General features: G+C 54.4%; 47 protein-coding genes, 1 tRNA gene and 1 pseudogene. 16 read left to right on the top strand and 33 right to left on the bottom strand.

Annotated elements, in window-relative coordinates; all coding sequences use genetic code 11:
• Together AQ1_RS15325 and AQ1_RS09555 are read left to right on the top strand one after the other, a co-directional pair.
• A pseudogene (locus tag AQ1_RS15325) lies at positions 1–203 on the top strand (50S ribosomal protein L9); the annotation flags it as partial.
• Between the two features lie 170 nt (positions 204–373).
• On the top strand, positions 374–1567 hold the full coding sequence (locus tag AQ1_RS09555) for an SAM-dependent methyltransferase (RefSeq protein WP_042086664.1): 1194 nt from the start codon (positions 374–376) through the stop codon (positions 1565–1567).
• On the opposite strand, the gene AQ1_RS09560 is transcribed toward AQ1_RS09555, so the two are convergent.
• From AQ1_RS09560 to AQ1_RS09570, 4 genes are all read right to left on the bottom strand, one after another.
• Positions 1568–3049, bottom strand: coding sequence for a DUF4139 domain-containing protein (locus AQ1_RS09560; RefSeq protein WP_081837246.1), 1482 nt, complete (start codon positions 3047–3049; stop codon positions 1568–1570). It abuts the gene before it with no gap.
• A gap of 75 nt (positions 3050–3124) precedes the next feature.
• Positions 3125–3622 carry a single-stranded DNA-binding protein gene (gene ssb, locus AQ1_RS09565; protein ID WP_042086669.1) on the bottom strand — a complete coding sequence of 166 codons (498 nt, stop codon included), beginning with the start codon at positions 3620–3622 and terminating at the stop codon, positions 3125–3127.
• A 92-nt stretch (positions 3623–3714) separates the two neighbouring features.
• A complete protein-coding gene (locus AQ1_RS14895) occupies positions 3715–3825 on the bottom strand; it encodes an aa3-type cytochrome c oxidase subunit IV (RefSeq protein WP_150006754.1) in 111 nt (36 codons plus the stop codon).
• A 111-nt stretch (positions 3826–3936) separates the two neighbouring features.
• Entirely contained in the window at positions 3937–7101 is a 3165-nt protein-coding gene (locus tag AQ1_RS09570; protein ID WP_150006753.1) for an autotransporter outer membrane beta-barrel domain-containing protein, read from the bottom strand.
• Between the two features lie 1337 nt (positions 7102–8438).
• On the opposite strand from AQ1_RS09570, the gene AQ1_RS09580 reads away from it, so the two are divergent.
• Positions 8439–10010 (top strand): ATP-binding protein, encoded by a 1572-nt coding sequence (locus AQ1_RS09580; protein ID WP_161760538.1) that lies wholly within the window; start codon positions 8439–8441, stop codon positions 10008–10010.
• Between the two features lie 84 nt (positions 10011–10094).
• On the opposite strand, the gene AQ1_RS09585 is transcribed toward AQ1_RS09580, so the two are convergent.
• From AQ1_RS09585 to AQ1_RS09595, 3 genes are all read right to left on the bottom strand, one after another.
• Positions 10095–11447 carry a TolC family protein gene (locus AQ1_RS09585; protein ID WP_161760540.1) on the bottom strand — a complete coding sequence of 451 codons (1353 nt, stop codon included), beginning with the start codon at positions 11445–11447 and terminating at the stop codon, positions 10095–10097.
• A gap of 110 nt (positions 11448–11557) precedes the next feature.
• Entirely contained in the window at positions 11558–12595 is a 1038-nt protein-coding gene (locus AQ1_RS09590) for an HlyD family secretion protein (protein ID WP_042086675.1), read from the bottom strand.
• The gene (locus AQ1_RS09595) at positions 12592–14271 is read right to left on the bottom strand and encodes an ABC transporter transmembrane domain-containing protein (protein WP_052371176.1); all 1680 of its coding nucleotides are present in this window, start codon (positions 14269–14271) and stop codon (positions 12592–12594) included. Before AQ1_RS09595 ends, AQ1_RS09590 begins: the two co-directional genes overlap by 4 nt.
• 108 nt (positions 14272–14379) lie before the next feature.
• On the opposite strand from AQ1_RS09595, the gene AQ1_RS09600 reads away from it, so the two are divergent.
• Positions 14380–15291 (top strand): hydrogen peroxide-inducible genes activator, encoded by a 912-nt coding sequence (locus AQ1_RS09600; RefSeq protein WP_042086678.1) that lies wholly within the window; start codon positions 14380–14382, stop codon positions 15289–15291.
• A gap of 15 nt (positions 15292–15306) precedes the next feature.
• On the opposite strand, the gene gyrA is transcribed toward AQ1_RS09600, so the two are convergent.
• The 3 genes from gyrA to AQ1_RS15160 form a co-directional block, all read right to left on the bottom strand.
• Positions 15307–18096, bottom strand: a complete 2790-nt coding sequence (gene gyrA / locus AQ1_RS09605) for a DNA gyrase subunit A (protein ID WP_042086680.1) — start codon at positions 18094–18096, stop codon at positions 15307–15309.
• Positions 18097–18296: 200 nt separating this feature from the next.
• Positions 18297–19406: a SpbR family protein gene (gene spbR / locus AQ1_RS09610; protein ID WP_042086681.1), complete on the bottom strand. Its 1110-nt coding sequence runs from the start codon at positions 19404–19406 to the stop codon at positions 18297–18299.
• Between the two features lie 118 nt (positions 19407–19524).
• A complete protein-coding gene (locus AQ1_RS15160) occupies positions 19525–19791 on the bottom strand; it encodes a hypothetical protein (RefSeq protein WP_150006751.1) in 267 nt (88 codons plus the stop codon).
• A 37-nt stretch (positions 19792–19828) separates the two neighbouring features.
• On the opposite strand from AQ1_RS15160, the gene AQ1_RS09615 reads away from it, so the two are divergent.
• Both AQ1_RS09615 and AQ1_RS09620 read left to right on the top strand, forming a co-directional pair.
• A complete protein-coding gene (locus tag AQ1_RS09615) occupies positions 19829–21505 on the top strand; it encodes a DEAD/DEAH box helicase (RefSeq protein ID WP_042086683.1) in 1677 nt (558 codons plus the stop codon).
• 174 nt (positions 21506–21679) lie between these two features.
• Positions 21680–22516, top strand: coding sequence for an enoyl-CoA hydratase-related protein (locus tag AQ1_RS09620; RefSeq protein ID WP_042086745.1), 837 nt, complete (start codon positions 21680–21682; stop codon positions 22514–22516).
• Between the two features lie 40 nt (positions 22517–22556).
• Here AQ1_RS09620 and der read toward each other — a convergent pair whose 3' ends face one another.
• The 4 genes from der to panB form a co-directional block, all read right to left on the bottom strand.
• Positions 22557–24062 (bottom strand): ribosome biogenesis GTPase Der, encoded by a 1506-nt coding sequence (gene der, locus AQ1_RS09625; protein ID WP_313978620.1) that lies wholly within the window; start codon positions 24060–24062, stop codon positions 22557–22559.
• Between the two features lie 13 nt (positions 24063–24075).
• Complete coding sequence (locus AQ1_RS09630) at positions 24076–25410, bottom strand: outer membrane protein assembly factor BamB family protein (RefSeq protein WP_042086684.1); 1335 nt, start codon at positions 25408–25410, stop codon at positions 24076–24078.
• Positions 25407–26138, bottom strand: a complete 732-nt coding sequence (locus tag AQ1_RS09635) for a tetratricopeptide repeat protein (protein WP_042086686.1) — start codon at positions 26136–26138, stop codon at positions 25407–25409. Before AQ1_RS09635 ends, AQ1_RS09630 begins: the two co-directional genes overlap by 4 nt.
• Positions 26139–26262: 124 nt before the next feature.
• The gene (panB, locus tag AQ1_RS09640; protein WP_042086688.1) at positions 26263–27156 is read right to left on the bottom strand and encodes a 3-methyl-2-oxobutanoate hydroxymethyltransferase; all 894 of its coding nucleotides are present in this window, start codon (positions 27154–27156) and stop codon (positions 26263–26265) included.
• A 297-nt stretch (positions 27157–27453) separates the two neighbouring features.
• Here panB and AQ1_RS09645 point away from each other — a divergent pair, with 297 nt between their 5' ends.
• Entirely contained in the window at positions 27454–28584 is a 1131-nt protein-coding gene (locus AQ1_RS09645; RefSeq protein WP_081837249.1) for an alkene reductase, read from the top strand.
• Between the two features lie 181 nt (positions 28585–28765).
• Entirely contained in the window at positions 28766–30940 is a 2175-nt protein-coding gene (katG, locus tag AQ1_RS09650) for a catalase/peroxidase HPI (RefSeq protein WP_462687121.1), read from the top strand.
• A 111-nt stretch (positions 30941–31051) separates the two neighbouring features.
• On the opposite strand, the gene AQ1_RS09655 is transcribed toward katG, so the two are convergent.
• The 8 genes from AQ1_RS09655 to AQ1_RS09690 all read right to left on the bottom strand — a co-directional run bounded on the left by AQ1_RS09655 (position 31052) and on the right by AQ1_RS09690 (position 39064).
• The gene (locus AQ1_RS09655) at positions 31052–31267 is read right to left on the bottom strand and encodes a helix-turn-helix transcriptional regulator (protein WP_042086696.1); all 216 of its coding nucleotides are present in this window, start codon (positions 31265–31267) and stop codon (positions 31052–31054) included.
• Positions 31264–31749 carry a hypothetical protein gene (locus AQ1_RS09660; RefSeq protein ID WP_152550413.1) on the bottom strand — a complete coding sequence of 162 codons (486 nt, stop codon included), beginning with the start codon at positions 31747–31749 and terminating at the stop codon, positions 31264–31266. Before AQ1_RS09660 ends, AQ1_RS09655 begins: the two co-directional genes overlap by 4 nt.
• A 133-nt stretch (positions 31750–31882) precedes the next feature.
• Entirely contained in the window at positions 31883–33430 is a 1548-nt protein-coding gene (gene guaA / locus AQ1_RS09665; protein WP_042086699.1) for a glutamine-hydrolyzing GMP synthase, read from the bottom strand.
• A 58-nt stretch (positions 33431–33488) separates the two neighbouring features.
• Positions 33489–34064 carry a tetratricopeptide repeat protein gene (locus AQ1_RS09670; RefSeq protein WP_161760542.1) on the bottom strand — a complete coding sequence of 192 codons (576 nt, stop codon included), beginning with the start codon at positions 34062–34064 and terminating at the stop codon, positions 33489–33491.
• A 125-nt stretch (positions 34065–34189) separates the two neighbouring features.
• The gene (locus AQ1_RS09675; protein ID WP_042086704.1) at positions 34190–35515 is read right to left on the bottom strand and encodes an RsmB/NOP family class I SAM-dependent RNA methyltransferase; all 1326 of its coding nucleotides are present in this window, start codon (positions 35513–35515) and stop codon (positions 34190–34192) included.
• An 80-nt stretch (positions 35516–35595) separates the two neighbouring features.
• Positions 35596–37068, bottom strand: a complete 1473-nt coding sequence (guaB, locus tag AQ1_RS09680; RefSeq protein ID WP_042086705.1) for an IMP dehydrogenase — start codon at positions 37066–37068, stop codon at positions 35596–35598.
• 122 nt (positions 37069–37190) lie between these two features.
• The gene (locus AQ1_RS09685) at positions 37191–37955 is read right to left on the bottom strand and encodes an RlmE family RNA methyltransferase (protein ID WP_390624372.1); all 765 of its coding nucleotides are present in this window, start codon (positions 37953–37955) and stop codon (positions 37191–37193) included.
• Between the two features lie 41 nt (positions 37956–37996).
• Positions 37997–39064: a Ppx/GppA phosphatase family protein gene (locus AQ1_RS09690; protein ID WP_042086708.1), complete on the bottom strand. Its 1068-nt coding sequence runs from the start codon at positions 39062–39064 to the stop codon at positions 37997–37999.
• 236 nt (positions 39065–39300) lie between these two features.
• Between AQ1_RS09690 and AQ1_RS09695 the strand changes: the two genes are divergently transcribed.
• Both AQ1_RS09695 and AQ1_RS09700 read left to right on the top strand, forming a co-directional pair.
• Positions 39301–39374: transfer RNA gene (locus AQ1_RS09695), tRNA-Gln, on the top strand.
• A gap of 148 nt (positions 39375–39522) precedes the next feature.
• On the top strand, positions 39523–39720 hold the full coding sequence (locus AQ1_RS09700) for a hypothetical protein (RefSeq protein ID WP_042086710.1): 198 nt from the start codon (positions 39523–39525) through the stop codon (positions 39718–39720).
• On the opposite strand, the gene AQ1_RS09705 is transcribed toward AQ1_RS09700, so the two are convergent.
• Positions 39717–40445: an SPOR domain-containing protein gene (locus AQ1_RS09705; protein WP_042086713.1), complete on the bottom strand. Its 729-nt coding sequence runs from the start codon at positions 40443–40445 to the stop codon at positions 39717–39719. The genes AQ1_RS09700 and AQ1_RS09705 overlap by 4 nt on opposite strands.
• Positions 40446–40678: 233 nt before the next feature.
• Here AQ1_RS09705 and AQ1_RS09710 point away from each other — a divergent pair, with 233 nt between their 5' ends.
• The 3 genes from AQ1_RS09710 to AQ1_RS09720 all read left to right on the top strand — a co-directional run bounded on the left by AQ1_RS09710 (position 40679) and on the right by AQ1_RS09720 (position 45606).
• Positions 40679–41215, top strand: coding sequence for a PadR family transcriptional regulator (locus AQ1_RS09710; protein ID WP_042086715.1), 537 nt, complete (start codon positions 40679–40681; stop codon positions 41213–41215).
• A 138-nt stretch (positions 41216–41353) separates the two neighbouring features.
• Complete coding sequence (locus AQ1_RS09715; RefSeq protein ID WP_042086716.1) at positions 41354–42442, top strand: efflux RND transporter periplasmic adaptor subunit; 1089 nt, start codon at positions 41354–41356, stop codon at positions 42440–42442.
• Entirely contained in the window at positions 42439–45606 is a 3168-nt protein-coding gene (locus AQ1_RS09720; RefSeq protein WP_042086719.1) for an efflux RND transporter permease subunit, read from the top strand. The genes AQ1_RS09715 and AQ1_RS09720 overlap by 4 nt, the downstream gene beginning before the upstream one ends.
• A 42-nt stretch (positions 45607–45648) precedes the next feature.
• Here the strand turns inward: AQ1_RS09720 and pssA are convergent, their stop codons facing one another.
• The 3 genes from pssA to AQ1_RS09735 form a co-directional block, all read right to left on the bottom strand.
• Positions 45649–46425, bottom strand: a complete 777-nt coding sequence (pssA, locus tag AQ1_RS09725; protein ID WP_042086721.1) for a CDP-diacylglycerol--serine O-phosphatidyltransferase — start codon at positions 46423–46425, stop codon at positions 45649–45651.
• Entirely contained in the window at positions 46425–47120 is a 696-nt protein-coding gene (locus tag AQ1_RS09730; RefSeq protein ID WP_042086723.1) for a phosphatidylserine decarboxylase, read from the bottom strand. The genes pssA and AQ1_RS09730 overlap by 1 nt, the downstream gene beginning before the upstream one ends.
• Before the next feature lie 124 nt (positions 47121–47244).
• Complete coding sequence (locus AQ1_RS09735; RefSeq protein ID WP_042086750.1) at positions 47245–49071, bottom strand: ABCB family ABC transporter ATP-binding protein/permease; 1827 nt, start codon at positions 49069–49071, stop codon at positions 47245–47247.
• Between the two features lie 101 nt (positions 49072–49172).
• Between AQ1_RS09735 and AQ1_RS09740 the strand changes: the two genes are divergently transcribed.
• Together AQ1_RS09740 and hspQ are read left to right on the top strand one after the other, a co-directional pair.
• Positions 49173–49628, top strand: coding sequence for a hypothetical protein (locus AQ1_RS09740; protein WP_042086725.1), 456 nt, complete (start codon positions 49173–49175; stop codon positions 49626–49628).
• A gap of 122 nt (positions 49629–49750) precedes the next feature.
• Entirely contained in the window at positions 49751–50080 is a 330-nt protein-coding gene (hspQ, locus tag AQ1_RS09745) for a heat shock protein HspQ (protein WP_042086727.1), read from the top strand.
• Between the two features lie 3 nt (positions 50081–50083).
• On the opposite strand, the gene nrtS is transcribed toward hspQ, so the two are convergent.
• A complete protein-coding gene (gene nrtS / locus AQ1_RS09750) occupies positions 50084–50335 on the bottom strand; it encodes a nitrate/nitrite transporter NrtS (protein ID WP_042086730.1) in 252 nt (83 codons plus the stop codon).
• A gap of 128 nt (positions 50336–50463) precedes the next feature.
• On the opposite strand from nrtS, the gene trmFO reads away from it, so the two are divergent.
• Positions 50464–51798: a methylenetetrahydrofolate--tRNA-(uracil(54)-C(5))-methyltransferase (FADH(2)-oxidizing) TrmFO gene (gene trmFO, locus AQ1_RS09755; RefSeq protein WP_042086732.1), complete on the top strand. Its 1335-nt coding sequence runs from the start codon at positions 50464–50466 to the stop codon at positions 51796–51798.
• A 23-nt stretch (positions 51799–51821) separates the two neighbouring features.
• Here the strand turns inward: trmFO and AQ1_RS09760 are convergent, their stop codons facing one another.
• The 6 genes from AQ1_RS09760 to AQ1_RS09785 all read right to left on the bottom strand — a co-directional run bounded on the left by AQ1_RS09760 (position 51822) and on the right by AQ1_RS09785 (position 56343).
• Positions 51822–52424, bottom strand: a complete 603-nt coding sequence (locus tag AQ1_RS09760) for a peptidylprolyl isomerase (protein ID WP_081837254.1) — start codon at positions 52422–52424, stop codon at positions 51822–51824.
• 75 nt (positions 52425–52499) lie between these two features.
• On the bottom strand, positions 52500–53027 hold the full coding sequence (coaD, locus tag AQ1_RS09765) for a pantetheine-phosphate adenylyltransferase (RefSeq protein ID WP_042086734.1): 528 nt from the start codon (positions 53025–53027) through the stop codon (positions 52500–52502).
• A gap of 90 nt (positions 53028–53117) precedes the next feature.
• Positions 53118–53801, bottom strand: a complete 684-nt coding sequence (locus AQ1_RS14580) for a TIGR04282 family arsenosugar biosynthesis glycosyltransferase (RefSeq protein WP_161760544.1) — start codon at positions 53799–53801, stop codon at positions 53118–53120.
• The gene (locus AQ1_RS09775) at positions 53798–54418 is read right to left on the bottom strand and encodes a glycosyltransferase (RefSeq protein WP_052371178.1); all 621 of its coding nucleotides are present in this window, start codon (positions 54416–54418) and stop codon (positions 53798–53800) included. Before AQ1_RS09775 ends, AQ1_RS14580 begins: the two co-directional genes overlap by 4 nt.
• 33 nt (positions 54419–54451) lie before the next feature.
• On the bottom strand, positions 54452–55327 hold the full coding sequence (gene phhA / locus AQ1_RS09780) for a phenylalanine 4-monooxygenase (RefSeq protein ID WP_042086736.1): 876 nt from the start codon (positions 55325–55327) through the stop codon (positions 54452–54454).
• Positions 55324–56343, bottom strand: coding sequence for a fumarylacetoacetate hydrolase family protein (locus AQ1_RS09785; protein WP_042086738.1), 1020 nt, complete (start codon positions 56341–56343; stop codon positions 55324–55326). The genes phhA and AQ1_RS09785 overlap by 4 nt, the downstream gene beginning before the upstream one ends.
• Positions 56344–56533: the final 190 nt, after the last annotated feature.

Consider the following 56533-nt stretch of genomic DNA (forward strand, 5'->3'; position numbering starts at 1 on the left):
CGGTTTCGGTCACCGCCAATGTGGCGCGTTCCGAAGCCGAAGCCGAGCAGCAGTGGAAAACCGGCGGCGCCCTTCTGGGTGAAGAAGCCCGCGAAACAGCCACTGAATCTGCGGCTGAAGGCGAAGACGAGGCCTTTGATACGGAACAATTGGTGCAGGATCTTCTGGAAGAAGAAGAGCGCGCCAATGATGCGAATGCCTGATCCTCTTTCCTGATCCATTTGATCCAGGTTGAAATTAATAAAACAACGAAAGCCTCACTGATTGTTCAGTGGGGCTTTTTTGTTAGGTTCATGCGGCTTATTTTGAATTTAACCATCTAATCATGCATTATAAAAAAATGGAGTTTTAAATAAACAATGGAGGGTCAGCAATGGGCCTGCAGGGCTTATTTTCTCATATCATTCAAAATGGCAGGCTTGATCTTCAGATCGGTACAGGTCCGATCCATCCTATAGGCCATGGCGAAGGGGAGCCGATTGCAATCCATATCAAGGATTTCACAACAGCCAGAAAAATTGCCCTCGATCCCTATCTCAAGCTGGGGGAGGCCTGGATGGACGGCGGACTCGAAATCCGCAACGGCACGCTTTATGATTTTCTTGAACTTCTCACCAAAAATCTAGGTGATCAAGAAGATACGGACCCAGCCTTGCAACGAACATTAAGACTGTTCCGACGCGGGCTGCGGCCTTTTTCTCAATTTAATATTGCGGCCCGCTCCCAAAAAAATGTGGCCCATCATTATGATCTTTCCAATGATTTTTATCGCCTGTTTCTGGATGAGGGGCTGAATTATAGCTGTGCTTATTTCAAAGACCCGAAAGATGATCTGGAAACCGCCCAAATTAATAAGCTGGCCCATATCGCTCAAAAACTGAATATCAGCCCGGGGCAAAAAATACTGGATATCGGCTGCGGCTGGGGCAGCATGGCGCTTTATCTGGCCAAACAATATAAGGCTCAGGTAACCGGCATCACATTATCAACCCAACAGGCTGCACTGGCCCGAAAAAGGGTGCGCGATAGGGGATTGGAAAGCCGGATCGATATCAGGCTCTGTGATTATCGCACCCTCGATGAACAGTTTGACAGGATCGTTTCCATCGGCATGTTCGAGCATGTGGGTCGCCCCTTTTACGCATCTTTTTTCAAGATCATCAACAAATTGCTCTGCCCCAATGGCGTAGCCCTAATCCATCATATCGCCCGCAGCGATGGCCCCGGCGTCACGAACCCCTGGCTTTCTAGATATATCTTTCCCGGCGGTTATTCGCCGGCTTTATCAGAAGTGATGCCCTCTATTGAAAAGGCCGGATTGATTTTAACCGATCTTGAAATCCTGCGTTTGCATTACGCCAAAACATTAAGGCATTGGCGTCAGAGATTTGAGGCCAATCGTGCCGAAATCAGCGCCATGCAAGACGAGAAATTCTGCCGCATGTGGGAATTTTATCTGATCGGATCGGAACTGGCCTTTCGCTATGGCGGCCATGTGGTGGCGCAATGGCAGCTATGCCGCGATCAGCACAGCATGCCCCTTACCCGCAATTATCTTTATGATTGATCAGCGAACCCGGCCCGGCTGCACAAGCTGAACGGTAAAATCGAGCGTCACATCCCCACCCGCCGGAACGGATATCCGCCATCGGGCCTGCTGTGCTGTTCCCTCAATCTGCTCATGGGATTGCTTGATCACCTCCCATGATGGGGCGGGCATCGCCTGCTCGATGGTCACATCGACAGCCGTCTTTTTTTCATTGTGCAGATGATAGCTTTGCCCCACCTCGGTCACTTGGCGCGCGGCACTGTTTTCAATAATCTCATAAGTCCGCCGCAGAGGCTTGATCGTTACATCAAATGCTTTGCCAAGGGAAAGCGACGGCCGCCCGCCTTTAGGCGTGGCCGCGATTTGATCCTCGCCAACAAATACAAGGCCCGCCTTTTCATCATCCTCGTAAAACCGCATCACCCCGGATGGCAAGGGCACGCCGGCCCCCGCATCATCTTCATTGGTAAAGGATAATTCCAGATCAGCGGATAAAGGCTGGTCAAGAGACCGCAGATCATTGGCCCGGTGAAGATAGGATTTAAGCAGTTTGATTTGGGGCAGATCAACAAAACCGACCTGCTTGCTTTCCCCATGTGCCAGGCTGATTTTATGTGGCAGACGATAAAGATAGCGATCCGCCATGGCATCAGGGGCCAGCATCACTGCCGCATCCGCCGCCATCATGCGATTGAGCGCCATGGGCCGGATCGGTTGCATCGCCTCTTTGCGATTGACCTGGCCTGCGATCACGGTGATCGCCGCCGCGTCAAGATCGGCCCCACTGTTATTTTCAAGGCTGATCCGGCCTTTCAAGGCCATCAGGGGATCATCGTCATCCAAAATGGCCACATAATCGGCGGACCAGCGAAACCCGCCCGAAAGATAACTTAAAGTGAGATCCTGCGGCCCCTTTTTCGGCGCAAAAAACTTAGCGGAATAATGGGGCTGAAGCTGAGCATCCTTGGGCAATTGCGGAAAAACCAGACGCCCGGGGATATGCTCAAGGCTTTCGATCCGCCCGGCGATATCGAGCAAAACACCATCCGCAACAGATAGAACACGCGCTTTTTCAATCCGGTCCTCGCCTGTTTTCGGATCGGTGCGATAGATATGCACGCCTTGCCCCAGATAAGCCTGCAAAAGGCCCTCGCGGGTCAGCGTCCGGGCATCATAGCCCTGCTCCAGCATCTTGAAATCATCGGGCTTTCCATGATGATGCAAAAACAGTGACTGCGGCTCGACCATTGCGGTCAACCCCGGCCAGAGCAACACCCCCTCGCCCGCCGGCAGGATTACGCTTCGCCGATCCCGGATCTGCGCCAGATCCTGCTGATAAAAAGTGACAGCCAGATCTGTGCGATCTGCAAAGCCCACTTCAATGGCCAGGTTTTCTTGCGCTTGAACACCAGAATGATGCGCCCAGAAAGGGGCAAAGGCGATCAGCGCCAGCCCTTTCATGAGCGAAAGATGAAAACGTCCTGCGCCCGATCCGACCATCAGAGTCTCCTCGTAAAAAACCACAGCCAAACACGGAAATGTGGTGAAAAGCCGATCCGGGATCAGGCCCCTCCTTCAAAAGGGGATATCGTCGTCGAGATCACCGGAAGGCCCGCTTTGTCCGCCCCCCATATGGCTTCCGCCATAGCTATCGGCACCGCCCTGGCTTCCACTGCCATAATCATTGCCACCCGATGAGCGCGCGCCGCCGCCTTCGCCGCCACGACTATCAAGCATGGTCAGTTCACCGCGAAACCGCTGCAAAACAATCTCAGTGGTATATTTTTCAACACCATCGCGATCCTGCCATTTCCGGGATTGCAGCTGACCTTCGATGAAAACCTTGCTGCCCTTGCGCAGATAATTTTGCGCAACCTTGGCCAGATTTTCGTTGAAGATCACTACACGATGCCATTCGGTACGCTCTTTGCGCTCACCCGATTGCTTATCCCGCCATGTCTCGGATGTGGCAATCGCCAGATTAACCACCGGCGAACCATCCCCCAAAGACCGCACCTCGGGATCACGCCCAAGATTTCCGATCAGCATGACTTTGTTTAAACTGCCTGACATCAAAACCCTTTCTTGTGGAGCCACTTACAATCTTGCCGGTTATGTTAAAGAATTTCTTTTTCCAAAACCAGCGCCCGCCCAAAAATAGCGGCTCAGACCAGTAAGACCGCCATCAAAACCAAAACCAATATGGATGCGATTGTCAGCTTTTTGCTCAGTGATACGAAACCATCAAAGGTCCGCTTCTGCTCGGAAATATCCATTCCACACTCCATCATCATTTTAATAGCTGAACGAAGCCGCTGTTTATAAGAAAAATCCCCCTCAGGAAACCCTCATCCTGCGCGGGGCTGCATTCCTTAAAGACCATAACATCAAAAGCGGATTCGTACCGATACAGAGCCGCTGTGAGACACGAAATCGCTGGCCCGTTCCTGCTCATAGCTGAAGGATATATTGATGCTATCGGTCAGAAACGTAAGCCCGACACCGCCCATAACCGTATCATCAAAAGCAACCGGGGTGCTGCGCAGAAAGCTTTGCCCGGCCTCGCCAAAACGGGCTCGGGTTTCAATCTCATCATCGCTCAATTCAGTGAGATAACCCACCTTCAGGCTGGGCATAAATTTCAGATCATCACCCATGGTGAAAAGGGCGTCGATTGAAGCGGTGGCTCCGGCGCGAAAAGATGTTGTCGTGCGATCATCGACGATGAAGCCAATGCCATTGGAAACGGCTTCGGTATAGCCATCCTCATCCAGCTTGGTGTAATTGGCAACGGCAGCTGCGCTCAATCCATAGCGGCCAAGTTTCGCCCGATAACCAGCCTGAGCGCTGCCGCCAAATTGGGTGGCATTCCAATCCGCTTCCACTGTTCTGCTGAAATTCTCAAAATTGATCAGCCGCGTCCGTTCAAAATCATGAAAAGCAAAGGTGCCCACAGCATCGATGAAAAACCCGCCAGCCGAATAAGAGCCATAAAGACTGAACTGGGTGCTGAGCGTATCGAAATCATCTTTCCCATCAAAATCATCATCAAATTCGCCAATGGTCTGCATGATGCTGATCCCTAAAGCATCAAGCCCGAAAAGCGCCTTATCAACACCAACGGCAAAACCAATGGTTTCCCCATCAAAGCCGATCACATCATCAACCGTATCGCGATTGGCAACATAGCCGATTTCCTGCAACCACATATTCAATCCGCCCTGGTTAACCTCCCGGGTCTGTCGTGCCGTGGCCAAAGCTATACGCGAAGAATTAGCAAATTCCACATCTTTACTATCGCGGAGAGTGGTAAAGCGATGAGAGAGGATACCCAAGGCCATATTCTGACTACTCACAGCCGTATAGCGCGGCAATTCCGAACTTTCGGGCGCGATCTGATCAAGGGCGCTTTCCAAAGCTTCAACCGAAGAGAGATTGGCAATAGCCGCACCCAGTAGATTATCCTGCTGAAAACCAGGGATAGATTGATCAAAAAGTTGGCCACGGCGGTCGCTAAGACCAATTTCCTGAGATGTGCGCTGACGAAGATTGACCACAAGACGATCCTCGGCACCATCGATGAAATCCAAAGATTGCTCGAAAATCACCGATGACAATCCGATCTGAAGATTAAGGCTTTCAAGGCTGTCTTCAAGGAGCAGGTTTTGCGCAGATATCAGAAGAATCGGGATTTCAGATTGTGGAAAAGCAAAGAAATTAGGATCGATGATCGTTCCAGCGCCAATCAAAACATCGCCCGACGCAATCAGAGCCCCATTATTGCTGGCATTCCCTGCAAGGCTAAGGGCCAAAGTGGAGCCTTCAGTGAAGCTTGCCGAGCGGACCTGCACATTAAAGGCATTATTGGTTCTGAATATCGAATTCACGACGCTGAGATCGATATTTTCCCCCAGCAAAGCACCGGAAAAATTCGACTCATTGATCAGCGAAAAGCTGTTATTCCCGGCACCCATATTTAAGGTGCCCCCAAATAAACCCCCATTCATCGCCATGCTATCATTGCCGCTACCCAACAAGATATCACCAATGATCGAGCCATTATTGATCAGGGTCATATCGGATTGCGAGGCCGAGAAATCAGCCGCCACCCGCACGCCATCTGGATTATTGGGGGTATTCACCGTGAGGGTGCCCGTATTGATAAATTCCGTTATTGTCCCGGAAAGATCTCGGATGCCAAAGCCCCTTACAGACGCACCCGCTGCCGCCACCAGAATGGACCCGCGATTGACAAGGCGATCCACACGCCCATTCTCCTCGATCAAAATCGCCGTGGCATCACCCCCGGGGCCGAATGTATCTTGCACCCCATCCGAATTTGCATCATCGCTGGTGCGTGTGGATTGGGCAGTAATCACGCCAAAATTTTCGATCAGGGGTACTTCGGCAAACGACCCGATGCTGATCGTGGTGGCAGCCTGATCGATAGAGGTGCTTTGGATCACCCCGGCCAGATCATTGCGCAGGCCGCCTTCAATGATCGTGCGAAAGATCTGATCGCCCGATTGGGCACCTTCGATGCGCACGGTATTGACAATGAAATCACTTTCCTGGCTATCGGCGCGGATCGTGCCACGATTGAGAAAACCGAAGGCCTCATTTTCCGTGCCAAAGGCACCAAGGGTAACAGCACCAAGGCTGCCATCCGATTTGACGGCCGAAATTTTCACCGCATTGCCTGCCCCACGGGCTGAGATCGTTGCCCCTGTCCCCGGAACGGAATCGGCAATTCCATCATCATTCGCATCAGGATCTTCGGGAATGACCGGCGGACCATTGACAAAACCCCGGGCCACATTGGAAGAAATGAACACCCCGGGCCCGCCGGAAAGCTGCGGCAGAATATTCAGATTATTATCAAATCCCTGATTTCTGCCGGTGGTGACCGCCCCCAGATTCAGCACACTACCCGCCACATCGCCCTCGATCAAAAGGCCGATTTCACCGCCGGAATTGGTGCCCGTGATCTGGCCCGCATTCTCGACATTACCGCTCACCGATCCCCGCACGGCAATGGCGATAGAGTCTTCTCCCAACATCTGGATCGTTCCGGCATTGCGCACAGAACCGATGATGTCGCTCCCCAGATCAAGGCCCACAGACCCGGTCCCGAAAACCTGAACACGACCAGAGCTGGTAAGGTCGATCGATCCCGAAAAGGGACCAGCCCCGCTCAGCCGAAGGCCGACATTCGGCCCCCCGACAAGCGCTTCATTATTATCAAAATTACCAAGAAGGATGATGCTGCCGCCAATCGAAATATCAGAGCTGATACCGTCCGCGCCGGTGCGCACATCCAGCCCCACGCCATCGATCCGATCATTATTGCGGATCGTGCCATTCAATGTGAAATCATTGGAGCTATCCACCACCGCCGCAATGCCATCCTCGATGGTGATTCTGCCGCCCGCAGCGATCACGATATCGGCCGGATTACCCCCATTCACCGTGGATGTGCGGATCGTTTCGGTGCGTTCGTCTTCGATGGTCACTTCCTGACCAAAGGCCGGTCCATATGCGGGGATCGACATCACGAGCGCCAAAGCCGTCAGCGCTGATCCCTTGATAAGGCATGATGTTTGATGGGGAAATCGAAATCCATGATCATGGATCGTTTTATCAGAATTTGGCTTTGCGCCGAGATGATCACTCACAGATTTCAGCTCCGCATTCCTGGTTGTCATAAGATCAGCCTGCACTTTTTCCCTCAGGAGGATCACGTAAAGGCACGACACAGTGCCATGATCTTATCAGAATGCAACAGATGATCTCTCTAAAGCTTGCCCCTCATAATCCGGCTGACCAACAAGAGCAAGGTTCTCGGCAGTTTCATCGGTTAAACGCTGCCGATCCCATAGAGAGCTGCCATGATGAGGGTCGGATCAGGATCGGTCTCGCGCCCGTTTCCCATACCACAAGCTGAAACGACGGGATAAGCGCCTGACGGGGTGCAAATCCATCGACAAAACCATCACCCCCAAAGGAAACATCCAAAAACCCAGAATGGGGAAAAAACCCAAAACGCCCCCAAACAGCAACAAAACTCCGAGGACGATCCGTAGGGCGCGCGAACGAGGCAAACGCCGCTTCATATCCTTCATGAACTGATTGCTTCGGATCTGAAACCCGGACTGCGAGACGCCCTGAGCGGTCTCCTTCTTTTCAGGCAAATCACATCCCCTTTCATCCACCAAACAGGAACGATCAAAGTCCTGCGATCCTCATGCTTTATATTTGATCTCTATGGCCTTTGAGGGGCGAAAAACGAGATGCCATTCAATTTTATATTTGTCCACCATCAGACATGTGACAGGGCATCATTATACACCTATTAGGTGCAATTTAAATTTATTTTTCTTTAATATAAAAGATTTACGATCAAATAACCGGGGTTGGCATAGTCTGGAAGTTGAAATTTTCTTGATTATCTTTAAACTTTACGTAATGTTATCGAGAGATCTTCACCAGTGATAATAAAAATGCTGAATATAACTTCTTCATTTACCAAAAAAATACAGTCTTATCAACATTAAAAGTCTGACATTAAAACAATGCATGGATTGTATTTTCTTTTATATTTTATATATAAACTATAAGCGAAAGGGAGTTGCATGGCGGCTATCGGGGCTTCATTATTATGAGCTATGCTGATGAAAGTACACACGATGTGCTTACTTCACAGTTGAAGAATAAAGATCCCCTGCCCCATCTCCAAAGCAAGAAACCTTTTGCCTTTCGTATTCTTCACAAAATATTTTTGGGATATGTACTTGGCACCATTTCTTTCATATGGCTGTCATACGCTACCTTCAACGGCGTCAATGAACTCGCCCGCATCACCGAAGATGTGCATCGGCATCCCTTTATCGTGAGCAATGCCACCGCTGCCCTTCGCACCGATATCAGCGAAACCAGGCTGTGCCTGATCGGCATCACAGAGGCAGAATCGCAGACGATACTGGAAGCCAAAATCCAGTCTCTGCATCAGGCCGAAAGCCGGATGATGGAAAATGTTGCGCTCATTCAGGAGCGCTATCTTGGACCGCGAGAAGATAGCTTATTGCTCAACAAGATTTTTGACGATCTCCAGAAAAATAATCAGAGCGTTATTGAAGCCGCGATTGCCGGAGATGATAAAATCAGCCGCGAAATTCTCGATGGCAGTGCTGAACAATCGATCCTTATGCTGGCTCAAAAAGTCGATGTCATTCACACTTTTGCCCGGAACATGTCGCAAAATCTGCTTCAAAAGGCCAAAGAAAAAGAGCGCGATGTTCAAAGGCAGATGCTTTTGGCCATCATCCTGGGCGGCAGCATCATGGCATTTGCAGGCTTCATCCTCAATAGCTCGATCACACGGCCGCTTTATCGTCTGCGGTCTTATATGGCGACTTTGATCGAGGGCGATACGAAGAATAAAATTCCCGAACAGGATCGTCGGGATGAAATCGGGGACATGGCCCGCGCTTTGGAGGTTTGCCGTAACGCCCTGGAAAATCGCGAACAGGTGGAAAAGGCGCGACATGATGCAGAGGAACGGGCCCATCTCGCTGAAAAAAATCGCCTCAAAGACCAGCAGGAGGCCAATTTTGCAGCGATGGCTTTGCTCGAAAAACGTGTAGAAGACCACACGCGGGATCTGGCCGAGAGCAATAAAGCCTTGATTGCGGAAATCGAACAACGCAAGGAAGTTGAACTGGCCTTGAAAAAAGCTCTGCGCGATGTTGAGCTTGCAAGCGCTGCCAAATCAAATTTCCTTGCCCATATGAGCCATGAGCTCCGCACGCCCTTGAATGCCATCCTGGGCTTTACAGAATTATTGAAAACGAAAAGCAAGTCTGAAAATAACACTGATATCATCAACGAATATACCGATCATATCGGCACGGCAGGCCATGATTTGCTTGAAATGGTGGATACCATCCTCACACTCACAAACGAAGGCGAGAAAAACCCGAAAATAAAAGCAGATGGCGATTGTGTAACGGTTCAGGATCTGGTCGATGCCGCCATGACTGCCCATGCCGAAGATGCAAAAGAAAAATCCATCGAGATTGAAACCGATCTGACCGAACCCAATAGCCCGCTTCTGATCGACAAGGAAATGCTGAACAAGGCCTTGTCCAATCTGTTATCCAATGCCATAAAATTTTCGCCGAAATCCAGCCCTGTGCTGATTTCTGGCGGGCCAGAAAAACAGCATTATGCCATTCGGATCATTGATCGAGGGATCGGCATCTCTCCCGATCATTTTCATTCCATCATGGAACCTTTTTCGCAAACCGAAAATCCCCTCATCAGGAGCTATGAGGGCGCGGGTCTGGGCCTGCCCCATGCCCGGCGGATAATCGAAAATAATGGAGGCTCCATCGCCATTGATAGCAATCTCGGCGAAGGGACGATCGTAACCATAACCTTACCACTGGCGACAGATACCTAAAGAAATGGCTGATGGGATGGCTGAAGGACGGCTTGTCTTAGAGTCCTGAAAGTGGAGGTCCTGAGCGCCTGGGCATCCTGCCCCTCAGCCTCTTCCCTGAAGGTCGAAATCCTTCAAACCCAGGGCAGCAAGCGCCAAAGTTGCAGCAAAAAGATCAGCCTCGGCCACGGCATAGCGCAGCCGCGCATCGATAGCCCGCACTTCGGCATCGGCCACCCGTTCCTCGCGAATATTCAAAAGAAAAAAATCGCTCTCACCATTCTCAAAACGCGTCCGTTCGGCCTTTTCCATCAATCGGGCCTGCGCCAGTTCAGCCTCGGCAAGTTCCACCAGCCGTGACGACGTTGAGATCGCCGTTGCGATCATCCGCAGTTCGACTTCCAACTGATCCGCCTGCATTTGCCGCTCATGACGCATGCGGGCGATTTCGGCCCTCGCCCGCGCTCTTTGCCCCTCACCCAATCGCGTCTGTAAGGGGATGACCAGCTTCAATCCCAAAATCACATCCGTGCCCTCACGAGTGATGCTGCCATCGCCGAAATCACGTGAAACCTCGAAATCAACATCAAGGCGGGGCTTCAATATATTTTGTGCAAGCATGAGTTCATTCATGCCAGTTTCAAGCCGGGCATCAATCAATCGCAATTCGGGACGCTCATCTAAACGCTGAAGCGCTTCGGAAAGAAGGGCTTCAGCATGGAAAATCTGTGGTTCGGGCAGAGCAGCGCCCAAACGCTCGGCTCCAACGCGTACCGGTTGACGCGCATCGTCACGCAGATAAAGAGAGAGCATCGTGCTTGCATCCCGAAAGCGCTGGTCTGCTTCGGCCATCAGAATTTCCCGGCGAATGAGAATCTGACGATTTTCAACCCTCAGAATTTCAGGGGCATCCCCTTGCGCCACCCTTCTGGACAAAGCCTGATCCCGATCTTTGGCCAAGGCCAGCAAGGTCCGATAAATATCCATCTGCCGCCCCGCGGCCTGCCAGGAATAGAATGCGCGCATGGCTGCTTCCTGCACCGCAAGCCGGGTTGCCAGCAGATCAAGATCTGCGGCACGAATATCGATGGCGCTATTCATGCGCTTCACCCGTCGGGCATCGATTTCCCTGTCACGCAAAAGCGAAAGCGAGACCCCCGCCTTCAATTCACCAAAGCTGTTGGTGAACATGATGTCTTCATAAATCGGAAATTCACCCTCCGAAATTCGGTAGCCTCCATAAACTTTACCGCCAAAATTTTCCAATGGCTTGGTCACCGAAGATTCAAAAGTTTTGCCATCCCAAAATCCCGAAAGACGCTGGCGTGTGCTTTGGGTGGCTTGGGCATCAAAGGCCCCCTGGGCTGCCAGTAAATCCCCGCGCCTTGCGTCCCGCGCGGCCATGGCCGCAGCCACTTGCGGAAAATGCTCGCGCGCGCTTTCCAAAACCTCCTTCAAAGTCAGCTCACTCGCCCGGGCAGACCCTGCATAAATTATGAGCAAGAGGCTGAAGCTAAGGGCTATAGCCCCTAAGACCAGCCTTTGGAAAAAGGCACACACCATCCTCATCATGGGGCTTCACCTATCAATCCGGTGGGCATTTGCGGCGGAAAATTATTCAACCGGCGCCAGATTTCATAACCAACCGAGACTTCATTGAGCAAAACTGTGCCCCGGGCTCCGGCACCCAGTCGGATGAAATGTTCGTCCGGCCAAGGATAGTCGTTTTTATCCTCAATGATCAGCACGCGAAACAGGCCATTGCGCGATGCCACCGGATCAATGAATTGCACGATCCCGCCAAAGGTCCCGACCGCAACCGAAGGCCAGCCGCTGAATTGCATAGTCGGCCATCCTTCAAACATCAGGCGGGCTTTATGGCCGGGGCGAACAAGGGGCGCATCCCGCCCATCCACAAAAAGCTCCACCACGCGCTCGACATTCAAAGGGAGAAAGGTGGCAAGCGCCTGCCCTTCTTTTACCATTGTCGCATTATCTCCGGCATTGAGGGTAAGCACGACACCATCGCGCGGCGCCACGACCGTTTGGCTTTGCAGGCGTGATTGGGTGACTTCAATGCGATTGAGCGCCGCCGCAGCGGATGCTTCGCGGGCCTTCATTTCCTCATATTTGATCCGCGCCGTTTCAAGATCGAGCCGCGAACTCAACCCTTCGGCTTCCAGCCGCTGTTTTCTCTCATAATCGATGCGGGCTGTTTCCCGTGCTCGCCGGGCTGCTTCCAATTGACGTTCGGTTGCGGCGCGTTCGCTTTCGATCCGTTCGATGAGCCGAGGATCATTATCGATCAAACGAACGATGGGATCACCGGCTTTGACCTCCTGACCTTCGCGCACGAACCATGTCTCAACACGGCCTGAGACCATCGCTGTCACCGTTTGCAGGCGATCGCGCGGATCAAGGGTCGTCACCACACCGTTCCCGGCGGCGGTTTGCACCCATGGGGTGAACCACATGAATAAACCGGCCAGCACAAGAAAGCTCATGATCAGCCAGATAAGCAACCTTATGGGCCGAGGAAGGTGAAGGGATTTGAGGGATTTGAAAATATCCCAATCGGATTGAGGAAAGCGATCAGAGTGCATCATTGCGGCTGCTCCTTTTGGACATCGGCGGATAGCGCCTCATCGCTCTTTAAAAATGGCGAAAAGCCAGACGGTTGGTGATGATTACTGAACAAGATCACGGTGGTTTGGGAAAGGCTGGCAAAATGGGTGTGAAGCGCACTCATCCGGTCCGGCGACAGCATGTCGTAGATTTCACCGATCACCAGGATTTTTGGCTGTGCCAGCAAGGCGGCGGCCAATTTGAGTTGCAAAGCTTCGGCTGCGGATAGCGGCCAGCCATTGGATAAAAGCTCGGTATCCAATTGTTCATCCAATGAAGCAATAACATGAGACAACCCAACGATTTGAAGGGCCGCCTCAATCTCTTCATAGCGCGCAGAAGGCCTTGCCAGTTGCAGATATTCAGCAATGGTGCAGGCAATGATTGCCGGGCGATCCAGAACAACGATCTGTTGCCGCAGGGCCATGATTTCGAATTGCCGGATATCCTCTCCGGCGAGCAGGATATGGCCGCGTTCGGGGTCTATATGGCGTTTCAGAAGATTGGTGAAAAGGCGCTGAAAGCGGCTATCAGCCTTATGGGCAACGACCTTGGTGCCTGCCGCTATCTTGAAGTTGAAAGCCGTGTTCTCGCCCCCGAAATTCACTTTAACAGCGGCAAATTCCAGATCCGGAACACGGTCTTCGATGGTTCTTGTGCCCTCATTGGGCTCCAGAGGGGCGCTGAAAACCTGCGATAATTCCTCGATTGAAGCGGCCAGCAGATAAAACTTATCAAGATAAACACTGAATTGAGAAAAGCCGAAAAACGCCGCCGATAAAATAAGCTCAGCCGCAACAAGCTGCCCCAAAGTAAGCTGATTTTCGATCACCAGCCAGCCGCCAATCCCTAAAAGCGCCGCGCTCGCCAAAGCATAAAGCGCCAGCAGGCTGATAGTTTGGGCAAAACTCGCCGAATATTGCTGTTCCTGGGCACGCAGATACTCTGCCCCCAGTCTTTCGGTACGCAAAAGGGCGTGATCCACATGGCTGCGGCGTTTGTAAAATCCATTAGTTGCGGCCAGAGAGCCTAGCCAATGGGCCATGCGATATTTGGCATGGCTCACCTGAACCTGCCCCAGTGTTCCCCTTTTGCCCCAGATCATCCAGATGAGCCAAATGATAAAGCTGTAACCAAGGATCAGGCCAAAGAACAGCGGATGGTAAAATGAGACCACCACAAAGCCGATCCCAGCCTGAAAGACGATGGAAAAGCCACCGATCAGGATTTCCGGCACTGTTTTTTGCAGGACCATGATATCGAAATAGCGATCATAAAGATCGCTGCGGCGGGCTTCCTCGAACCAATCTGTCCGGGCATGAATGGCCGTCATGGCCATTTCCGCTGACAAACGGGCATGGATACGACGGGAAAAGATTTCCATCAGATAAGCCCGCGCCGCCCATAGCCCCCCCGAGATGGACAGGAGGCCAAACAGGCTGAGCGATAAAACCACGACAGGCTGAACAAGCGCCGTATTGGCAACACTATCAACAAGCATCTGCACTGAAATCGGAATGGCAAGGGTCAAGAGGCTGATCACTGTGCCAAGAATAATCGCGGCATAATAAAAACGACGCTCAGGGCCAAGCAGCCAGATCATCCAGCGCCAGATATGTCTGATTTCGGCAGCATCATCCGTCACATGATTGGCCATGCCTTCACCTTTCCGTTCATTCAGATCAACTAGATGGTGCGTCCTTTTTGATTGTTCAAATCAATATTTTCTATGATATAAATAGGAAAATAGCTATGGAAATGAGCAATGCTTCGCCCCACCCTTCGCCAGATTGAATATTTTGTCACCTTGTCGGAATGCCGCGCTTTCAGGGAAGCCGCAACGCGCTTGCACGTCACCCAGCCCACTTTAAGTGGCCAGATCGCCGATCTCGAAGGTCGTTTGGGCACCCGATTATTTGAGCGGGGCCGCTTTGGCGTTCGTCTATCGGCCGATGGGGCGGCACTTTTGCCTCGGGCGCGTCAGCTTCTCATTGATCTTTCAGATTTTTGCAGCGCCGCCAAATCAATGCCAAATATCTTTGCGGGAACGATCCGCATCGGGGTGCCCACCAGCTTAGGGCCCTATCTGTTGCCGAGTTTGGTGCCGGAATTGCATCGCCGCTGGCCAAAGATGAAGCTTTATGTGCGCGAAGATGTGCCCGCCGCTCTGGAACAGGAATTGATGGAAGGGCGCTATGATCTTCTACTCAATTCCCTTGATGGTGCCCCCCATCGATTCGAGATTGAAAGCCTGTTTCACGAGCCTTTGCTGATCGGGCTTGCACGGGATCATCCCCTGGCCTTGAAGGAGTCGCTTAAGGCCGCCGATCTCAAGGGCAGCGCCATTCTCGCCCTTGGCCCCAGCCATCGCTTTCATGATCAGGTCGAACGATTATGTCGGCGCTTGAAAGCACATCTTTTGACTGACTATGAAGGGACCAGCCTTGATACCTTGCGCCAGATGGTTGGCATGGGCATGGGCCTGTCTTTTTTTCCGCATTTTTATGTGCAATCGGAAATGCTCGGGGATCGGGCGATCATCGTTCGCAAGATCACCGATATGCCGATCTCCCGGGAAATCGGCCTGTTATGGAGGAAAAGCGCCCCCGGCGCCGAAGCCTATCGGATGCTGGGCAGCCTGATCCTCGAGCTTTCGGGCCTCGAACGCGCCCCATGAAATCAGGCTCGAAGATCAGTCCTCATCTGTCTGGCTCTCATCCTTCATCGGATCAGTGCTATCGACATCGATTTCGGTATCCTGAGCTGCCTGTGGCGATTCCAGATCCTCGTCTCGCTGATCTTCTGCTTCTTCACCGGGTTCGGGCACCTTGGCCACACTCACCACTTTTTCTTCAGGATCAATACGGAACAAAGTCACGCCCTGGGTATTGCGGCCCGCGATGCGGATATCCTGAATCCCGATCCGAATGATTTTGCCGGCATTGGTCAGCAGCATCAATTGTTCGCTAGTGGTAACCGGACCAGAGGCGACGACCGCGCCATTGCGATCACTGGTCACGATATTCACGATCCCCTGCCCGCCCCGGCCCGTGGTGCGATATTCATAAGAACTGGTGCGCTTGCCATAACCATTTTCGGTGATGGTGAGGATGAATTGTTCGCGTTCGGCCATCCTCTCCTTTTGTTCAGGCGAAAGATCACCCAAAGCCTTTTCATCGTTATTCACGGCTTCATTGTTCTTCCATGCGGCCGCCTTCAGATAAGACTCCCGCTCATCAGCCGTGGCATCCTGCCCATTCAAAATGGACATGCCAATCACCTGATCCCCCGATGCCAGCCGCATGCCGCGCACCCCGGTGGCCGTTCTGCCCTTGAAAACCCGAACATCGCGCACCGGGAACCGAATGCATTTGCCGGAATGGGCCGCCAGCAGCACATCATCTTCCTCGCGGGCCACACGCACCCCGATCAGACGATCATCGGCCCCTTCTTCAAATCGGATGGCGATTTTGCCATTCGAGGGAACATTGGTGAAATCCGACAGCAGATTGCGGCGCACATTCCCGCTGCGGGTGGCGAAAATCACGTTCAATTCGCTCCAGCTTTCCTCATCTTCAGGAAGCGCCATGAGATTGGTGATGATCTCGCCGTCCGTTAGCGGCAGCAGATTGATCAGGGCCTTGCCCCGGCTTTGCGGCGTGCCAAGGGGCAAGCGCCACACCTTGAGCTTATAAACCTGCCCATAATTCGAGAAGAACAGCATCGGCTGATGCGTATTGGCAACAAAAACCGTGGTCAGCACATCTTCTTCGCGGGTGGCCATGGCCGAACGACCCTTGCCGCCACGGCGCTGTTCCCGATAGCTATCAAGCGGCACGCGTTTGATATAGCCGCCATGGGTCACGGTGACGACCATCTCTTCATTGGCGATCAGATCTTCTTCATCAACACCGCTGGCTTCCAGCATGCTGATTTCGGTACGCCGAGGCGTGGCAAATTCTTCGCGCACGGACACCAATTCTGAACGCAAAACCTCATATAAACGCACACGCGAGCGCAGAATTTCAAGAAAGCCGCGGATTTTTTCCGCCAGTTCATCCAGTTCCTTGCCAATTTCATCGCGGCCTAATGCTGTCAAACGATGGAGGCGCAAATCCAGAATGGCTTTCACCTGCACCTCGGTCAGCCGATAGACCGAGCCTTCTGAGCCGGGCATGGGTGGCTCGCCGATCAGATCGAGATAGGGCAGAATATCGGCGGCATCCCAATCGCGCTGCAACAGCGTTTCGCGGGCCACGGCGGGGCTGGGCGCGCTGCGGATAATGGCCACCACTTCATCGATATTGGTCACCGCCACCACCAGACCAACGGCCAGATGCGCCCGATCCCGCGCCTTTCCAAGCTCGAACTTGGTGCGACGGACAATCACCTCTTCACGAAAGGCAACAAAGGCTTTGAGCACATCGCGCAAAGAAAGCTGCTCGGGCCGCCCATGATTAAGGGCCAGCATATTGATGCCGAAATAGGTTTGAACCGGAGTGAAACGATAAAGCTGATTGAGCACGACATCGCCCACCGCATCGCGCTTCAATTCAATAACCACCCGCACGCCATCGCGATCGGATTCATCGCGTAGATCGGCAATGCCCTCGATCCGCTTGGTTTTCACGGCCTCGGCGATTTTTTCGATCATCGAGGATTTATTCACCTGAAAGGGCGTTTCGGTGATGATGATGGCTTCGCGTCCGCGCACTTCCTCGAAATGCGAGAGCGAACGGATGATGATCGATCCCCGGCCCGTTTCGATGGCCGATCTGATCCCGGCCCGGCCCAGAATGATCCCACCCGTGGGGAAATCAGGCCCCTTTACATAGGCCATCAGTTCGGCATTGGTGCTGGCCTCGCCATCGATCAGGGCCAAAGTGGCATCGATCACCTCGCCCAGATTATGGGGCGGAATATTGGTGGCCATGCCCACTGCGATGCCGGCGGCCCCATTCACCAGAAGATTGGGAAAGCGGGCCGGCAAAACCACAGGTTCGGATTCAGAGCCATCATAATTATCGGCAAAATTGACCGTATCCTTGTCGATATCGGTCAAAAGCGCCGTGGCCACCTTCGCCATCCGGGCTTCGGTATAGCGCATGGCGGCTGCCGGATCGCCATCCATCGAGCCAAAATTCCCCTGACCATCCACCAAAGGCAGGCGCATGGAAAAATCCTGAGCCATCCGCACCAAAGCATCATAGATCGCGCTATCGCCATGGGGATGGTATTTCCCCATCACATCCCCCACGATGCGGGCCGATTTGCGATAGGGCTTATTCCATTCATAGCCATTTTCATGCATCGAATAGAGAATGCGGCGGTGCACGGGCTTTAACCCATCGCGCACATCGGGAAGCGCCCGGCTCACGATCACGCTCATGGCATAATCGAGATAAGACGCCTTCATTTCCTCTTCGATGGCAATGCTGGATATGGGACGAGATGGCGAAGACGTGTCAGAGGTATCAGCCACAGACGATGCACCCTTCTAAAGCGATCAGTTGATTTCGTGCGTGAGACAAGAGCAGCTAAAGGCACGGCTCATAGAGACATCGTTGGATAGCAGGCCATGAAGCCTCGTGCGTCACGATAAGGGCTATTGTTAGCAATTGCCCTGCGCACGCGCAAGCGCCGGATGAGTGCCGCAGAATTGTTGGAGAGCTTGATCGAAGATCAGTTGGATTTTCGGCCCAGCTTGCCGATCAGATAATCCAGATTTTCAGTATCCAGATCCTGATCGATCTGGGTCAGAACCCGTTCGATCATGATCTTGCGAAACAAATTACGATCATCTCCACTCGTGAGGCTCATTTCATCGGCAATCGATACACCGATCCGCCCCACATGCTGCAGGGCTTTGGGCATCCCTGCTTTTTCAAAAAGCCGGGGCAGGCCCAGATCGCCCTTGTCATGCACCAATTTCCAGGCATTGGCAGCGGAAATCCCCGCCCTTTTGGCCAGAGCCGCTTCAAAAAAGGTGGTATCGCCCATGCACAAAGCGCGAATGATCAAGGTGGGGGTTAGCCGTCCATGCACATAAAGCTGATCCACCAGAACCAGCACATCCAAAGCCGCCTTACCGGGCGATAGCAGGCTGACCGTGGCCCGCTCCCGGCTTTCCAGCAAAAGATCCGTGGCAACGGACGGTGATAATTCATGATGGGTGACCAGATGATCGCGCAGATTTTCGGTGACCAGCGATACCAGCCGTTCGGCAACGGCCAAAGGCAGCTTCTGGCGATGCGCAAGGGGCGTTTTTACGGCATCGCTGCCCGCATAGGTTTTTAAAACACGTTCAAAAGTCGTGTCCTTGATCTGCGCCCCTTCATTGCCCACAAGCGTGGAGACCACATCTTCATTACCGGAATCCGCCAGCGCATCCGCAATATCGGACGAAACTTCAGCCCGTTTTGCAACAGCGATCTGACGATCGGAATCTGCCGAGCCGATGATTTTTAGAAGATCCTCATCCTTTAGAACCGCCGAATATTCAATGATCGGTAAAGCCACTTCATTGACATCAGAGGCAAGGCTTCGGGCCACATCTGCGGGCAGATCGGGATTATCCTTCAAAGTTTCGGCAAGGGCTTTTCTCACCCGCACTTCGGCATCAAGCACGAAAGCACGAAAAATATCCTCAGCCAGTTCGCGCTCAGGTCCCTTCAGGCTATCGGAGGAGAAATAAGCGCCAACTTTTCTCGCCGCTTCGGCACGATTCTCAGCCGATGGCTCCGCCAATAATTTGGCTACATCGGATCTGGATAAACTGGGGGGCGTGCTCAAAGGGTCAAATCCTCACTGATAACCAACGGCGAAAACCAACAGCGACAACCAAAGGCACAGACGCATCCTGTGCGATACTGAAACACAAGGCTGTTGCCGCAGACTAGATGGCGAAAGGTTAAGTTGCGGTAAAATCGAGCGCAAGAAATATTGCCCTAAAATGATCTTTTTGGCCATCCATTTCCGCTGTCGAAAAAAGAGACAGACCATGAATTTCGTTTGATCTTTTTTGTGGTACAATGGGGCACGACGGCTCATAATAGGCATAAGAACGGCAAAGTTTGAGATCGGCTTTGCCTTTTATTGACTTTGCGCAGTTTTTCCCTATTGTGGCGCGAAAATTTCGCTCATCCGGAACAGGATCAGATGAACGATCTGGGTTCATCCTTCTTTTCCCCAAGCCAAGGCAATATCATTCGCCCATGAGTTTTGAATATCTCGGACTAAGCGATGAACTGTTGAGTGCGGTTCGGGACGCGGGTTACGATACGCCAACCCCCATTCAACGTCAGGCCATTCCTGCGATTTTGCAAGGAAGGGACGTGATCGGCATCGCCCAAACAGGAACAGGGAAAACCGCCGGTTTTACCCTCCCAATGCTGGATATCCTGTCTCAGGGCCGGGCGAAGGCTCGGATGCCGCGCACCCTGATTTTGGAGCCAACCCGCGAACTGGCACATCAGGTTTCCGAAAGCTTCGAGAAATATGGAAAAAATTCCAAGCTTTCGATGGCCCTGCTGATTGGCGGTGTTTCTTTCGCCGATCAGGAAGCCAAGCTTGAACGCGGCGTGGATGTTTTGATTGCCACCCCGGGGCGGCTGCTCGATCATTTCGGGCGCGGCAAGCTGATGCTGAATGGGGTGCAGATTCTGGTCGTTGATGAATGTGATCGGATGCTGGATATGGGGTTCATCCCCGATGTGGAAACGATCTGCCAGAAAATGCCGCAGGCCCATCAAACCCTGTTTTTCTCGGCCACTTTATCAAAAGAAATCAAGCGCCTGACCGATCAGTTTTTGAATGATCCCAAATTGATCGAAGTGGCGCCTCCGGCATCCACGGCTGCAACGGTCAGCCAAAGCATCGCCATTATCGGCGCGCGTGAGAAATCGAAAGCCCTGCGAGAGCTTGTGGCCACCGAAGAGATCGACAGTGCCATCGTTTTTTGTAATCGCAAGGTGGATGTTAAATCCGTTTATACCAGCCTTAAACGCGCTGGCATTGATGTGGGCCAATTGCATGGCGATATGGCCCAGCCTGATCGGATGGACACGCTGGCCCGCTTCAAATCCGGCGATGTGCGTATTCTGATTGCCAGCGATGTAGCGGCACGGGGGCTTGATATTCCCAGTGTCAGCCATGTTTTCAACTATGATGTGCCCAATAATTCGGAAGATTATGTGCATCGGATTGGCCGCACCGGACGCGCTGGCCGCGCCGGTATTTCGGTCACTTTGGCGGTGCCGGCCGATGCCAAGGCCGTTTTGGAAATTGAAAAACTCATTGGTCGCCCGATTGAACGCAAAGCTTTGGAAAGCGTGAAAATCCGCGATCTGAGCGATGAAGCAGAGGGCGCAAAGCCCAAGGGTTCGGCCCGTGGCAGATCGGGCAGCAAGACGGCAAAAAAACCCGCTGATGCCACCTCCGATCAATCAACTGCGGAAAAACCAACGGCCGATGCTTCAGGCGACACATCTGCAAAGGCAGATGACACCCAAAAGGATGCGCCAAAAGCCCGGGCCGATCAGCCTGAAACCTCGGACCAAAGCCAGCCCAAGCGATCCGGGCGGCGCCGCAGCCAATCTGCCAAACCACAATCCGACAAAAAGCCTTCTGAAAAGCAGCAAGCGGATAAGGCGCCTCAGGCGAAAGACGCATCAAGCCAGCCTGAGCGTTCAGATACCCGCGAAAAATCATCTGCAAGCGAGAGACAGGCTTCATCGGATAAAGACCGTCGGCGTTCATCATCGCCGAAAAATCATGATCATCGCCGGTCGTCCCATCATCATGCTCAGGATGATGAACCCGATCATCAGATCGTTGGGCTTGGGGCGCATGTTCCGGCATTTTTGCAACGGCCCGTGCCTAAACGCGGATGAGACCCGAGCCCAAACGCGGATGAGACCCGTGCCTAAACGCGGATGAGACCCGAGCCCAAACGCGGATGAGTCTCTTCCCCTGCTTTATGGCAGGGCTTTTAGGCTATGGTGCTTTTCTGTGCTGATCATCCCCTGATCCGGGCTATGATCTTGGCGTGGAAAGGAATGCACATCATGCTCGATCATCGCCCCGAAGCTCTCAAGGCCCGGAATTTTCAAACCATCGAATTGGCTATCGATGGTCCCTTGGCCCGCATTCGGCTCAATCGACCGGATCGCCTCAATGCCTTGTCGCCTTTGCTTTTGCGCGAACTTCATCAGGCAGTCACCAGCCTTGGAACCGGGGATAGCCGGGCGCGATGCCTGATCATCACCGGTGCCGGGCGCGGATTTTCCGCAGGTGCCGATTTGCTGGCCAATTCAGAAGAAGAGACCGTCAGCGAGGCCGCGCCCCCCGATCTTTCCCGCTCCTTGCGCAGCCTTTATCATCCGCTGATCATGGCCTTGCATGATTTGCCGATCCCGATCATTGCCGCTGTTAATGGCCCGGCTGCCGGGGCGGGCATGAGCCTTGCCCTCACCGCCGATTTCATCCTGGCGGCCCGTTCCGCCAGTTTCATGCAGGCTTTTGTGCAGATCGGCCTTGCCCCCGATGCCGGTTCAAGCTGGGCCTTGCCACGACTGATTGGCCCGGCCCGCGCCGCCCGCCTGATGATGCTGGGGGAAAAGCTATCCGCCGAAGATGCTTTGTCATGGGGCCTTGTGATGGCCGTTCATGATGATGAAAAACTTTTGGATGAAGCTGAAAAGCTTGGCCACAGATTGGCGCAGGGGCCGAGCCAATCCTATGCCGCGATCCGCGCGCTTTTGCGGGCATCGGCTGATCATGACCTGCCAACACAGCTGGAACTTGAGGCCGAAACCCAGAAAAAACTGGGCCAAACAGCAGATTTTATCGAAGGGGTGCGGGCCTTTATTGAAAAAAGACCGGCCCGGTTCAGCGGCCAATAGCGCGGACACTCAAAAGAGCAGAAAGGCCGCGCCCACGTGATTACTTCCCGCGACGATTGTTTTTTTCTGTCAATCTTTGCTTCTGTGTGCGGCGGCCATCCACATAAGGATTTTTCGACGCCCGCAAATACAGCCGCAAAGGCACCCCCGCCAGCCCGAAATCGCGCCGCATCTCATTTTCCAGATAACGCATATAGCTATCAGGTACCCCTGCGGGATGATTGGTGAAAATAGTAAAGGTGGGGGGCCGCGCCTTGATCTGCGCTCCATAGCGCATCCGGGTAGCCCGCCCCTGAACCGCAGGCGGTGGGTGGGATTCTGTGACGGCGGCCAGCCAGCGATTGAATTCCGAAGTCCGAATGCGGGAGTTCCACAATTCATAGGCATCGATCACCGCAGGCATCAGCCGCTCAATCCCCTGGCCGGTGAGCGCTGAAACGGGTACCGTGGTCACCCCCTTCAATTGCGGCAGGGACCGCGTCAAAATATCATTTACGCCCCTTTGAGCGGCTAGGCGGTCTTCCACCTGATCCCATTTATTAAGGGCAATCACCAAAGCCCGGCCTTCTTCCACCACCAAAGAGGCGATCTTGATATCCTGTTTATCCACGCCGCGTTCGGCATCGATCATCAAAACCACGATTTCTGCAAAGCGCACCGCCCGCAAGGTATCGGCAACCGACAGTTTTTCGAGCTTTTCAATCACCCGCGACCGCCGCCGCAACCCCGCCGTATCAAACAGGCGCACGGGAATATCGCCATAATCCCAATCCACCGAGATCGAATCCCGGGTCAGCCCGGCTTCAGGGCCGGTAATCAGGCGTTCCTCGCCCACCAGATAATTGATCAGGGTGGATTTTCCGGCATTGGGACGGCCAATCACCGCCAAGCGCAAAGGGCGTTCTTCGGTAAAAGCGATGACATCATCATCGGCTTCATCATCTTCAAATTCAAAATCCAGATCGCCTTCCACCAGATCTTCGGCAGCATCATCGGTGTCAGACGCGGTGTGTTGCTCCACCGCCCGGGGATCGACACCGATCAGGCGCGCCGTTTCATCGATGGCGGAATAAAGATCGCCCAAACCTTCGGCATGTTCAGCCGACAGGGCCACCGGATCGCCCAAACCAAGGGCATAGGCTTCATAAGCCCCTTCCGTGCCACGCGTGCCTTCGGCTTTATTGGCGACCAAAATCACCGGAATTTTCTGAACCCTGAGCCAGCTTGCAAAATGCCGATCCAAAGGCGTGATCCCGGCGCGGGCATCGATCATGAACAAAACCATATGAGCACCGCCCAAAGCCGCCTCGGTTTGCAAACGCATGCGGCCTGCAAGGCTGGTGCTATCGCCTTCTTCAAGGCCTGCGGTATCAATGATATCAAAGCGCAGATCGGCCAGCTTGCCCACGCCCATGCGCCGATCCCGGGTCACCCCGGGTGTATCATCGACCAAAGCAAGCCTTTTGCCCACCAGGCGATTGAACAAGGTGGATTTCCCAACATTGGGCCTGCCAATGATGGCGATCGTCAGAGGCTGTTTTGACACGTCGTGCTTCCTATCAGCGATATGCGACGAGGTCTGCACCCTCGGTCAGAAAATAAAGGGTTCCATCGGCAATGATGGGGGGCGCAATCACCCCATCAGGCAGCGTTTCCGCCCCCAAAAATTCGCCTGTGTATGGCGATACCGATAAAATATAGCCATGAGACGAGGCTATGATCAACCGATCCCCCGCCAAAACAGGCCCGGTCCATGAAAGGGGTGTATCGCGATCTTCAGGATTTTTAAACCGCTGCAGGCGGGTTACCCAGCGCACGCGCCCATCGGCCAGTGACAAGGCCGCAAGCTCGGCATCGGCGCTCAAAACAAACAGATATTCGCCAGCAATCCACGGCGTGTGAACCGAAGCAATGCTGCGTTCCCACACCCGTTCACCGCTGCGCATATCGATCGCCGCCATGCTGCCAGCATGGCCAACGGCATAAACCCGCCCGCGCGAGATAACCGGATTGCCATCGATATCCGCCAGGGATGCCAAGGGGGTCAGGCGTCGGGTGCGCGACAGGGTATCCTGCCAGGCCAACCGCCCATTTTCCACGCGCATGGCCATCAATTCGCCCGATGACATGGCGGCCACCACAGTATCGCCAGCAATGGCCGGTGAAGCCGCGCCCAATAGTCCGGCATCTTCGGGCAGGCTGGCCTGAGTCCAGATTAAAGTGCCCTTTTGCGCATCAATGGCCAGAATCTGATTATCCTGAGTTTGCACGAAAACCCGGCCATCCTCGATACTGGGAGCCCCGCGCAGAGGAATCATTGCATCATGACGCCAGAGTTCATCACCGCTTTTCGCGTCCAATGCGGCGAGAAAGCCATAGCCCGTTGAAACGAAAAGCCTGCCATCCGCATAGCCAACCCCGCCACCAAAGGCCAGTGCCCGTTTTTCGCCCTTCATCCTGAGCTGGTTTGTCCAGATCTTGCGGCCATTGCTGGCATTGATCGCCGTTACCAGCCCACGGGTATCGACGGTATAAACCACACCATCATAAACCACGGGCGATGCAATCAAGCGGGTCAGAATATCTGAACCTTCACCAATATCGGTTCGCCACACCCGCTTCAGGCTGCCATTCAAAGCCAGATGCTGCACCACATTTTGCGGTGTGCCCCCCGATTGCGGCCAATCGCGATTGCGATAGGGCTGGGGCAGGATCACCCGCACATCGGCAATCGCCGGATCGGCTTCCAGCTCTTGATCGAAGGTCAAAACCGGGATGCGTTCATCGCTCTCTGCATCATAGCCACCACCGGCATCCGGCTCGCTGATATCTTCGCCACCGGCGCAACCCGCGAGCAGGATCGGCAAAAGCAGCCAATAGGGTTTGAATGTCACTGAACCGGGCTCCCTGTATCGATCTCGGTTCCCCGGTCAGCGGGAACCTGCTGATCAGCGGGAGTCTCATCCGCACCCATGTCGAAAAGAGCCGATAGCTCACTGGCCCGGGCCGCCATGGCGGGGGGCGTGGCCGGATCTTCGGTCAGGCTGGCCAGAGTGCTGCGGGCGGCATCCAGATCATTGAGATTGATTTGAATGATCGCCAATAATTCAGAAGCACTATAATAAAGAGGCTGATCAGGCATCGCCAAAGCCTGCAATTGCGCTTCCGCCTCATCCAATTGGCCGGCTTTAAGCTTGGCCGAAGCCGCCAGATAGGCAGCAAACGCCTGCACATGCCGATCCGATGCTTTTTGCGCCACCTGATCATAAGCAAGAGCGGCCTCAGCAGGATTATTTGCCGCCAGCAAAGCGCTGCCATGCTGCAATCCCGCCATCAGTTCATAGCCGCCATCAAGATCCTTTGTCAGTTCAGCAAAAGAGGCTACGGCCTGTTCCGGGGCCTGCTGGGCGGCTTTTTCAATGCTGGTGGCAAAAAGATCAGAGGCATCGCGCAAGGCAGATTCGCGCATATTGGTCCAAAGCTGCCAGCCCACCACAATGGCAATGATGAAAACCACGGCAAGGACAAAGCTCAGCCCATGCTTGCGCCACAAGGCCAGCATTTGGGCACGGCGCACATCTTCATCGACTTCGCGAAAAATGATATCGGATTCTTCAGCCACGGCTGTCGTTACTCCTTGGTCTTTTCGAGCGGATCCCGTTCCATGCGAACCCTTGGACCCATGCGATTACCCGCAGGCGCTAGCACAGATCAAAGATGATCACCAGATTAAACGGTTTGCCTGATCAAGACGCATCCTTTTTATCTTCAATAACCGAATTTTTGATCACCGGTTTTTTGGCCCGCATTTTATAAACCTGTTCATCCCCCGGAAAATTCCGGCTGCGCACATCCTTGGCATAGGCAGCCACCGCATCGGAAATGCCTGGCCCCAAAGCGGCATATTGGCGCACGAAACGGGGCGACCAATCAAACAGGCCGAGCATATCTTCGGTCACCAGAATTTGCCCATCACAGCGAGCCGAAGCGCCAATGCCAATCACCACAGGGGCCACCAGATCGGTGATCTTTTCGGCCAGTGGCTCGGCCACAGCTTCCACCACCAGCGCAAAGGCGCCCGCATCGGCAATGGCTTTAGCATCATCCAAAATCGGTTGCCAATCCGCCTCCTCGCGCCCTTGGGCGGTATAGCCGCCCGTGCTCAAAACCGATTGTGGCCGCAGCCCCACATGGCCAATCACCGGAATCCCCCGCTCTGTCAGGAAATGCACCGTTTCGGCCTGCGCACGACCGCCTTCAAGCTTCACCGCCTGCGCCCCGGTTTGGGCCAGCATCCGGGCTGCCGTTTCAAAAGCCAGTTCTTTCGAGGCTTCATAGCTGCCAAAAGGCATATCCAGCGCCACCAGCGCCTTTTGTGAGCCACGCATCACCGCCAAGCCATGATTGATGATCATCTCAACAGTCACGCCCAATGTGGAGTCCATCCCATAAAGCGCCATGCCCACGCTATCGCCCACCAAAAGCATGTCGCAATGGGGATCGAGCAGGCGGGCCATCGGCGCGCTATAGGCGGTGAGCGTGACCAGCGGTTCGGGCGATCCTTTGCGCGCGGCGAATTGCGGCACGGTCATGCGTTTGACGATCTGCGGTTTTTGAGGGGTATCGGGTTGCAAACTCATCAGGCATGTCCTTCAGGCACGCAGCGGCGCGCTATGGTTTATGGGGTCGCAAAAAGCCCAAGCCCCAGCACTCTCATTTGGCGGCGCATTATAAAGACCTTGGCAGCCGGGTCCAGCGCCAGCATCAAAAAAGCGCGGGCTATAGAGCTTTTCATTAAAAACAGGAGGTTAAAGGCTGATCAGGTGCTTGAAAAGCCGACCCACCATCCACATTTGCTGCACAACAGCAAAAATGCTGCATCGAAACACCGTCCTCACCCAGCCAGCCCCAATCCAAATGATCAAGCGGAGACCATCATGACCCATGCGAAGCAGCCGATGAATAAGGCGCGCACTGAAACCAGCCTGTTCGAGCCGGTGACCATTGGCGCACTCAGCCTTAAAAATCGCATCGTGATGGCCCCCCTCACCCGCAATCGCGCCGCCGAAGGGCTGGTGCCCGGCCCCCATGCCGCCACCTATTACAGCCAGCGGGCATCGGCAGGCTTGATCATCGCCGAAGCCACCCAGATTTCAGCGCAGGCACAAGGCTATGCCGATACCCCGGGCTGCTATAGCGAAGATCAGATCAAGGGCTGGAAAGCCGTGACCGATGCCGTGCATGAAAAAGGCGGCACGATCATTTTGCAGATCTGGCACACCGGGCGGATGTCTCATACAAGCTTTCAGAAAAATGGGGCCGCCCCCGTTGCCCCATCGGCAGTGCGGGCGCAGGGCAAGACCTTCATCAAGGGCGAGGGATTTGTCGATGTCTCAACGCCCCGCGCGCTTCTTATAGATGAAATCCCAGGCATCATTGCAGATTTTCGCCATGCCGCCCAATGTGCGATGAAGGCGGGCTTTGATGGCGTGGAAATCCATGCCGCCCATGGTTATCTGATCGACAGCTTCCTTCGCGATGGCGCCAATCAGCGCCGCGATGCCTATGGCGGGTCCATTGAAAATCGCGCCCGTTTTCTCATGGAAACCGTTGCCGCCTGTGCCGATGCCATCGGGGCTGATCGCTTAGGCGTGCGCCTGTCGCCGGTTTCTCCGGCGGGCGATAGTAATGACAGCGACCCCCAGGCCCTGTTCAATTATGTGGTGGAACAGCTCAATGCTTATCCCTTGGCCTATCTGCATGTGGTGGAAGGCGCCACCGGCGGCAAACGCGATCATCTGCCCTTTGATTATGAAGCCCTGCATCAGCGTTTTGATGGCGCATGGATGCTCAATAATGGCTATGATCGCGCCATGGCCATCAAGGCCATTGCCGAAGGCCGCGCCGATCTCATTTCATTCGGTCGTCCCTTCATCGCCAATCCCGATCTGGTGGAGCGGCTGCGTGGGAATGCTCCCCTCAATCCTTTGATGGACCCCTCAACCTTTTATGGTGGCGATGCCCATGGCTATATCGATTATCCCACATTGCACGAAACCGCCGCCTGAAGGCCCACCCAATTCACTGCGGTTCGCATAATCGTTTTTAACGATGAGGATGATTTGAATAATCAATTTCTTGAATGAATTAAACGGGTGTATGATGTGCTTCTTCACGTGATATCAAATTTATGAGAGGTCACATCAAATGATGAAACGCATATCCGTCATTGCCTTGCTTGCCGCAAGCATGACACCACAATTTTTGGCCCTGCCCGCACAGGCTCAGCAGCAGGATGCCAAATCGATGCAGGATTGGTGGCCAGAGCGGCTATCCTTGGCCCCTTTGCGCGCCCATTCGGTGGAATCCAATCCCTATGGTGCCGATTTCGATTATGCCAAGGCTTTCGCCAGCCTTGATCTTGCGGCGGTCAAAGCTGATCTCAAGGCGCTGATGACCGATTCCCAGCCCTGGTGGCCCGCCGATTATGGCCATTATGGGCCATTTTTCATTCGCATGTCATGGCATAGTGCGGGCACTTATCGGGTGGGTGATGGCCGGGGGGGCGCCGATGGGGCGCAGCAGCGTTTTGAACCCCTCAATAGCTGGCCCGATAATGTGAGCCTTGATAAGGCCCGGCGTTTATTATGGCCAATCAAGCAAAAATATGGCCGGAATATTTCCTGGGCCGATCTGATCGTGCTCGCAGGTACGGTGGCCATGGATGATATGGGCTTCAAAACCTATGGCTTTGCTGGTGGCCGCACCGATGATTGGGAAGCCGATCGGGTTTATTGGGGCCCGGAAGCTGCCTTTTTGGCCGATGAACGCTATAGCGGTGATCGCGAATTGGACCGGCCCCTGGCAGCGGTGCAGATGGGGCTGATCTATGTGAATCCCGAAGGCCCCAATGGCAATCCCGATCCCCTGGCGGCGGCTCGCGATATTCGCGAAACCTTTGGCCGCATGGCGATGAATGACGAAGAAACCGTGGCCCTGATCGCCGGTGGCCATACCTTTGGCAAGGCCCATGGCGCCCATAAGCCGGATGACTGTTTGGGCGCCGAACCGTCTGCCGCCCCAACCGAGCAACAGGGTTTGGGCTGGAAAAACCGCTGCGGCAAGGGCAATGCCGAAGATACCATCACCAGTGGTCTGGAAGGGGCATGGTCGGCCAATCCCATCGCCTGGAGCACGCAATATCTGGATAATCTCTTCGGATTTGAATGGGTGCAAACCAAAAGCCCGGCGGGGGCCATCCAGTGGATTCCCAGCGAGGAAAGCGCCGCTCAAATGGTGCCCGATGCCCATGATCCCGCAAAGCGCCATGCGCCGATCATGTTCACCACCGATCTCTCGCTCAAATTCGATCCGGCCTATCGCCAGATCGCCAAACGCTTTCAGGAAAATCCCGATGCCTTTGCCGAAGCCTTTGCCAAAGCATGGTTCAAGCTGACCCATCGCGACATGGGGCCGCGCAGCCGGTATATCGGTTCGGATGTGCCCGATGAAGCCCTGCTCTGGCAGGATCCCGTTCCGGCTGTTGATCATGCCCTGATCAATGAAAAAGATGCCGACAAGCTGAAAAAAGCGATCCTTGAGACCGGCCTTGGCGTTCCCCAATTGGTGCGCACGGCTTGGGCATCGGCCGCAAGTTATCGGGGTTCGGATCTGCGCGGCGGCAGCGATGGTGGCCGCTTACGGCTCGACCCCCAAAGAAATTGGGCGGTGAACGATCCCCAGGAACTCGATCAGGTTCTGGGCCAACTCACCAAAATCGCTGAGGATTTCAATGGGCGCCAGAAAGGCGGCAAGAAAATCTCGCTCGCCGATGTGATCGTTCTGGGTGGTGCGGCAGCGATCGAACAAGCAGCCAAGGACGCCGGTTTTAAGGTGAAGGTGCCCTTCACACCCGGGCGCATGGATGCAACACAAGCGCAAACCGATGTTCAATCCTTCGCAGCGCTGGAGCCAAAGGCCGATGCCTTCCGCAATTATTATGCCGCCGAGAACCGTTTGTCTCCGGCAGAAATGCTGGTTGAACGGGCCGATCTTTTGACCCTCACCGTGCCTGAAACCACCGTTCTCCTGGGCGGGCTGCGCGCTCTTAATGCCAATAGCGGCGGCGTGCAGCATGGGGTTTTCACGGATCGTCCGGGCACATTGAGCCATGATTTCTTTGTCAATCTGCTCGATATGTCCACGCAATGGGTGAAATCCTCCAGCAATGATGGGCTTTATGAAGGCCGTGATCGCGAAACCAATGCGGTGAAATGGACCGCTACCCCGGTGGATCTCATTTTCGGTTCGCATTCAGAATTGCGGGCTGTGGCCGAAGTCTATGGCACCAATGATGCGGGAGAAAAATTCGTTCAGGATTTCGTCGCCGCATGGACGAAAGTGATGAACCTCGGTCGCTATTGAGCCATCGTTCAAGATAAAAAGCGAAGGCGGGGCCATCACGGCTCCGCCTTTTTCATATTCACCACATCTCATCACCCGGCCCCCTCTTTCATCACCCCGGGCCCTCATAGGTCATCCGCTCGGATCGAACTGAAATACCGCCTCGAAAGGCTGATTGAAGGTGCGGGCAATGCGAAAGGCCAGTTCCAGAGAGGGGGCGTATTTTCCCGCTTCGATGGCGATCACGGTCTGCCGCGTCGCGCCTACGGCGGCGGCAAGCTCTTGTTGTGTCATCCCCTCTGCCAGCCGCAGCGCACGGATGGCATTTCGCACCCGGCCCTTGCTCATCGCCGGTAATAAATGATCGCGGAACCATCGCGCACCAGTTCCGCAAGGCTCATCAGAAGGAAGAGGGTGAACACCCAATCGGCACGGCTTTCAATGCGCGGATGGAGCGGCTCCCAATCGGCGGGCAAAACGCCGTTGGCGATCAGAAGAACGAGTAGGATGCCAAGCGCCGTCTGCAGAAAGATCATGGCATTGCGCCGCGCTATGCCAAGAATGTTGCGGTCGCGCTCATCCATCTCGAAGCCGTCATGCTGATCTTTGGATGTGGCCTTGCCTATGATCGCACGATGCATTGCCGCAACACCGAAGCTAAACGCAAAAATCACGATAGAGAATATGATCACCGGTATAAAGACGCCGACGAGCGCCATTCCTTCAAGCTGGACAACCTGCCCATCGGATATCATGATCCTAGAGACAAAGAGCAAAATCAGGAAATTCCCGACCAGCATGACCCACCGCCCCATTTCCGCCTGCGACATTGCTTTTCCCTCTATGTAAAAGATATTTGACATAGATAGAGCGCCCACCGTTCAATGTAAAGAGTTTTTTACATTGGATAGTCACAAATTCCGTCGCTTCAGGCTTGAAACAGGGGAAACATTTTTAGTGCCATCATTCCCACTCAATGGTGCCGGGGGGTTTTGAGGTGATATCATAAACCACGCGATTGATCCCGCGCACTTCATTGATGATCCGCGTAGCCACGCGCGAAAGAAAAGCATGATCAAAGGGATAGCTATCGGCGGTCATGCCATCCACCGAGGTCACCGCGCGCAGGGCCAGCACATGATCATAGGTGCGGGCATCGCCCATCACCCCCACGGTTTTAACCGGCAAAAGCACCGCAAAAGCCTGCCAGATGCTGTCATAAAGCCCTTCATTGCGGATTTCTTCGAGATAAATGGCATCGGCCTTGCGCAAAATATCCGCTTTTTCCTTCGTCACCGCACCCGGAATGCGAATGGCAAGCCCCGGCCCGGGAAAAGGATGACGGCCAACGAAATCATCCGGCAGGCCCAGTTCCCGCCCCAAAATCCGCACTTCATCCTTGAACAATTCGCGCAAGGGTTCCACCAGCTTCAGATTCATCTTTTCCGGCAGGCCACCCACATTATGATGGGATTTGATGGTCACTGATGGGCCGCCCGAAAAGGACACGCTTTCAATGACATCGGGATAAAGCGTGCCCTGGGCCAGAAAACCGGCATCCTGAATTTTATCGGCTTCTTCCTGAAACACATCGATGAACAGCCGACCGATGATTTTGCGCTTGGCTTCAGGATCGGTCACGCCATCCAATTCACCCAAGAACAGATCTGATGCATCGCGATGGATCAGCGGAATATTATAATGTTTGCGGAACAGATCCACCACCTGCTGCGCTTCGCCCATGCGTAAAAGGCCGGTATCCACAAAAACGCAGGTGAGTTGATCGCCGATGGCTTCATGCAGTAAAACCGCCACCACCGAGCTATCAACCCCCCCGGAAAGGCCGCAGATCACCCGGCTATCGCCTACTTGGGCACGAATTTCAGCGATTTTGGCATCACGAAAAGCCGCCATCGACCAATCGGCCGCACAACCACAAACGGCATGAACGAAATTGCTGATCAGCTGTTTGCCATGGGGGGTGTGGATCACTTCGGGATGAAATTGCAGGCCATAAAATCGGAGGGCATCATTGGCAATGGCGGCAAAGGGCGCGCCTTTGGAGGTGCCCACAACCCGAAAGCCATTCGGCAGGGAGGCCACCCGATCCCCATGGCTCATCCACACCTGTTCGCGGCCGCCCGCCTGCCAAAAGCCTTCAAATAAATGGCAATCATCAACCAGATCGAGAAAGGCCCGGCCAAATTCCTGATGATCAGAGACCGCGACAACGCCCCCAAGCTGCTGCACCATGGTTTGCTGACCATAGCATATCCCCAGAACGGGCACCCCCATGCTGAACACCCGATCCGGGGCGCGGGGCGCATCATCCCATGTGACAGAGGCCGGCCCGCCCGACAAAATAATGCCTTTGGGGGCAAAATCATCAAGCATCGCCTCCGCCGCATTGAAGGGGACGATTTCGCAATAAACCCCGGCTTCACGCACACGTCGGGCGATGAGCTGGGTGACCTGACTGCCGAAGTCAAGAATGAGGATATGATCTGACATAAGCGGCTTTTAAACGGCCCTTTCGCGGCTGTCCATTCCTGAATTTCATGCCCGGATTTCAGGGATTTTGCGGATCGCCAGCGCCAGCATCGGGCCCAGCTTCAGACTCAGTGCCAGGATCGGGAGCAGCCTCCGGTCCTTCGGCATATCGGGCTTTATAGTGATCGATGGCCTTTGCCACGCTGGTCATTTCCTCGCAGCCCTGATCCGCACAAAGCCGCTTTAGAAGTTCAAGATTATCGAGCGCTTTCACCAAGCCATCATTGGCCAGATAAATCAGGCTTTCCGCCTTGATAGCCGCCAGATTATAAGGTTCGATATCAAGCACACGGCGATAATAATCCATCCCCGCGCGGCGATCCCCCATCGCCCGATACACATCGCCCAAGCCGATCAAAGCCATCATATTGGCGGGATCAGCAATCAGCGCTGCTTCAAATTTCTTTTGGGCCGCATCGAAATTTTCCGCTTTCATCGCTGCCACCCCGGCATCGATGAGATTTTGCGATGCCGATTGAAAGCGCTTTGCTGTGCCCCCACTGGCATAAGATGCCGGTGTCATCAGGGCGAAAAGCCCCAAAACCATCAACAACAAACCCAAAAGCCGAAATCCATCATGGCCTTGATGCTTCACTCTGCGCTGGCTTTGCCTATTCAGTTTAAAAGCGGTTTTCATCGGTTTGGGCCTCATATCCCATTTATCCCATTCGTACAGAAACAGGGTTCATATGTCGTCGCCATCCGGCGCAATCAAGATATTCACTCAGGGCAGCGCTGCAAAAGTGCCAGAAAAAATCCATCCGTGCCATGTCGCGCCGGGGTCAGTTGCAGCATTTCAGGCGCATGGGATGCCGTTTCGGGCAAATCTGCAAGCCCCACATCCCCAAGCTTGCGATGATAATCTGTCAATTCCCATTGATCATTGCGGGAAAGGGCATAATCGATAACATCTTCATTTTCCTCGCCCAGAATGGAGCAGGTCATATAGGCAATGCGCCCCTTGGGGCCCGCCAGCATCATGGCCTCAAGCAAAAGACTGCGCTGCAAAGCCACGGCTTCGGCCAGAAACTCTTCATCCAAACGCCAGCGCAATTCGGGATTGCGCCGCCATGTGCCGCTGCCCGAACAGGGCGCATCCACCACCACCAGATCCATTTGCCCGTTAAAGCGATAGAGCTGATCGGCACGTTTTTCCGCCCCCAAGGTGAGGCGATGAATCTGCAGATTGGTCAATCGGGCACGATCTGCCCGCTCCTTCAATTCCTGCAAGCGGCGCTTATCGGTATCAAGGGCATAGATCTGCCCCTTATTCTGCATCAAAGCCCCCAAAGCCAGCGTTTTACCGCCCGCGCCCGCACACAGCTCCAGCACCTGATCACGCGGCGCCACACCGCTTAATAATGCCGCGATCTGCGAGGCTTCATCCTGAATTTCAAACAGGCCTTTGCCAAAAGCAGGCAAGGATTTCAAAGGCACCGGATCGGACAGGCGCAACCCCAAGGGGCTATAGGGGGTTTTGGTGGCCGCAAACCCATGATCCGTCAAAAGCCCCAGCACATCATCGCGCGATGATTTAAGGCTGTTGACCCGCAAATCAAGCGGTGCGCGACCGGCCAAAGCCTCGATCTCGGTTTCCGTGGCATCGCCATAGCGATGGATCAGCCGCTCCGCCAGCCAGGGCGGCACATTGAGCCGGGCATCCAATGGCGGCGTTTCCAAAGCCTGTGCCCGCAAAAGCCGGGTGGTCTCGTCCTCGCTTGGGGCCTCGATGGCATAGTTGCCCAGAAACAAATCAGCAGGCAAGGGCTGATCGGCAGGCAGGCGAAGGCGCAGATAAAGCAAGGCAAGGGTGCGGGGATCAATGGTCAGGCCAGCCGACATCAGCCGCCAGCCATAATCGCCGCGCATTCGGATCACACCATAAACATGATCGGTGATGGCCGCGCGATCCGATGAACCGGCATAGCGTCGTTGTTGGAAATAACGCCGGATCAACTGATCGGCCGCCGCCCTACGATGCTTTAAGGCTTCATCGATTTCGGTCAACAGATCAATGGCAGCAGCCAATCGGGCAGAAGGGGTCATCAGCGGATCTTTTCTTTTTTTAAGGAGCCATCAGATAGGGGGCCAATGAAGGTTTTTCCTGAATAAGCGCCCATAAAACATTAATTCAAATTATAATTTGGCGATTCACGAGTGATCGAAACATCATGCACATGGCTTTCCCTCAGGCCGGAATTGGTGATCCGCACAAAGCGTGCACGCTGGTGCATTTCTTCGATTGTGCGGGAGCCGGTATAGCCCATTCCCGCCCGCAAACCGCCCATCAATTGATGCAGCACATTCTTGCACGGGCCTTTGAACGGCACCTGACCTTCCACCCCTTCGGGCACCAGTTTCAAGCTGTCTTTGATATCTTCCTGAAAATAGCGATCCGCTGAGCCGCGCGCCATGGCCCCCACCGATCCCATGCCGCGATAGGCTTTATAAGATCGGCCCTGATACAAAAACACCTCGCCCGGCGCTTCCTGTGTGCCCGCCAGCAGGGAACCGATCATGCAGGCATGGGCACCGGCGGCAATGGCTTTGGCCACATCACCCGATTGGCGCAAGCCGCCATCGGCAATCACCGGGATGCCATGCTGCCTGGCCACCGCCACCACATCCATGATGGCGGTGAGCTGCGGCACCCCCACCCCGGCCACAACCCGGGTGGTGCAGATCGATCCCGGCCCGATCCCCACCTTCACCGCATCGGCACCGGCATCGATCAGAGCCAAAGCGGCATCGGCGGTGGCGACATTGCCCGCCATTAATTGCACATGGCCATAAGCCCGCTTGATCCGCCGCACCGTATCGATCACCCGCGCGGAATGACCATGGGCGGTATCCAGAACGATCAGATCGCAATCGGCATCGATCAAGGCTTCGGATCGTTCGAACCCATGATCCCCCACGGTCGTTGCCGCTGCTACCCGCAAGCGCCCGGTGCCATCCTTGGCGGCATCGGGATAAGCCACTGACTTTTCCATATCCTTCACCGTGATCAGCCCGATGCAGCGGAAATGTTCATCCACCACCACCAGCTTTTCAATCCGATGCTGGTGCAGCAGCTTTTTCGCCTGCTCGCTGGAAACGCCGGGCTGTACCGTGATCAGGCCTTCGCGGGTCATCAATTCAGAGATCGGTTGCCCGGGATTGGTGGCAAAGCGCACATCGCGATTGGTCACGATCCCCACCAAACGGCCCGGCCCCACGCCATTTTCGCGGGTGACGACCGGAATCCCGGAAATTTTATAGCGGGCCATCAGATCAAGGGCATCGGCCAGAGTTTCATCGGAATGCATGGTCACCGGATTGACAACCATTCCGGCTTCGAATTTCTTCACCTGCCGCACCATCTGCGCCTGTTCGGCAATACTGTTATTGCGATGCAAAACCCCAATGCCCCCATATTGGGCAAGGGCAATGGCCAGATCGGTTTCCGTTACGGTATCCATTGCCGATGATAAAAGCGGCACTTTAAGCCGGATGTCTTTTGTGATGTGTGTGCTTAGATCGGCCTGAGCGGGCATCACATCCGATGCCCCGGGAACAAGCAGAACATCATCAAATGTCAAACCCAAAGGAATATCCATGGTGCGGGGTCCTCTCTTCACGCGTCTCGTCCGGAAAACATGGCGCCTATATGCCATTGCGGGTCCACAAGTCCAAAGGGTTTCTTGGAATTTGCGACCCATCCGCCTTGTTTAAAAAACGCTCAATCCGGCTCGGGTGGCTCCATGCGGGGGGAATGGCTTTTGGATCGACCCTGAAAGCCGGTGGCAATCACATACCATTCAACCGATTCAGGGCGGCTTGCAGGCGGCTTGCTATGCCTGACTTTGGCGAAATTTTCTTTCATCCGTTGCAACAATTCACCTTCTGTGCCCCCACGTAAAACCTTGGCCACAAAAACCCCACCATCAGCGAGCACATCCATGGCAAAATCAAGCGCCGCTTCGCATAGGCCCATGGTGCGCAAATGATCGGTTTGTTTATGGCCGGTGGTGGGGGCGGCCATATCCGAAAGCACCAGCTGTGCTTCCCCGTTCAAAAGCGCTTTCAGGCGGTCGGGGGCGTCGGGATCGAGAAAATCCATTTCGATCAGTTCGGCCCCGGTGATCGGCTCCATGGGCAGAATGTCGATCCCCACGATTTTGGTGTCTTTCCAGCCGCTTTTAGCGTGGCGCTGAGCCAGAACCTGTGTCCAACCCCCGGGGGCGGCGCCCAGATCGACAACCCTTTGCACGCCTTTCAACAAACCAAATTTCTCATCAAGCTCCAAAAGTTTAAAGGCGGCGCGGGAGCGAAAACCCTGCCTGCGTGCCTCTTCTACATAAGGATCGTTCAACTGCCTTTGAAGCCATCGCGTGGATGATAATTTTCGGCCCCGTGCCGTGCGCACCCTCACCTTCAGGGCACTTCGGCCTCGCGGTCCGCTTTTTGCCGGCGGTCGCGCCATGGCTGTCTCCTCAATCTTCATTGCCCGGCCACATCTGCGGCCCTGGGTCATCAATTTGAAATCTAGATCGTGCGCCCCGGGCCAATCACCGCTCCCGCGCCCATCAGGCCACGCAAAACCCCTTCACGAATGCCGCGATCCGCCACCCGCAGCCGTTTGAAGGACCATTGCGCCAAAAGAGCATCGAGAATGGCACAGCCAGCCACCACATAATCCACCCGATCTTCGCCAATGCAGGGTTCAGCGAGCCGCGCTTCATAGGGCATCAGGGCAATATTGCGGGCCAGATCATGGATGCTTGCCTGTTCGAGCCAGGCGCCATCCACCTTGTTGCGATCATAACGCGGCAGGCCCATTTGCACGCTGGCAAGGGTGGTGATCGTGCCCGATGTACCCAAAAGCTGCATCGCCCCGTTTTTTTGCAAAGTGCGCAAAGATGCCAAGGCTTCAAACCGATCGAGATGCGCGCGGATCAGCCCCACCATCTCAGCATAGCGGGCGCGATCAAGGGATTGGCAATCAAATCGCTCGGATAGATTGACAACGCCATAGGGCATCGAGGTCCAGGCCAGAATATGCAGGCGATTTTTCGGGCGACGCTCGACCAGAATAAGCTCGGTACTGCCGCCACCAATATCGAAAACAAGGGCATGGCCATAAGCCGGATCGAGCAAAGACTGACAGCCGACAACCGCCAGACGCGCTTCTTCAGCCGGAGAAATGACATCGAGATTAAGCCCGGTTTCCGCCTTCACCCGCGCCACGAATATGTCGCAATTCTTGGCAGTTCGGCAGGCTTCGGTGGCAACCGACCGCATGCAGGTCACCTGCTTGTGGCGGATTTTCTGGGCACAGATCTTGAGGGCGGCAATCGCCCTGTCCATTGCCTCATCCGACAAACGACCCGTGGCCCCCAGCCCTTCGCCCAGGCGGACGATCCGGGAAAAAGCATCCACCACGCGAAAGCCCGCATAAGTGGGGCGGGCTATCAAAAGCCTGCAATTATTGGTGCCCAGATCAATGGCGCTATAAACCGCCCGATTGCGGGCATAAGGCCCGGTCCGGCTCTTGGCAGGTTCATCCTTTGCAGGAGATAGCTTCGCTATACCCTCATCCTGTGCGCTCGACATAAAAACAGATACTCATCAAAAACGAACGGCGCTTTTTAAAGCCCGATCGAAACTTGATCCCTGTTTAGCATCATATTGCCTTTATCTTCCAGCCTGAGATTACGCACGAACGGACCAAAAAGTTTTTTGCACGTTATCGGCGCATCATGCATATGCTATAAAGGCATGAGGGGCGCTTCAGGAAGGCGTTGACAAAGAGGCGGATGCCGCCTTATAAGCCGCCACATTCTCATGATTGCCCCGTCGTCTAATGGTAGGACAACGGATTCTGATTCCGTCAGTGGAGGTTCGAGTCCTCCCGGGGCATCCACATCTTCCCCCATCCATAATCCCAAACTTTCATGAACTGATCAGCACCCTGCCCTGATCAGGGGCAATTCATAGTCTTATGTTCCATTTTTGTTCTTGCCATAAGAAAAATAAGCGATTAAAAGAACAAATATTGAACATAGGAGATCATGACCATGCTGATCCATCTTTTGGGGCTCGCCATTTTCGCCATCATGGGCCTTTGTGCTCTGAGCGGTTTGCGCGATGCCGCCCGGCTTTTTGCAAAGCGCCTGCCCATGCGGCAAGGAAATATCCATGCAACCAAGCCCCAATGGCATCGGCGGGCGGATCACCCGGCTATCAAGGGCTATCATCAAAGGGCCTAAAGCGGTTCGCCATCAAAATTGGAAAGCTGGCAAAAAGCCCCGCTTTCACGCAATGACGAACATAAAACCCGAGCCGGGGCGATCTCTTTGAAAGGGCCTGCAACCAGACGATAAAAGCGGCCGCCCATCTGCTCTAAATCCAGCACCGAAAGCCGGGGAGACAGGCCTGATAAAAGGGCCGGGTATTTGTTTGAAAGATCGGCCCAGCCTTCGCTGGCAGCCTTTGCATCGCGATAGGATGCCAGATGCACGGCATAAAGCTGGCCGGTGCCCACCGCCAGATCCACCCCATCCGCGCGCGCTTTTTCAGCTTCCGCACGATTGGCGGCATTGCGGATCTCATTATCTTTGGCGATTTGTGCCTCAAGGCTTTTTTCCACCTCGGCCAGCCGGATGATCAGGCTATTCATCAGGCCGGTTTGTTCTGCCAATTGCGCCTGCAGATCATCGATCCGGGCGAGCAGGCCCCTCTGATCGGCTTTCAATTGGGCGATGTCTTCAGCCGGAACTGCTTCCGATCCACCCAGCCTTTGATTGATATCGCGTAAGGCCGCATCAAAAGACATCAGCCTTTGCCCGGGCTGTGTGCCACCCTGCCCGCCTTGATCAGCGCTAATTCCAGCAGCATCGACAGCCTGATCAGCAGCCAGATTGGGGCGATACAGGCCAATCTGATCATCGGTGACACGCATGCTATCGGTGGCGCAGCCCGCCAGAAAAAACACGAGACAACAAACCGCGCCAAATCCCCTTGACTTGATCCCACTAGTTCCTATGCCATGATCCATGAAAAGGCCCGATCCATTGCAAAACATTCATATCAAAAGGCTTAACAGAAATTTCTTGCCTGTTCGTAAAATCTTTAAAAAAGGGGCCTGCGTATTAGGTTTGCATCAAGAGACACAAAGCATTATATCGTACTGATAGTATTTTCTTAGATGGTTCGGGGTTTATTTATATGGATGTTCGCACGCTTTGTCTTGGCATCCTCGCTTTAGGCGATGCCAGCGGTTATGAAATCAAAAAAATGGTGGCCGAAGGCAGCTTCAGCTTTTTTAGCGAGGCGAGCTATGGATCGATCTATCCATCGCTGACCCGCCTGACCGAAGAAGGCTTTGTGACCTGCGAATTTTTTTCACAAGATAAACGCCCCGACAAAAAAATCTACAGCCTCACGGAAAAAGGCCGCCTGGCGCTGACCGAAGAATTGCGTCGCGACCCCGGACCTGACAAAAATCGGTCCGAATTTCTGGCTGCCCTGCTTTTTGCCGAGGCCGTATCTCCTGATCGAATTCAGAACCTGGTGGAAGAACGGATTGATGAACACCGCATGAAAATCCGTTCCTTGCAAAAATTGCTTGATGAAGCCATGTCGCCGGCTTCACATTTTGTGATCAATTATGGCATTGCCATGCAAAAGGCGGCCCTCGATTATCTGGAACATCATCAGGCCAGCCTGATCAAAAAAATCATAGCAGCCGGGCCAACCGAATGAACCCTATCGCCGCCCGCACACCTGCCAGATTCGTTATGCACGATGCTATGGTCATCAAAAAGATCGGGTTCTCCTGCTTTAAAACAGATTATACTGCGAAAAAGATGGGCTTGTTCCCGGCAAAAGCGTGTGATGTTCATGAATAAATCTATCCTGATTGCCATCGCTGTCACTGTGGTTCTCACCTTATGGGTGGTATCGGGCCTCATTTTTTCGGGCGATAATCAGCCCGCCACCGCGCAGGCCGAAAAATCCGAACAGGCTGTCTTCATGGTCAGCGCCCGGCGGGTAAGTGCCGAACCCTATCGCCGCGATCTGGTGATCCATGGGCGCACAGACGTCCTGCGTTCGGTGCAATTACGCAGTGAAATCAGTGGCAAGGTGATGGAAACCCCGGCCATTGAGGGCACAAGGGTCAAGGCGGGCGAGATCATCTGCCGTTTGGCCACTGATGAACGCAAAGCCAATCTGGCGCAGGCCAAGGCTTTGGGAGAACAGCGCCGCCTTGAATATGATGCCGCCCTGGAACTCACCAAAAAGGGGCATCGCTCAGCCACCCAATTAGCGCAGGCCAAAGCCCAGTATGAAGCCGCGCTGGCCCAGATCGAACAGATGCAGATCGCCCTTGATAACACGATGATCAAGGCGCCCTTCGATGGTCTGCTCAATGAACGCCCCGCCCATATCGGCGATTATCTGCAGGTGGGCGAACTCTGTGGCACCCTGCTCGATGATCAGCCTTTCCTTGTAGTGGGTGAAGTCTCGGAATCCGATGTGGGCAAGCTGGAAAAAGGCAGCCCGGCGCAGGTTCAGATCGCCAATGATGCGAAGCGAGAGGGCACCATTCGCTATATTTCCGCCAATGCATCCGAACGCACGCGCACCTATCGGGTTGAGGTGGTGATCCCCAATCCCGCCCTCGATCTGCGGGCGGGGATGTCGGCTACTGTTCATGTGCCTTTGGAACAAAGCATGGCTTTCAAGGTCTCTGCGGCATCACTGGTCTTGAATGCCAGCGGTCGGTTGGGCCTGCGTGCCGTTGATGGTAATAATATCGTGCGCTTTTACCCCGTCACCATCATGAGCGATGTGGGCGAAGATTTGTGGGTATCGGGCCTGCCTGCCGCGCTTTCGAGCATCGACCTCATTACCGTGGGCCAGCAATTCGTCAGTGAGGGCCAGATGGTACGAACCGATACAGCAAAAACGCCGGAGATCGCCGGATGAAAACCCTCATCGCCTATGCCGTCGATTCCAAAAGGCTGGTGATGTCTATCCTTTTGCTGATCCTGATTGCTGGCGGCTATGCCTATTACGCGATCCCCAAAGAAGATAACCCCGACGTTCAATTTCCCTTTTTCTCGGTCAACATTACCCATGATGGCATCTCCCCCGAAGATGCTGTGCGCATGATCATAAAGCCCATGGAACGCCAGCTTCAAACCATTGAGGGCGTGAAGGAAATGACCTCCACGGGTTTTGAAGGCGGGGCCAGTCTGGTACTGGAATTTCAGCCCGATGTGGATGCCGATCAGGCGCTTTTGGATGTGCGCGAAGCGGTGGATATGGCAAAAGCCGATCTGCCCGATGATTCAGATGAACCGGTAGTAGCGGAATATTCCGCAGGCAAATCCCCGATCATCACCATTGTGCTTTATGGGGATGCCCCTGAGCGCACCATGGTGCAGCTTGCCGAGGATCTGAAGGATCGCCTTGAAACCATCCCCAGTGTTTTGGAAGCACAGCTCGGCGGCAAGCGCGAAGAAGTGCTTGAAGTCATTGTCGATCCCGCAAAAATCGAAATCTATGATGTCTCGCTCAATGAGCTTTTGACGGTGGTCCAGAATAATAACCGGCTGATCGCCGCAGGGGCCATGGATGCGGGCGATGCTCGCTTTGCCATCAAGGTTCCGGGCTTATTTCATGATGCCCGCGATGTGGCCAATCTGCCGGTGAAAACATCGCGTGACGGGGTGGTGACCCTGGGCGATCTGGGGGAAGCCCGGCGCACCTTCAAAGATGCCACATCTTTGGCCAGATTCAATGGCCGCCCGGCCATCACCATCGAGGTGATCAAGCGGGTTGGCACCAATACCGTTGAAACCGCCGAAGCGGCAAAATGGATGACCCAGCAATCCGCTGCCCTTTGGCCCGAGACCGTTCGCTATGAATATCTGGGCGATACCTCGGTTTATGTCAGCGATTTTCTGGAAACCTTGCGCAATTCGGTTTTATCGGCCGTGGCTTTGGTGGCCATCGTCGTTGTTGCGGCCCTTGGCTGGCGCTCGGCGCTTTTGGTGGGGGTCTCCATTCCCGGGGCTTTTCTGTTTGGCATTTTGATCCTTTATGCTTTGGGGAACAGCATCAATACGGTGGTTTTATTCGGGCTTATTCTGGCCGTTGGGCTGCTTGTGGATGGGGCCATTGTGGTTTCCGAATATGCTGATCGAAAATTGCTGGAAGGCGCATCAAAACGCGATGCCTTCCGCTTGGCCGCACAGCGCATGGCCTGGCCGATCACCGCTTCAACCGCCACCACCCTCATGGCCTTTGCCCCTTTGCTTTTTTGGCCCGGTATCATCGGCGATTTCATGAGCTATCTGCCGCTGACCCTGATTTTCACGCTGATCGGCTCTTTGCTCATGGCCTTGATCTTTCTGCCCACTCTGGGTGCGGCCATTGGCAAGCCGGGCGAAGGCAATGCGGAATTGATGGAGCATCTGGCCGGAGACAAAGGCGACGACCCCAAAAATCTCGGGGGCTTTACCGGGGCCTATGCCCAATTCCTATCCCGGGTTATGCACCATCCGGGCAAGATTTTAAGCCTGACCCTTCTGGCTCTTGTCGGCACATGGACCTTGTTCATCACCGATAATAGTGGGCAGATTCTGTTTCCCGATGGCGAGCCCAATAGCGCCCGCCTTCTGGTTCATGCCCGCGGCAATCTCTCTGTCAATGAAATGAGCCGCATCGTTTCCAATGTGGAAAGCAAGGTGCTCGATGTAGAGGGGGTGGAAAACCGCTATACCCGGATCGGGGCTGGTTCGGGCGATGCCGATGATATTATCGGGCGGATCACCTTATTATTCAAAGATTGGAACGAGCGCCGCCCCGCAACCGAAATCGAAGCGGAAATCCGTCAGCGCGTGGCCGATATTCCCGGCGTGAAAATTGAATTTTCCGAAGAACAACAAGGCCCGGTGCAGGGCAAAGCCATTCAGATCGAAATTGCCAGCGATCATTCCTCGCTCCTAACCGCAGCGGTGGATAAAATCCGCCGTCATCTCGATCAGATGGAAGGGCTGGTGGATCAGGAAGACAGCCGCCCAACGGCTGGGATCGAATGGCGGCTTGATGTTGATCGATCAGAAGCCGGGCGGTTCGGCACGGATCTCACCAGCGTGGGCAGCTTCATCCAGCTTGTCACCAATGGCGCGCTGGTGGGCCGCTATCGCCCGGATGGGGCCGATGACGAAGTGGATATCAGGGTGCGTTTCCCCCGTGATGAACGCGGCATTCTGGCCCTTGATCGCCTGCGCATCCCAACCGAATTCGGCAGTGTTCCGATCAGCAATTTTGTGGAGCGGTCAGCGCGGCCCAAAACCGGCGATATCGAACGGATCGACGGGGAAAACGTGCTGACGCTTCAAAGTGATGTGGCTACCGGCGTTCAACCCGCAACGAAAGTCGAGGAATTGCGGTCCTGGATTGCCGATCAGAATTTTGATCCCCGCCTGAAAATAAGCTTTGCCGGACAAGATGAGGTGGAGCGGGAATCGGGCAGTTTCCTGATCAATGCCTTTGCCGTGGCCCTTTTTGGCATGGGCCTCATTCTGCTCGCGCAATTCAACAGCTTTTACCATGCCGGGCTGATTTTATCCTCAGTCATCTTATCAACTGTCGGCGCGGTTTTCGGCCTATGGCTTTTGGACCGGCCCTTTGTGATCGTGATGACCGGGGTGGGCATCATCGCTTTGGCCGGGATCGTGGTGAATAATAATATCGTGCTCATCGATACTTATGATCGTTTGGTGAAAAGCGGGATGAAGCCCCTTGATGCTATCGTTCGCACCGGCGCCCAAAGATTGCGCCCGGTGCTGCTCACCACCATCACCACAGTGATCGGGCTGTTGCCGATGGTTTTTCAGGTGAATGTCGATTTCATCAAACGCAATGTGGAAATCGGCTCCCCCACCAGCTTCATCTGGGTGGATCTGGCCTTGGCCATTGTATTCGGGCTCAGCTTTGCCACCCTTCTGACCCTGGTGGTCACCCCCTCGATGTTGGCCTGGCGGGTTTTAATCCGTGAAAAGCGCGCCTTACGCAAAGAACAAAAGGCTGCAAAGGGAAAAACGGATCATCGCGGCGATATAAAGCAGGCTGCCGAATAACCGCCAGAAATAACGAACAGAATCGGGCGAAACTTTACCTGCTCACTCAGATGCTTTGGATTTGACGCTCTCGTGCTTTTTCCGGCGATAAATGCTCAGCGCCAAAGGGATTGATCCCAGATATAAAATCACAACGATAGACAAAGCCGCCCAGCGATAAACCGTCACCGATGCCGCGAAAAGGGCAATCAAAAGCAAGGTGGGCACCATTGCATCGCGGCGCACCCGAAATTGCTTCAGCGAAAAGGTTGGCAGCCGCGATACCACCAAAGTCGCGATCAGCCCCACATAGCCCACCAGCACAATCGAACGCTGGAACAAATTGGACTCAAAGGCAAAATCGAGAAGCATGGGCAGCAAAACCAGCATCGCCCCGGCAGGGGCAGGCACCCCGGTGAAATAGCCAAGGGGACGATGAGGATCATCTTCATCCTCGATCGCCGCATTATAGCGTGCCAAACGCAAGGCGACAGACACCCCATAGGCCAGGGCCACGATCCAGCCAAACCGGCCCATATCGCCCAATCCCCATGCATAAAGCAAAAAGGCGGGGGCCATGCCAAAGGCCACGACATCTGAAAGGCTATCAAGCTCGGCCCCAAAGCGGCTGGTGCTTTTCAAAAGCCGGGCCACAGCGCCATCCATGGCATCGAGCACCGCCGCCGCAATGACAAAGACCACAGCCAGTTGAAACCGCCCTTCAATGGCAAAGCGGATCGCCGTCATGCCCGAGCATAAGGCAAGGGTGGTGACAACATTGGCCGCCATCATGCGGGCGGTAAAGACATTGCGGCCCATATCTTTTTTAGGGGTGCGCATCAATCCGCCCGGCCATCAGGGCGCGGATTAACCGCATCATCGGTGGCCAGAATGGTTTCACCCCCCACCACCGTTTGCCCCACGGCAATCACCGGCTCCATGCCTTTGGGGCAATACACATCCATGCGGCTGCCAAAACGGATGATCCCGAACCGCTCTCCGGCCACCACATTCTGGCCCACATCAAGGGAACACACGATGCGCCGGGCGATCAAACCGGCAATCTGCACGAATGCCACCGACCGACCATCCGCCCGATCAAGGCGCACAAGCTGGCGTTCATTATCTTCGCTGGCTTTATCAAGGGAGGCATTGATGAATTTGCCCGGCACATAAACCAGCTTACTGATCGATCCTTCGCAGGGCACGCGATTGACATGCACATTCAAAACCGACAGAAAAATCGAAATGCGGGTGAGCGGGCCATCCCCCATTTCAAGATCGGCAGGCGGCGCCGCTTCATCGATTTTGGAAACCACCCCATCGGCCGGGCTGATCAGGGCATCGGGCAACAGCGGGGTCATGCGCACCGGATCGCGGAAAAAATAAACGATATAAAGGCCCAGAACGATAAAAATCCATCCCAGCGTTTCAGACAGGAAGATCATAAACAAGGCCGCCAGACCAAAAGCGATCAGAACAAAGGGGATGCCTTCCCGATGAACGCGATTGAAAGCAGAACGAAACGGATCCATCGGAGACAACCTTTCCATATGATGCAAACCAAGATGAACGGTTTGCTGAGCGTGCATGATCTTTGACACAGATATATCTTATCCGGCCTTGTTTCGCGAACTCTGACCAAATTGTTGCAAAAGGTCAAACATCTGATGGCGATCCATCAAGCTGGCGCTGCCACATGGCATGATAAGTGCCTTGGGCGAGCAATAAGCTTTCATGCGCGCCGCGCTCGATGATCCGCCCCTGATCAAGAACCAGAATTTCATCCGCATTCACCACGGTTGACAGGCGATGCGCAATCACCAATGTGGTGCGGTTGCGTGAAATCTGCTCGATGGCCTCCTGAATTTCCCGCTCGGTGCGGCTATCGAGTGCACTGGTCGCTTCATCGAGCAACAGGATCGGCGGATCTTTCAAGATGGTCCGCGCAATCGCCACGCGCTGCTTCTCGCCGCCGGATAGCTTCAATCCCCGCTCCCCCACAAGGGTTTCATAGCCATCGGGCAATTGATCGATAAAGCCATCTATCCGCGCAAAGCGGGCCGCCTGACGGATATCTTCATCGCTGGCATCGGGGCGGCCATAGCGGATATTATAGGCGATGCTTTCATTGAACAGCACTGTATCCTGCGGCACGATCCCGATGGCTTGGCGCAGGCTTTTCTGGGTGACATCGCGAATATCCATGCCATCGATCAGCACCGCCCCCGCCGTTATATCATAAAAGCGGTAAAGGATGCGCGACAGGGTTGATTTACCCGCCCCGCTCGGCCCCACGATGGCCACGGTTTTCCCCGGCGGCACATGAAAGCTCAGATCATGAAGGATCTGGCGGCGGGGATCATAACCGAAATCGACCGCCTGAAACCGGACCTCGCCACCTTTGACAACCAGCGGCACGGCATCCACCTTGTCGGCAATTTCCTGATCCCTATCGAGCAGGCCAAACAGATAATCCATATCAATCAGGGACTGCCGAATTTCCCGATAAACGAACCCCAAAAGATTGAGGGGCACAAAAAGCTGGATCAACAGGGAATTGGCCAGCACCACATCACCCAAAGTGAGGGTTCCGGCCAGCGCATCCCGCGCCGTAAGGATCATTACACCCGCCAAGGCAATATTGATGATCAGCGCCTGGCCCGCATTCAGCAAAGAAAGAGACGACTGGCTTTGGAGAGCCGCGCCCTGATAGCTTTTCAAGGCCCGATCATAGCGGTTGGCCTCATGTTCTTCATTGCCGAAATATTTCACCGTTTCATAATTCAAAAGGCTATCGATGGCGCGGCTATTGGCTTTGCTGTCCTGCTCATTCATGGTTTTGCGAAAGCGCGTGCGCCATTCCGTGATGGCCACCGAAAAAACGATATAAATGGCCACCGCCACCAGCAGACACAGGGCATAGATCCAGCCAAAATGGACCCAGAAAATGCCCGCCACCAAAAGCAGCTCAAGCACCGTGGGGACGATATTAAAGGTCAGGAACCGCAAAAGAAAATCAATCGCCCGGGTGCCCCGGTCAATGGCCCGCGACATGCCCCCCGTGCGTCGCTCCAGATGAAACCGCAAGGATAAAGCATGCAGATGCTGGAAGGTTTGCAAAGCCACGCTGCGCAGCGCGTGTTGCGAGGCTTGGGAGAAAACCGCATCGCGCAATTGCGCCAAAGCCACCCCGCCAAAGCGCGCCATGCCATAGGCCATCAGCAAAAAAGCCGGAATGAGCACCGCCTGCCCTGTGGGCGACTGAAGATTGTCGATCGCCGATTTATAGAAAAATGGGGTGTAAACCGTCACCCCTTTGGCCAGCAGCATCAAAAGCACGGCAAAAACGATCCGCAGTTTCAGGTCGAAACGATCCCGTGGCCATAAATAAGGAATGAGACGCCGGATCGATTGCCAATGATATGTTGTTGGCTCTTTAGGCCCTGTGCTATCTATTGGCGAATGTTGCAGACCACGCGGCATCAGATTTGTCCTTAAAAAAGATAGAAAACAATTCGTTTTACGGTTCATTAAGCCTGACAGAGCATGATCAGGCAGATAAATCATCAGGCTTTTTGTGCATCATGACCCAGTATCAAACCGATTTTCAGGCTGACTCCGCCCAGCTTCCCGCCTTGTATCAGATTTTGGAACAAGCGCAGAAAGAGATCGATAACCCGACCCTGCAATTTCCGCTCATCTTCAGCTTCATATGGGATGGCATAGAGTTTGAATGTTCCATCGACAAACCAAGGCACGGACAATCGCGCCTCAGCCTGAAAGCAAGGCTGGGCTATCTGCCCTTTTCAGCCGAAAATCCGGATGGCAGAAGGCATATGATCGCCATTTTGGAGCAATCGAGATTACGCGATCATGATCAGATCACCAAGGATGCCCAAGGGCTGATCAGCTTTTCCAGCCTTACCGATATCGCTGAACCCACCGATCTGCACGATATCATCAAGGCATTGGCGATCATTCTCTTTTCCATCGAAACCACCTTCAGCCGATTGCATGGATGCTTTTCCCCCATTTCCTAAAACCAAATGGGTAAATTCCTTTCGGCGCAGGGGCCAAAAGCGCTTGATCAGCGGCCCTACTCTCCTTTAATTTTAGCCCATTGCAGCACTTTAATGATCAGAAACAATCACAGGCACCAAAAGTGACAAGATTTGCGGAAGGAAAATTTTCAATCGGCCAGATCGTGAAACACAGGATCTTTCCGTTTCGCGGCGTGATTTATGATGTCGATCCCGTTTTCGATAATAGCGAAGAGTGGTGGCTGTCTATCCCCGAAGCCATGCGGCCCAGAAAAGATCAGCCTTTCTATCATGTGCTGGCGGAAAATGAACAATCCACCTATATGGCCTATGTCAGCCAGCAAAATCTGGAATCCGATACATCAGGGCCCTGCCGCCATCCCGATATTCCCAATCATCTGGGCCCCTATCAGGATGGGAGCTATAAGCTCCCTATGCTCAGCCTGAATTGATGGCTATGGCTTTGGGCGAGGCTCTGGCTCAACCACCGGCCTGCGGCTTTGGGCCACGATATGGGCCGCCCCGGAATAGCTGGAAACGCAATAGGGCACGATGAAGGTCATGATCACCTTCCAAAGCGGCGGCATCTCGCCTTTTAAAAACAACTCACCCTGATTGATCAAAACCAGAATAACACCAACAATCAGAGCCACTTTCAGCCCACGAGTCACCACGGATCGCAGGCGCAAAGCTTCGAATAATGTCATGGGCTGCGCGCTAGAATTCATGAAACCCTCTTGCCTGTGTTCACCAGATTTGAAATAGACTGCAAAGCCATCAACGACAACCGCAAAAGCGCGAAGGTCGCCCGCCCCCCTATCACAGGATTATTCTCATGAACACTTGCGTCCATATCATTGGCGGGGGATTGGCGGGATCAGAAGCCGCATGGCAAATCGCCGAGCAGGGCATTTCCGTGATCCTGCATGAAATGCGCCCCAGAAGAACCACCGCCGCCCATCATGGCGAGGGATTGGCTGAATTGGTCTGCTCCAATTCCTTTCGATCCGATGATGCACAAAATAATGCCGTTGGCCTTTTGCATGAAGAAATGCGCCGGATGAATTCGCTGATCATGCGCTGTGGCGATGCCACCAAAGTGCCTGCGGGATCGGCCTTGGCGGTGGATCGCGATCATTTTTCGGATATGGTCAGCACCATCCTCAAAAATCATCCCCTGATCGAAATTGAGCGCGATTGCATCGATGAATTGCCCCCCGCCGATTGGTCGAATGTGATCATTGCCACCGGCCCCCTCACATCGGATGGTTTAAGCCATGCCATCCTTGGTTTAACCGGAGAAGACAGCCTCGCCTTTTTTGATGCTATCGCCCCCATCGTTTATAAGGATAGCATCAATTTCGATATTGCCTGGTTTCAATCCCGCTATGATAAAGGCGAAGGGGCCGATTATATTAATTGCCCCCTCGATCAAGCCCAATATGAAGCCTTCATCAAGGCCCTGCTGGAAGGCGAAAAAACCAGCTTCAAGGAATGGGAAGCCAACACCCCCTATTTTGAAGGCTGTATGCCCATCGAGGTGATGGCCGAACGCGGCCATGAAACCCTGCGTTTTGGCCCGATGAAGCCGGTGGGCCTGATCGATCCCCGCACCGGGCGCCAGGCCCATGCCGTGATCCAATTGCGGCAGGATAACAAGCTGGGCACGCTCTATAATATGGTGGGCTTTCAAACCAAGCTGAAATATGGGGCACAAACCGATATTTTCCGCATGATCCCCGGGCTTGAGCAGGCGCGGTTCGCCCGTTTGGGCGGGCTGCATCGCAATACCTTTATCAATGCGCCGAAACTGCTCGATCAAAGCCTGCGGCTGAAGGCGGATCCCCGCCTGCGCTTTGCGGGGCAGATCACCGGCGTTGAAGGCTATATCGAATCCGCCGCCATCGGTCTGTTGGCCGGTCGGTTCGCCGCCGCCGAGGCGAAGGGCGAAAGCATCAGCCATCCGCCCATGGTCACCGCCTTTGGGGCGCTTTTGGCCCATATCACCGGCGGCGCCCATGCGGAAAGCTTTCAGCCGATGAATGTGAATTTCGGGCTGTTCCCGCCTTTGGAAGGCCGGATCAGGAAAAAAGAGCGCAAGCCCGCCATGAGCGAACGCGCCCTTTTGGCCCTTGAGCAATGGCGGCAAAGCACAGACAGCGCCGCCTGATCGCCAAAAAACCGCGTCCGGCCCTATTGATTGGCTGATTGCGCGCTTTTATTTTGATCCGCACTGTCTGATGCCAGGCTCATCTTGATGATCTTGCTCGGCTCCACAGGGGGTTCCCCTACGGCCAAGGCATCCACATGCTCCATCCCTGAGACCACGCGGCCAATGATCGTATATTTATTATCAAGGTTGCTGATCCGGCTGAAGGTAATATAAAATTGGCTATTGGCGCTATCGGGACTATCGGCCCGAGCCATGGCCATGGTGCCCCGCAAATGCAAAAGATCGCTGAATTCGGCCTTCAAATCCGGGAGTTCCGATCCGCCCGAGCCATTTCCTGCCGGATCACCGCCCTGCGCCATGAAGCCGGGGATCACCCGATGAAAAATCAGCCCATCATAAAAACCCCGGCGCACCAGCGTTCTGATCCGCTCCACGCTATTGGGGGCTTTATCGGGGCGCAATTGGATAGTGACCCGCCCCGTTTCCAGATCGAGATAAAGTGTATTTTCGGGATCGGATAAATCCACAGCCTGATTTTCAGCTTGATTTTGTGCTTGCACCGTCACCGCAGCGCCGCTCAAGCTCAGGGCCAATAAGCCTGCAAACCATTTTTTCAATATCATCGAGAACACCTTCAATTTCGCAAGTTCCATTTCCCATCGCCCCAAATCTTATAAACACAGCGGACAGAGGGGCCATCAAGGGGCCGCTTTGCGGCGGCGGCGATCAGCAATCTGGGCACGCACGGCATGGGCCACGCGCTTTGGAATGAATTGATCGATCCGCCCGCCATAGCTTGCGATTTCTTTCACCAGTTTCGAAGCAATCGGCTGATATTTGGCATCCGCCATTAAAAACACGGTCTCCACATCGGGATTGAGAAAGGCATTCATCCCGGCCATCTGAAATTCATATTCAAAATCCGAAACCGCCCGCAAGCCCCTGATGATGATCACCGCCCCGATTGTTTCGGCAAAAGCCATCAACAAATCGTCAAAAGGCTCGACCGTGATTTTAGCAGCGCAATTTTGGGCCAGTTCCGCCGTTTCGGCACGCACCATTTTCACGCGTTCATCCAGCGAAAAAAGCGGATCCTTGGATGGATTGGTGGCAACACCGATCACAAGATGATCCACCAGCTTTGATCCGCGCCGGATAATATCCAGATGGCCATTGGTCACCGGGTCGAATGTTCCCGGATATAGCCCGATCCTTTCAGGTGCCACGCTGCCCTCCGCTGCTCGATCAATGAAAGATGCGCCTAGAATTATAGAGCGTGACCACAATAAGCAAGGCGGGCGACATGTCACTCAAAATCACATGCGCGTTTGATCGCTTTCCATCTGGCGCAGCCATGCCATCAGCCGCCTTTGGGCCGGGCTGCGAGTGGCTGGCATTTCATGGGTCAGCGCCGCTAAATCTTCGGCTTCATCAATATCGTTTAAAAAATCGAGCATGGCGGGTGCGGGAAAGGCATTGGCTTTAAGGGCATCGATGAAATCGGCGCGGGCATGGGCCGTGCTATAGCGCGGGGCCAGCCATAGGGGCTTTGGAATCGGCCTTTTACCGCCAAAAAGCCAGAAACCCCCATCATGGGCGGGGCCAAAAACAAAATCCTGCTCTTCTAAAGCCTGCTGCGCCGCCTTCAGATGCCTGGCCCCCATTTGCGGCGCATCGGCACCGATCAGAAAAACCTGCCCATGCACCCGGCGCAGGCCTTCATAAACCCGCCACATCCGCTCACCCAAGGTGCCCGGGCCGGTATGACGCGCCCCGAAATCACGCCAACGCGGATCCTCCACCCCCTCTGCTTCGGCCACGGCCCAGCGGGCGATCCAATCCTTGCGGGGCTTTAAAAAGCGCGCCACGCTAAAGGCCACGCAATCAAGGCTGTGGTGATAGAAATCTTCTGCCTGCGCGGTTCCAATACCCCGGGCAAGCCGCGTTTTAGCCGGGGTCAAACCCGGTGTTTTTACAAAAATGGCAATTGCCCCGCTCATGATCTCCGGCTCCATAATAAGGCCCAGGCCTCGGGTGCGGCCTGTTTGATCCAGCGAAATTGATAAAGCAGGGTCAAACGCAGCCAGCCTTTATCGCGATAGGTGCGGGCACTGGTCAATAAGGGAGCCGCGATGGCATGAAGGCGCACTCCCGCCCGCCGGGCCTGCCAGACGAATAAATGATCCTCGCCATAGGCGCAGGCTTCATCATAAGGCCCGCATCGCGCAAAAATTCTGGCCGAACAGGCCAGCCCCTGATCACCAAAGGGCACCGATAAAAGCCGGGAACGCCAAAAAGCCCCCCATTGATTGAGCTTCACCCAAAAACCCGCCGCATCATCAAAAACCAGATCGAAATAATGCAAGGCATCCGGCTGGCGATGAAAAGCCGCCCGAAGCTTTTCAATGCTATCGCTTTCAAGGCGGCTATCGGCATGAAGAAACCACAAAAACGCACCCTTGGCCCGGCGTGCCCCGGCATTCAAACTTCTGGCCCGGCTGCCTTCCTCCATCACCAGAATTTCACACAGACCGGGCCGGCCTTCAAGCTGGGCAAGCAAAGCGGGCAAAGCCGGTTCATTGGGCCGCACCGGGATAATCACCGAAATATCATCCATGATCAGGAAAGCAGTGCGCGAAAACGGCGCGCATCAGGCATCCTTGAGAGCCGCCGATTGCGCCATGGCATAGGCCTGGGTTCCCTGATGATGCACATGATCTTCATCCAGAATCGTTGCAACGGCATATTTGGGGCGGGCTTTGATATGATCATAAACCGGCCCAAAAGGCTGATATGTGGCATCAAGAAGTTCTTTGAAGCTATTGATGACAAAATAGGTTTGCTGAAAATCATCGATACGGTAATCGGTGCACATCACCCGTTCAAGATCAAAATGCAGGCGATTGGGCGATAAATCTTCCAACGCAAACACCGATTCCGCCGGGCTGGAAACGATCCCCGCCCCATAAAGACGCATCCCCGCAGCGGTTTTTATCAGGCCAAATTCCACCGTATACCAATAAAGCCGGGCCAGATTATGCAAAACCCCGCGCCCGGCCGCAGCCAATCCGCCCTTGCCATAGGCTTCCATATAATCGGCGAACACCGGATCGCTGAGCATCGGCACATGGCCGAAAACATCATGAAAAACATCGGGTTCCTGAATATAATCGAAGTGCTTTTCATCACGGATGAAATTGCCCGCCGGAAAGCGGCGATTGGCCAGATGATCGAAAAACACCTCATCGGGCACCAGATCCGGCACCGCCACGACCTGCCAGCCGGTGCGATCCATCAGGCGATCAGACAAATCCTTGAAATTGGGAATACCACCATTTGAAAGCTTCAGGGCTTCAAGGCCATGGAGAAACTGATCGCAGGCCCTGCCCTGCAAAACATCGCGCTGGCGGGCATAAAGGCGATCCCAGCGATCATGTTCTGCCGGGCTGTAATGCCCCCAATCCTGATCAATGGTATAATCGGCATTGACCTCAACCTCGCGGCCTAGCCTTGTGGTGATTTTCATCTGCCGGGGCCTTCATATCTGGTAATTTTCTGATCGATCGCGCCAAATAATGACCGGCCACCCGCATCGCGCATTTCGATACGCACCCGATCGCCAAATTGCAGGAAAGACGTACGCATTTCGCCGGTCTGGATTTTTTCGATCATGCGGATTTCGGCGATGCAGCTATAGCCCGCGCCGCCTTCGCCCACCGGCTTACCCGGGCCGCCATCAAGCTTGTTAGACACCGTTCCCGAACCGATGATGGTGCCCGCTTCCAAAGGCCGGGATTTGGCGGCATGGGCGATCAATTGCGGGAAGTTAAAGGTCATGTCGATCCCGGCATTGGGCTTGCCGAAGGGCGCATCATTCAAAAAGGATAAAAGCGGCAGATGCAGCATGCCATCTTGCCATGCCGGGCCCAATTCATCGGGGGAAAGGGCAAGGGGCGAAAAGGCGGATGAGGGCTTTGATTGGAAAAAACCAAAGCCCTTCGCCAGTTCAGCCGGGATCAGATTACGCAAAGACACATCATTCACCAGCATCAAAAGGGCGATATGCGCCCCCGCATCCGCAGCCGAAACGCCCATGGGCACATCATCGGTAATGATGGCGATTTCCGCCTCGAAATCGATCCCCCAGTCCGTATCCGCCATGGAAATATCTTCATGCGGTGCCAGAAAACAATCAGACCCGCCCTGATACATCAGGGGGTCTTCCCAGAAACTTTCGGGGATCTCCGCCCCGCGCGCCTTCCGCACCAATTCCACATGGTTGACATAAGCCGATCCATCCGCCCATTGATAGGCGCGGGGCAAGGGCGAGGCGCAGGCCGCTTCATCAAACGGCTCGCCATCGATACGCCCGGCATCCAGATCATCGCTCAAAGCCTGCAAGCGGGGCGCAAGAGACGCCCAATCATCAAGCGCTGCCTGAAGCGTGGGGGCGATCTTGTCCGCACGCACCATCTTTTCATGGTCTTTGCGAACCAGAACCAACTGGCCGTCACGCCCTTTTTTGATGGTTGCCAATCTCATAAAATCTCCTTGTCCTCGTCATCACGGTCAGCCTCAGGATTGAAAGACTGCCAGCCTATTCGGCGGCCGGGTCCATCCGCTCGGCGGCGCCCCAGCTTAGATAATAATCGGACCATTCCACCCCTTCCGCCTCGGCATGGATAGTCAGGGCATCGCGGGTATCGATCATCACTGCCACTTCATCTGTGGA

The sequence above is a fragment of the Iodidimonas nitroreducens genome (genome assembly GCA_000710935.1).
In the GTDB taxonomy this organism is placed as follows: Bacteria; Pseudomonadota; Alphaproteobacteria; order Sphingomonadales; family Rhodothalassiaceae; genus Iodidimonas; species Iodidimonas nitroreducens.

Excerpts from the sequence above, each read along its gene's own strand:
- AQ1_RS09555 (WP_042086664.1), top strand. The coding sequence starts at position 374 with ATGGGCCTGCAGGGCTTATTTTCTCATATCATTCAAAATGGCAGGCTT.
- AQ1_RS09560 (WP_081837246.1), bottom strand. The coding sequence starts at position 3,049 with ATGGTCGGATCGGGCGCAGGACGTTTTCATCTTTCGCTCATGAAAGGG.
- ssb (WP_042086669.1), bottom strand. The coding sequence starts at position 3,622 with ATGTCAGGCAGTTTAAACAAAGTCATGCTGATCGGAAATCTTGGGCGT.
- AQ1_RS14895 (WP_150006754.1), bottom strand. The coding sequence starts at position 3,825 with ATGGATATTTCCGAGCAGAAGCGGACCTTTGATGGTTTCGTATCACTG.
- AQ1_RS09570 (WP_150006753.1), bottom strand. The coding sequence starts at position 7,101 with ATGTCGATCCCCGCATATGGACCGGCCTTTGGTCAGGAAGTGACCATC.
- AQ1_RS09590 (WP_042086675.1), bottom strand. The coding sequence starts at position 12,595 with ATGATGCACTCTGATCGCTTTCCTCAATCCGATTGGGATATTTTCAAA.
- AQ1_RS09595 (WP_052371176.1), bottom strand. The coding sequence starts at position 14,271 with ATGGCCAATCATGTGACGGATGATGCTGCCGAAATCAGACATATCTGG.
- AQ1_RS09600 (WP_042086678.1), top strand. The coding sequence starts at position 14,380 with ATGCTTCGCCCCACCCTTCGCCAGATTGAATATTTTGTCACCTTGTCG.
- AQ1_RS15160 (WP_150006751.1), bottom strand. The coding sequence starts at position 19,791 with ATGAACCCAGATCGTTCATCTGATCCTGTTCCGGATGAGCGAAATTTT.
- AQ1_RS09615 (WP_042086683.1), top strand. The coding sequence starts at position 19,829 with ATGAGTTTTGAATATCTCGGACTAAGCGATGAACTGTTGAGTGCGGTT.
- AQ1_RS09620 (WP_042086745.1), top strand. The coding sequence starts at position 21,680 with ATGCTCGATCATCGCCCCGAAGCTCTCAAGGCCCGGAATTTTCAAACC.
- panB (WP_042086688.1), bottom strand. The coding sequence starts at position 27,156 with ATGAGTTTGCAACCCGATACCCCTCAAAAACCGCAGATCGTCAAACGC.
- AQ1_RS09645 (WP_081837249.1), top strand. The coding sequence starts at position 27,454 with ATGACCCATGCGAAGCAGCCGATGAATAAGGCGCGCACTGAAACCAGC.
- katG (WP_462687121.1), top strand. The coding sequence starts at position 28,766 with ATGACACCACAATTTTTGGCCCTGCCCGCACAGGCTCAGCAGCAGGAT.
- AQ1_RS09655 (WP_042086696.1), bottom strand. The coding sequence starts at position 31,267 with ATGAGCAAGGGCCGGGTGCGAAATGCCATCCGTGCGCTGCGGCTGGCA.
- AQ1_RS09660 (WP_152550413.1), bottom strand. The coding sequence starts at position 31,749 with ATGTCGCAGGCGGAAATGGGGCGGTGGGTCATGCTGGTCGGGAATTTC.
- guaA (WP_042086699.1), bottom strand. The coding sequence starts at position 33,430 with ATGTCAGATCATATCCTCATTCTTGACTTCGGCAGTCAGGTCACCCAG.
- AQ1_RS09675 (WP_042086704.1), bottom strand. The coding sequence starts at position 35,515 with ATGACCCCTTCTGCCCGATTGGCTGCTGCCATTGATCTGTTGACCGAA.
- guaB (WP_042086705.1), bottom strand. The coding sequence starts at position 37,068 with ATGGATATTCCTTTGGGTTTGACATTTGATGATGTTCTGCTTGTTCCC.
- AQ1_RS09685 (WP_390624372.1), bottom strand. The coding sequence starts at position 37,955 with ATGAAGATTGAGGAGACAGCCATGGCGCGACCGCCGGCAAAAAGCGGA.
- AQ1_RS09690 (WP_042086708.1), bottom strand. The coding sequence starts at position 39,064 with ATGTCGAGCGCACAGGATGAGGGTATAGCGAAGCTATCTCCTGCAAAG.
- AQ1_RS09700 (WP_042086710.1), top strand. The coding sequence starts at position 39,523 with ATGACCATGCTGATCCATCTTTTGGGGCTCGCCATTTTCGCCATCATG.
- AQ1_RS09710 (WP_042086715.1), top strand. The coding sequence starts at position 40,679 with ATGGATGTTCGCACGCTTTGTCTTGGCATCCTCGCTTTAGGCGATGCC.
- AQ1_RS09715 (WP_042086716.1), top strand. The coding sequence starts at position 41,354 with ATGAATAAATCTATCCTGATTGCCATCGCTGTCACTGTGGTTCTCACC.
- AQ1_RS09720 (WP_042086719.1), top strand. The coding sequence starts at position 42,439 with ATGAAAACCCTCATCGCCTATGCCGTCGATTCCAAAAGGCTGGTGATG.
- pssA (WP_042086721.1), bottom strand. The coding sequence starts at position 46,425 with ATGCGCACCCCTAAAAAAGATATGGGCCGCAATGTCTTTACCGCCCGC.
- AQ1_RS09730 (WP_042086723.1), bottom strand. The coding sequence starts at position 47,120 with ATGGATCCGTTTCGTTCTGCTTTCAATCGCGTTCATCGGGAAGGCATC.
- AQ1_RS09735 (WP_042086750.1), bottom strand. The coding sequence starts at position 49,071 with ATGCCGCGTGGTCTGCAACATTCGCCAATAGATAGCACAGGGCCTAAA.
- AQ1_RS09740 (WP_042086725.1), top strand. The coding sequence starts at position 49,173 with ATGACCCAGTATCAAACCGATTTTCAGGCTGACTCCGCCCAGCTTCCC.
- nrtS (WP_042086730.1), bottom strand. The coding sequence starts at position 50,335 with ATGACATTATTCGAAGCTTTGCGCCTGCGATCCGTGGTGACTCGTGGG.
- trmFO (WP_042086732.1), top strand. The coding sequence starts at position 50,464 with ATGAACACTTGCGTCCATATCATTGGCGGGGGATTGGCGGGATCAGAA.
- AQ1_RS09760 (WP_081837254.1), bottom strand. The coding sequence starts at position 52,424 with ATGATATTGAAAAAATGGTTTGCAGGCTTATTGGCCCTGAGCTTGAGC.
- AQ1_RS14580 (WP_161760544.1), bottom strand. The coding sequence starts at position 53,801 with ATGAGCGGGGCAATTGCCATTTTTGTAAAAACACCGGGTTTGACCCCG.
- AQ1_RS09775 (WP_052371178.1), bottom strand. The coding sequence starts at position 54,418 with ATGGATGATATTTCGGTGATTATCCCGGTGCGGCCCAATGAACCGGCT.
- phhA (WP_042086736.1), bottom strand. The coding sequence starts at position 55,327 with ATGAAAATCACCACAAGGCTAGGCCGCGAGGTTGAGGTCAATGCCGAT.
- AQ1_RS09785 (WP_042086738.1), bottom strand. The coding sequence starts at position 56,343 with ATGAGATTGGCAACCATCAAAAAAGGGCGTGACGGCCAGTTGGTTCTG.